Genomic DNA, 45519 nt, shown 5'->3' with positions numbered 1-45519 from the left:
TCCCCTTTGGGGGCCGTACGATCCTTTATCGACGTTCGTGTGCGGGATGGGGATCGCTCGACTCGTCTGTCGGCTAGTATCCGCAGATGCATGCTTGACGGTCCCTCCACCCTGGCTCCTACATACCGCGTAGGAGCCGGGAGGAACATACAAGCCATGCTCGACTGCTTTTCGATCAGGCATCGCGGCGTTGGAGCGAAGTGCAGTCGAGCATGGCTCGACTCTACATGACCGGTAGTCGAGCATGGTTCGACCCTGCAGAAGCGGATCAGGGCGCGGCGTTCGCGCCCGGGCGCACGTAGTAGGACTGGCCGCTGTCATCGACGAACATCAGCTCCGGCTTGCCCTGCCAGGAGGTGAGCATGGCGCCGGTGTTGTTCTGGTGCTTGACCATCAGGCTGGCGCCACGGTCCGGATTGGCGACGACCTTGAACACTTCGGTGGTGCCGGTGGCATCGTCCAGGGTGAGCAGGGCTTCGCCGCCGCGGTCGCTGGTGCCGTAGCCGCCGCGTTCAGAGCCGTCGGGGCCGAGCAGGATCAGGCCGGACAGGGCGGTGGCGCGCGGCCCCTGGGTGCGGCCCTGGCTGAGCGGATCGGGAACCGGTGCGCCGAGGATTACCCGCGGTTGGCCGCTTGCATCGTGGATGATCAGCCCGCGTGCCTCGATGATGCGCTGTGGCGATTGGCTGCGATGCAGGTTCCAGGCGGTCCAGCCGGAAACAAGCAGGGCGAGGGTCGAGACCACCAGGGTGGTCAGCAGCAGCGCACGGGACATCGGGTCGTCCTTCCTTGGATGTGCCGACGATAGCGGATGCGGACCGGCAATGGCCAGTTCGTTGTGTGACGTTGTGTATCGTCAGTGGAAATCGCGACTGTGGCTGCGCAGTCCCTGCAGCAGTTCATCCAGGCAGTGCATGCGCTGCACGATGACGTGCTGCACGCCATCGACGCGTTCCAGGCGGCCATCGATCTGCATCAGCTGGGTATCGACCAGCACCCGGTGTTGGCGATCAGCCAGGTGCCGCCAGACCACGGCGTTGATCATGCCGGTCTCGTCTTCAAGGGTGAGGAAGGTGACGCCACTGGCGGTCTGCGGGCGCTGGCGCATGCGCACCAGGCCGGCGATGCGCACGCGCCGGCCATGGCCGTGGGCAGCCAGTTGTGCGGCATCCAGGCAGCCACGGCTGCGCAGTTGCGCGCGCAGGAACGAGATCGGATGGCGGCCCAGCGTGGTGCCGGTGCTGCGGTAATCGGCCTGCATGTCTTCCCAGGCGCTGGGCAGGGGCAGTGGCACGCGGGCTTCGGTGGTGGCGCGGGCCTGGTCGAACAGCGGCAACCGGTTTTCCACACCGGAGATATCCCAGCGCGCACGATGGCGATGGCCGCTGAGCCCACGCAGCGCCCCGGCATCGGCCAGCAGGCCCTGCTGGCGGCGGTCCAGAGCGGTACGCTGGCACAGGTCACCCACATCGTCGAACGGGCGCCGCGCACGTTCACGCATGATGGCCTGCACGGCGGGCTCGTTGCAGCCATCGACCAGGCGCAGGCCGAGCCGGATCGCGGCCGGCCCCTTGCTGAAATCCAGCGTGCAGTCCCAGTCGCTGTGGCGCACGTCCACCGGCAACACGCGGATGCCATGCCGGCGCGCATCCTGCAGCAGCTGGTCGGGGCTGTAGAAACCCAATGGCTGGCTGTTGATCAGGCTGGCGGTGAACGCGGCCGGGTGATGGCACTTCAGCCAGCAACTGTTATAGGTCAGCAGGGCGAAGCTGGCGGCGTGACTTTCCGGAAAACCGTAGTCACCGAAGCCCTTGATCTGTTCGAACAGGTGCTCGCCGTACTCGCGGCTGAAACCGTTCTTCAGCATGCCGGCCAGCAGCTTCTCGCGATGCGGTTCCAGGCCGCCACGGCGCTTCCACGCCGCCATCGAGCGGCGCAGGGCATCGGCCTGGCCCGGCGTGTAGCCGGCCGCTTCCACTGCCAACTGCATGACCTGTTCCTGGAACAGTGGCACACCGAGGGTGCGCGCGAACACGCGTTCCAGCCGCGCTGGATAGAGTGGATTGTCTGGATCGTTCAACGCGTCAGGACCCTGCTCGCGCAGGATCCTTCGCCGTTCCAGGTAGGGGTGCACCATGTCACCCTGGATCGGGCCAGGGCGCACGATCGCCACTTCGATCACCAGGTCGTAGAAGGTGCGCGGCTGCAGGCGCGGCAGCATCGCCATCTGCGCGCGCGACTCGATCTGGAATACGCCGATGGTGTCGGCGGCGCAGATCATGTCGTAGGTCTTCGTATCCTTGGGAGGAATCGCATCCATGCGTCCTTCGTGCAGGCCATGCTGCTGTAGTATCGCCAGGCACTTGCGGATGGCGGTGAGCATGCCCAGCGCCAGGCAGTCGACCTTCATCAGGCCGGTGGCATCCAGATCGTCCTTGTCCCACTGGATGACGGTGCGGTCGGCCATCGCCGCGTTCTCCACCGGCACCAGGGTTGACAGCGGATGCTCGGAAATCACGAAGCCGCCCGGGTGCTGCGACAGGTGGCGGGGGAAGTCGATCAGTTCGGTGGTCAGCGCCAGCAGTCGCCGCATCAGCGGGGTTTCCGGATCGAAGCCGCGCTCGCGCAGGGTCTCCGGCAGCGGCACATGGCCGCCCCAGTGGTCCATCGCCGCGCCCAGTTCGTTGACCTGGTCCATCGGCAGGCCAAGCGCACGGGCCACGTCGCGGATCGCGCTGCGGCCACGATAGCTGATCGCCACCGCGGTCAACGCCGCGCGCTCGCGGCCATAGCGCTTGAACACGTACTGCAGCACTTCCTCGCGGCGCTCGTGCTCGAAGTCGATGTCGATATCCGGTGGTTCGTCGCGCTCGGCGGAGATGAAGCGCTCGAACAGCAGGTTGCTGCGTGCCGGGTCGATCTCGGTCACGCCCAGTACGAAGCACACCGCGGAGTTGGCCGCCGAGCCACGACCCTGGCAGAGGATGTCCTGGCTGCGCGCGAAGCGCACGATGTCCTGCACGGTGAGGAAGTACGAGGCGTAGTTCTTTTCCCGGATCAATGCCAGTTCGTGCTCGATCTGTTTGCGTTGTGCCGGTTCGATGCCGCCTTTCCAGCGCCACGGGATGCCGCGCTCGACCAGCACGCGCAGCCAGCTGTCCGGGTCGTGGCCCTCGGGTACCAGTTCACGTGGATAGGTGTACTGCAGCTGCTCCAGGGTGAAGTGGCAGCGCTCGGCGATGCGCAGGGTCTCGGCCAGCAGTTCGGGCGGATACAGCTGGGCCAGCGCGGTACGCGGGCGCAGGTGGCGCTCGCCGTTGGGAAACAGGCGCCAGCCGGCCTCGGCCACGCTGCAGCGGTGGCGGATGGCGGTCAGTGTGTCCTGCAGGGCGCGGCGGCGGCGCACGTGCATGTGCACATCACCACTGGCCACCAGCGGCAGGTGGTGGCGTTCGCCGAAGGCCTGCAGCTGCTGCAGGCGACGCGCGTCGTCGTGCTCATGGTGCAGCTCCACCGCCAGCCACAGCCGATCATCGAAGCCGGTGCGCAACAGTTCCAGATCGATGGCGGCCGGTTGCCGGTCCAGCCACAGGCACAGCAGGCCGTCGGGCAGGCCGAGCAGGTCCTCGCGCAGGCAGCGGTATTCGCCCTTGGCCGCGCGCCGCCGGCAGGTGGTGATCAACTGGCAGAGACCAGCATAGGCGGCCTGGTCGGTGCACAACAGGGCCAGCTTCGGGCCGTCCTCGACCTGGAATTCGGCGCCGACGATCAGCGCCACGCCATGCGTCTTGGCGGCCTGCCAGGCGCGCACGATGCCGGCCAGCGAGCATTCGTCGGTGATCGCCAACGCGCGGTAGCCCTGGCCGGCAGCGCGCGCGAACAGTTCTTCGGCAATCGAGGCGCCACGCTGGAAACTGAAGGCCGACAGGCAGTGCAGTTCGGCGTAGCCGGGCAGTTCGTTGTGCATGACGGCTCAGCCGAACCAGCCGTGCAGCATCCACGGCGCATGCGGATCATTGCGTGTGCGGAACGCCCAGCCGCGCTGGCCGTGTGCGGTTTCCACCACGTAGTAGTCGCGGCGCGCATCGGCCTGGTCCCACCAGCCCGATTCGATCCGCTCCGGCCCGGTGACGATGCGCAGGCGGGGATCACGCAGCGGTTGCGGCGTGTCCAGCAGCCAGCCCGGACGCAGCGGCCAGTACGACGGAGGCTTGACCGCGGGCTGGGTGCCACTGGCGCGTTCGGGGCGATGGTCGGCCTGCACCGCCAGCGGCTGCACGGCGTCATCGCCCAGCCGCGCCCGCAGGCGCTCGCGCAGCTGGTTCCAGGGCATCGCCTGTGCCGGCCGGGTATCGAAAAGATCCCGCGCAGCGGGCACGAATGGTGGCAGTTGCTCGGCCTGCAGGCGCAGTGCACGGCTGCCGGCGGGCAGGGCAAAGGCTTCCATGCGGTTGCGCGCGATCTCGAACAGCAGCGCGGGATCGCGCTCGGGTGCCAGCAGGCCGATGGTCAGCACGCTGGCCGGCAGCAGGTCATGCTCGAAGTGCAGGTCGAAGCGCTGTACGCCGCCATCGCGCGAGCACAGGAAGGCCGCCAGGTCCAGCAGCAGGCGGCGCAGCGGGAACAGCAGGGCCTGGCTGGATTCGATCTCGTATTCGAATTCGATGCGCGCATCGAAACGGTCCGGTGGCTGGTAGTAGCGCAGTGGCGCGGTGGGCAGGCCACGCAATGCGTCCAGCTGCTGCAGCACCTCGGGGGCGAAGCGCCGGGCCAGGCTGTCGCGCGGCAGTTCGAGCACCGCACCCAGCGTGCGCAGACCGGAACGACCGAGCACGGTCACCGCTTCGCTGGGCAGGCCGCAGCGCGGCAACGGCAGCTGCGCCAGTGCCGCTGGCAGCTGCTGCGCATCGATGCCGAGGCCGTCGTGGACGTTGGCCAGCACGCGCGCGGCATGCGCGGTGGGTGCGGCCACCAGGCGGTGGCGGAAACCAAGCTCATGCAGTTCGCCGCGCAGGCGCTTTTCGATCGTCAGCCAGTCACCGAACAGGGCGCGACTGGCGCCGATCTCCATGACCAGCGCGTGCGGAAAATCGAGGCTGACCTGCGAGCTGTAGGCGTAGGCCCAACTGGCCAGCAGCTGCCGGGTGTGCTGTTCGGCGTTCGGGTCGTAGTCGTGCAGGTGCATGTCCTGCACCAGCACCTGCGCAGCCGACAGCAGCATGCCCGGGCGCAGCCCCGCTGCGCGTGCCGACGGGCTGACCGCTCGCAGCACGCGACGCTGCGCCGGCCCCTGCAGCAGCACCAGTGGCCGCTGCGGGTCCGGCTGCAGGCGCAGCACGCTGTCCAGTGCCAGCTGCGGCAACAACAGGCAGGCCCAATGCATGACGCGGCCTCAGTGGGCGATGGCCAGTGGCAACGGCTGCGCCGGTGGCAGGCCGCCACGGCACTTCAGCACCCGCACCTGGCCGTGGTCGAGCTGCAGGCGCAGGCTGGCCGGGGAGGGGTTGCGCGCTGCCTGCGCCTCGCGGAACACGAAGCCCAGGCACTGGCCGCTGTCGGCAGCCACCTGCAGCCGGCGCAGTGAGCGGTCGTCGGCCTGGTGTGGCCAGCACAGTACCGCCGCGCAGGCCGCAGAGCGCAGGCACTGTTCGGCGGCCCACAGCGCTTGTTTCGGCGCGGCGTGGATGATCTGCAGCTGGGCCAGGTCCAGCCCGGCTGCAGCCCAGGCCGGGGCATGCGGGCGGTAGGGCGGGGCGACCAGCACGATCGGGCGGTCGCGCTGGCTCAGCTTCGCCAGCGCCGGCCAGACCAGCGCCAGCTCGCCCACGCCGGGCGCGGCCTGCAGCACCTCACACAGCCCGCTGGCCGGCCAGCCACCGCCGGGCAGGCGTGCGTCCAGCGCCGGATGGCCACTGGCCAGGTGGTCGCTGGCCGGCCCCTGGCGGGCTGGGCCGCGCCACAGCTGGCGCCCGTCCAGCAGCCGGTCGAGGGCGACGACAGCACCCATCAGCCGATCCTCCAAGGGAGGCGCCGGGTTGGCTTGAAGCGGCAGGAACGGGCGGAAACGGCAGGCATGGCGCGAGTATCGACGGGCCGGTATCAGGGGCTGAGACCGGACATGCTACTCGCGTTGTGAGTAGAATTACTAATGAAATCGGAGGGTCAGGTTTCAGGTTGCTGAAGGGGGAAAGCATCCACGCATGGCGTGGATCTACTGGACAGAGCCTCGGTAGATCCACGCCATGCGTGGATGGGAAAACGGTGCCGACCAGGGTCGGCACCTACAGGCACGGGCACTCCCGGTTACGGGCGCACCGGCAGCGCCACCGGGCGCAGCGGCGCGGCATCGCCGCCGCGGATCTTCAGCGGGCCGCCGATGAAGGCGAATTCGTAGACCTTGTCGCGGGCCAGTTCGTCCAGCGCCACCAGCTCGATGATCGGCGCGCCCTGCTGGGCCAGCAGGTAGGTGTGCAGCGGCACGTAGTCGTCGGACACCTCCGAGGGGAAGGTCTCGAAGCTGAGGTTGTCGGCGCCGACGATCATCGCGCCGCTGTCCTCCACCAGGAAGCGCGCCGCGTCCAGGCCCATGCCCGGCGGGTTGGCCATGTAGGCCTTGGGCTGTTCGAACAGGCGCATGCGGCCGGTGCGGATCAGCACCACGTCGCCCTGCTGCAGCTTCACCTGCTGGCGTGCCAGCGCATCCTTCAGGTCCTGGCGGGTGACGCGGTAGCTGTCCGGCAGCATGTCCACGCCCTTGGCGGCGGCCACGTCGATCAGCACGCCACGCGCGATCAGCGGCGGGAATTTCTCGATGCCGGTGACGTTCCAGCCACGGTCGCCGAGGTGCTTGTCGGCCTCGAAGCCGTTCCAGATCTTTCCGTGGATGCCGAAGTGGTTCAGCGCATCGATGTGGGTGCCGGTGTGGCTGTACATCGAGAACGCGGTGCCGGTGTAGCTGCGGGTGAGGTTCATGGTTTCACCCACGCCCATCGGATCATCCATCACCGTGCCGCGCGGGGTGTGGGTCATCCAGAACTGGTAGTGCGGGTCGCCGGCATCCTGCCAGCTGGGCATGCCAACGTAGTATTCGGTGGCCAGATCATAGGCCTTGCCGCCGCTCACCCGCGACAGGATCGCCGCACGCGAGGCCTCGGTGATCAGGTTGAGACGGCCGATCTCGTCCTTCGGCCCCCAGGGGCTGGTGCCGACCTGCTGGCCGGAGGGAACGCGTTCGTGCGCGGATACGGTGGTGGAAGCGGCGGTGCCGGCCAGCAGCAGGGCCAGCGCGGTGGCCAGGGTACGTGAGGTCATGGGGAATCTCCTTGCAGGGTGGGGGACGGTGCGGCTCAGGCCGCGACCAGGTGCGCCAGGGCCTGGCGCAGTTGCGGCAGCGGCAGGGTCTGCAGGCGCAGGCCGTTGCCGCCGATCACGGTGGGAATGGAGCGGATGCCGAGGGCCGCGGCTTCGGCACGGTCGGCCTGCACACGCCGGGCTGCTGCGTCGCTGCGCATGTGGTCAGCGAAGGCGCCACGCGGGTGGCCCAGTGCTTCGGCGATATCCAGCAGTACTTCGGCGTCGCCGATGTTGCGGTGCTGGTGCAGGTGCGCCCACTGCACGGCATCGAACATCGCGCCATGGGCGTCGTTGCCACCGAGCATGCCGGCGGCCTGGCAGGCCAGTGCGCCGAGCCAGCCGGACGGATACTCGAAGTCCTGTGCACGCATGCCTTCGATATCGATGCGCGCAGTGTCTTCATGCGCGGCGCAGTCGGTCCAGTGGCGCAGGATGATCGCCTTGGCGCGCTCCATCGAGCCGAACACCTCGACCATCTGCGCGCGCGAGTCCTGCAGCACGAAGCTGCGGTGACGCACCTGGATGCCGAGTTCGGCGGAGACCTGCTGCAGGCGCGGGGCCAGCACGAAGCACCAGCCGCAGACCACGTCGTGGAAGAAATCGACCACCGGCGCGGCGGTGGCGGGGGAAGGAACGGAAGACATCTGCCTGCCATCGGTGAGAGGGGAGGCGGCAGATTAGGCAGCGCGGCGCGTCTGAAACAGCACGCCGCGGGCAGCTCAGTTTTCGCTGGCGGTTACAAATCCAGGCCAGCGCAGCCGGGCAGCTCGGCGTGCAGGAAATCGATGAAGGCACGCACCTTGGGCTGCAGGTGGCGCGAGGTGGGATAGACCGCATGCACGAAGCGCGGCGGATAGCGGTGGTCGGGCAGCACCTGCTGCAGTTCGCCACGGGCCAGCGCCGGTGCCGCCAGGAACGAGGGCAGGGCGCCGATGCCCATGCCGGCCACCAGCAGGTCGCGCAGCAGCAGGCTGTTGTTGACGGTGACGCGCGCCGGCAGGGTGATCGTTACCTGGCCGTCGGGGCCGAGCAGCGGCCAGCTGCCGGGCGAGTCGGACAGGCTGTAGGCCAGCACGCTGTGCGCCTGCAGATCGTCCACCGCCTGCGGTGCCGGATGCTGCTGAAGGTAGGACGGAGCCGCGCACAGCACCTGCTGCAACGAGGCTAGCCGGCGCGCCACCAGTCGCGAGTCGTCCAGCTCGGCACGCAACCGCAGCGACACATCGAAACCTTCGCCCACCGCATCAAGCAGGCGGTCTTCCATCACAAGGTCCAGCGACAGCTGCGGGTGCTGCTGCAGGAAGCGTGGCAGCAGCGGCGACAGCGTGCTCAGCGCGAATGATTGCGGTGCATTGACGCGTAGGCGCCCGGCCACGTCGCCGCGCTGTTCGGCGATGCCACGTTCCAATGCATCCAGCTCGTCGAGCAGGCGGCAGCATTCGCGGTAATAGGCGTGGCCGGTCTCAGTCAGGCTCATGCGCCGCGTGGTCCGCTGCAGCAGCACCACGCCCAGGTGCGCTTCCAGGGTGCGCAGCTGCTTGCTCAGCCCGGCCGGTGACATGCCCAGGTCTTCGGCGGCGCGGGCCAGCCCGCCGCGTTCGACGATGCGGCGGAAGGCGCGCATCAGGTTGAAGGAATCCATGCCGGTCCCGGGCGCGATGAGGGCGCCATTGTAGATCCACGCCATGCGTGGATGTGGGAAGGCGGAGCGAATCGGTAGATCCACGCCATGCGTGGATGCAGGAACACGGTGCCGACCAAGCTCGGCATCCACCCGCAGCACGCGCTTGCGCCGTTTGTTCAAGCCGGCGCCCCATACGCCGCGCCAGCATGAAGGCCCCTCACTTTCCGGATTGCCCATGAAGCACTGGATGCTCCGCCTGTATGCCCCGTTGTTCCTGCTGGGTTTCGTTGCCGCCGCCGTTGCCTGGGTCGGCCACCTCCACGGCGACCCGCTATGGCTGCTGGCCTTGCTGGCAGTTGCCATCGCGGTCTCGTTCGCTGCCGAACGTGCTTGGCCGTATGACCCCGCGTTCAACCACGATCACGGCGACAGCCTGCGTGACACCCTGCATGCGCTGGTCAACGAGAGCCTGAACCTGCTGTCGATCGCGGCGGTGCCACTGCTGGCAGCCATCATTCCGTGGCAGGCCTGGCCGCTGCAGTGGCCATTCGCGCTGCAGGTGCTGCTGGCCGTCATCTGCGCCGATCTCGGCATAACCCTGGTGCACTACGCCAGCCATCGCATCGGCTGGCTGTGGCGGCTGCATGCGGTGCATCACAGCGTGACCCGCATGTATGGTTTCAACGGACTGATGAAGCATCCGCTGCACCAGGCGGCCGAAGCGGTCGGTGGCGTGCTGCCGCTGCTGCTGTTGGGCCTGCCGATGCCGGTGGCTGCGGTGTTGGCGTTCGCCATTGCCATCCAGCTGCTGCTGCAGCATTCCAACGTGGACATGCGCCCCGGCGTGCTGGGCCGGGTGATGGCCTGGGCGCCGCTGCACCGCTTCCACCACATGCGTTACGGCACCGCCGGCGACGTCAACTTCGGCCTGTTCCTGACTGTCTGGGATCACCTGCTGGGGACCGCCTTCGATGCGCCCGGCTATCGGCTGCAGCAACGCGACCTCGGCATCGGCAGCCAGCCGGACTATCCGCGCGATTATCCCGGACAGCTGCTGGCGCCGTTCCGCGAACTGCCGCATGGCGAGGTGCCGGAGCTGCCGGAAGGCCTGCGCAGGCGCGGATGATGGGGCGTGTCAGGCCGCGTGCAGCTGCAGGCCCTGCAGCTGCGCGGCACTGATGCCGAACATGCGGCGCAGGCTGCGCGACAGATGGGCCAGGTCAGCGAATCCGGCCGCGTGCGCGCTGTCGGTCAGGCTGTGCCCGCGCAGATGATGCATCAGTGCGCTGCGCAGCCGTTGCCACAGCACCCAGCCGCGCAAGGTCACCGCCAGATCGGACTGGAAACGCCGATGCAGCTGGCTGGTCGACAGATGTGCCGCCTCGGCGATATCGGCGGCTGGCACCGGCCCGGGCAGGTGCTGGGCGATACGGGACAGCGCGGCCTGCACGCGGCGGTCCAGTGGTTGCGGGCGGCTCAGCTGCGGCAGCCAGTCGTGCAGCGCCAGCGCGTTGCCCGGCAGCGCGTGCAGGTGCTGCTGGATCTGTTCGGGATCGGCATGCGCCGGTTCGAGGAACACCGTACAGCCCGCTTCCGGCGCCGACAGGATTGCGTGCGGCTGGAATGACGGCAGCCACAGCCGTTGGCCCTGCTGCCGCACCCCATCAACCTCGACCTGCCAGAGCGAGCCGTCGCTCAGCAACAGTTGATGGGCGTAGTGCGCGTGCGTATCGCTGCCACCGGCGTGGCCCTGCAGCACGGCCACGTGAGCATCCAGCAGCAGCGTGCCATTCCAGGGCAGGGCGGGAGAGGACATGGAGGGATTGTAGATCCACGCCATGCGTGGATGGACCTCCACCGGAATCGAATATCTCGTGTTGATTTGAAAAGCATCCACGCATGGCGTGGATCTACTGGCCACCAGCCAGCTGTCGAAGGCGGGGCACTGTGGGTTTGCGGGGTGTGAGCCGCATGGATGCGGCGACCAAGGCTACATGGACGTACTTGCGCCGTCCCCGCAGACCCACAGTGCCCCGCCATCCCACGGAATGCGGCATTTGATTCTGCTGTAGCGTTAGCCGTTGCCTCTGCGGGTGCCGGGCGCAGCCCGGCCGCGCGTACCCTCACCGCCCCTGCGGATCCGGCCGATGATGCACGTACTCGACCACGGTGCCATCGGGATGCACCGCATTGAACGCTGCCCCGGTCGGTACCACCTGCAGCGGGAAGATGATTTCAGCGCCAGCCGCCACCAGCTTGTCGTGATAGGGCCGAACGTCATCGACCAGCAGCGTCCCCGTGGTCGAAGTGAACGGCGCCAGCGCCGCCTTGCTGCCCTCGATCAACAGGAACGCACCGACCATCGCCAGACGCAGGCCGGCCTCCGGAAACGGGAACCCGGCATCGGCCACCACGCCCTGCAACTGCTCGTAGAACGCCACGCTGCGCTCCAGCTCACCGGGGGCCACGAACACCCGGATCAGCACGCGCGGCGCGCGCTGGCTGGAGGTATCACAGCGGTCGCGCCAGAGATGATCGAAGTCGCGGTGTACGGTCATGGGCTCGATTCGTGGCCAGGGACCCTCATTATCAGCAGCCTCGCGCGGCGCGCTGATGACCGCCGGTGATGGCCTGATAACCAGTGGCTGGGGTCGGCCTGTGACTTAGGTCCTGTTGACAGGTGTGAACGCCCTCGCACAATCTTCACATGATTGGGTCGCCCTGCGCGGCCCGGACAGGCAGGTTGTCACGCCGGGAGGAGGGTCCCAGGCGCAGACCGGCCCGTCCTTCGGCCTGCGGGACGTTGCCTGGCAACCCCTGCGCGGCATGAACGCTGCACCCTTCGGCGGCACTTTCCCTGGACCGATTGCCTTGGCAACGGAATTACGCCTGCCGATGAAAACGTTTACAAAGCCGCTTGCACTGTCCCTGGCCCTGTCTGCTGCACTGGCTACCCCAGCCTGGGCCGACCCCGCCGCGTTCACTGTGCTGACCCTGGAACAGGCCCCGACCGCCGAGGCCATGCCGGCCCTGGCCGCCCAGCTGAAGACCCTGCAGGTGGACGCGGTGAGCGTGCGCCAGGTGCAGCGCGGCATCGGCCAGGTCGATCCGTTGCAGGTGCTGGCCGACGGCCTGGGCTACGAGTACCGCTTCATTGCGGCGGGCAAGGACGATGGCCAGACCCAGCGCGGTCAGGCCGTGCTGACCCGGCTGCCGATTGCCGCTGAGTCCGGCCCGGACCAGCCGGGATTGAACTACCTGCGCCTGGACGATGGTCGCCACACCGTGGCGGTGTACACCGATGCTGGTGCAGGTGCCGCGCAGCTGCCGGCGCTGGTCACGCGCTCGCGGCTGGGCGCACCGGCGGTGCTGCTTGGCGCAGTGGCCGGTGAATCGGCCAAGGCCGCAGGCTTCGACCCGGCACGTGTGGCGCTGGAAGCCGATGCCAGCTATTTCAGCGACGGCTTCCAGGCCGCCAGCAGTGCACCGTTCAAGGTGGAAGGCAGCGCCCTGCGTGCCACGCTGCTGACCCTGGCCTATGCCGCCGACAAGCACGGCGAAACGCCGTGGATGGACACCACCCTCAACGCCGACGCGCGCGCTGCGCTGCTGCTGAAGGCGATGACCGAGGATGAGAAGTTCCAGATGCTGCACAGCTACTTCGGGCTGGGCAAGGACGGTGGCCCGCTGCCGGAAGGCGCAGTCGGTTCGGCCGGTTTCGTGCCGGGCGTGGCGCGGTTGGGCATTCCGTCGCAGCAATCGGCCGATGCCGGCGTCGGCGTGACCAATCCGGGTGGCATCCGCCCGGGCGATTTCGCCACGGCGATGCCGTCGGGCCCGTCCACCGCATCGAGCTGGAACCGTGAAGTCGCCTTCGCCGGTGGCGCCACGATGGGCCGCGAGGCATGGCAGCAGCGCTTCAATATCCTGCTGTCGGGCAGCGTCAACCTGCAGCGCGATCCGCGCAACGGCCGCAACTTCGAATATGCCGGTGAAGATCCGCTGCTGGCCGGCTCGATGGTTGGCGCGCTGATCCAGGGCGTGCAGAGCCAGCACGTGATCTCCTCGATGAAGCACTTCGCGCTGAACGACATGGAGACCCGCCGCAACTTCCACGACGTGCGCATCGGCGAACAGGCCATGCACGAGTCGGACCTGCTGGCCTTCGAGATCGCGCTGGAAGCCGGTCGCCCGGGCGTGGCGATGTGCTCGTACAACAAGATCAACGGCACCTACGGCTGCGAGAACGGTTACCTGATGAACCAGGTGCTGAAGCAGGAATGGAAGTTCCCCGGTTTCGTAATGTCCGACTGGGGCGGCGTGCACAGCGGTTCCAAGGCGGCGCTGGCCGGCCTGGACCAGCAGTCGGCCGGTGAAGTGTTCGACGCAGCGGTGTTCTTCGATGAGCCGCTGCGCCTGGCCGTGCATGGTGGCGTGGTGCCGCAGGAACGCCTGAACGACATGGTAGCGCGCATCCTGCGCACGATGTTCCTGCACGGCAACTTCGACAACCCGCCGCAGCACCAGAAGGTCGATGCCGAGGCTGGCTTCGCCGTCGCCCAGCGCACGGTGGAAGAAGGCAGCGTGCTGCTGCGCAATGAAGGCAACCTGCTGCCGCTGGCCGACAGCGTGAAGCGCATCGTCATCATCGGTGGCCACGCCGACAAGGGCGTGATCGGCGGCGGTGGTTCGTCGATGGTGGGCGTGACCGCCAAGGGCACCAACGCGGTGCCGGGCGTGCTGCCGACCACCTGGCCGGGCCCGGTGATCTTCCACCCGTCCTCGCCGCTGGAGTCGCTGCGTGCGGCGCGTCCGGATGCAACTTTCGAGTATGTGGATGGCACCAATGCCGCCGCTGCGGCCAAGGCCGCCGCGCAGGCCGATGTGGCCATCGTGTTCGCCACCCAGTGGGCGGCCGAATCGGTGGACCTGCCGGACATGCAGCTGCCGGACAATCAGGACGCGCTGATTTCGGCGGTGGCCAAGGCCAACCCGAAGACCGTGCTGGTGCTGGAAACCAACGGCCCGGTGCGCACGCCGTGGCTGGCGCAGGTGCCGGCGATGCTGCAGGCCTGGTACCCGGGCATCCGCGGTGGCGAAGGCATTGCCGCGCTGCTGACCGGCCAGGTCAATCCGTCCGGCCGCCTGCCGGTGACCTGGGTGGTGGACGAATCGCAGCTGCCGCGCCCGCACATCGACGGCCTCGGCTTCAAGCCGGCCAAGCCGTTCGGTGATGTGTTCGATTTCGATATCGAAGGCGCCAACGTCGGCTACAAGTGGATGGCGGCCAAGGGCCTGACCCCGACCTTCGCCTTCGGCCACGGCCTGTCCTACACCTCGTTCGCTTACGAGAATCTGAAGGTGAGCGTGGAAGGATCGCGCCTGGTCGCCAGCGTCGACATCCGCAACACCGGCAAGCGCGCCGGTGCCGATGTGGCCCAGCTGTACCTGAAGCTTCCGGCTGGCAGCACCACGCCGATCCGCCTGATCGGCTACGACAAGGTGACCCTGCAGCCGGGCGAACAGCGCCGCATCCGCATCGAAGCCGAGCCGAAGACGCTGGCTCACTACGATGCGCAGGCCCGCCAGTGGAAGATCGATGGCGGCACCTACCAGGTGCAGCTGTCGCGCAACGCTGCCGAGCCGCTGCAGACGGTGGATGTGCAGCTGGTGGAGCAGGTGCTGCGCTGATGCCTGAAGGCATGGCCCCGCAAGGGGCCATGCAAAAAAGGGGACGGAGGGGATTAAGTCGTTTATGCATAAACGACTTAATCCCCTCCGTCCCCTTTTTTCAGGTGACAAACCACCCGCGCAGGAAATCGATCAGCTGCCGCACCTTCGGTGAGGGCTGCGTGCTGTGCGGGTAGACCGCGTACACGCTCTGCTGCGGGAACCGGTGCTGGCGCAGCACCGGGCGCAGCCGGTCCTGGGCCAGGTCGTCCTCGATCAGCCAGCGTGGCAGCACGGTGACCCCGGCGCCGGCCACGGCGAAGGCGCGCAGGCTGCTGGCACCATCCACGCGCACCACTGCGTTGCCCGGGTTGGTGGCGAACAGGGCGTCGCTGCCGTCAGGTGCAATCACCGGCACGTCGGCCAGGCGTGGGTAGCCGAGGCGGGGCAGGGTGCCCAGCTGCACGGGGTCATCGGCAGCATCGGCAGAGGGCAGGCGTGCCAGCAGGCACGGAGCCGCCACCGCGCACAGTGGATGGCGTTCCAGCTCGCTGGCGTGCAGGCCCGAATCGGGCAGGCGGCCGAGGCGGATGGCCAGGTCGAAGCGTTCGGGAATCAGGTCGGCCGGCGCGGGTGACGTCGACAGGTGCAGCTGCAGAGCCGGATGCCGCGCACGGAAGGCTTCCAGTGCGGGAATCAGGCGCAGCTGGGCGTACTCCGGGGTGGTGGTCAGGCGCAGCACGCCCTGCAGCTGGTGCTGGTCGCGGCGGGCAGCATCGATCGCCGCCTGCGCGGCGTCCAGCGCCTGCACGCAGTGCTGCAGGAACTGTTCGCCGGCCTCGGTCAGGGCCAGGTGGCGGGTACTGCGCAGCAGCAGGGTCACGCCCAGCTCCTGCTCCAGCCGCTTCAGGTTGAAGCTGACTACCGCACGGCTCAGGCCCAGGCGATCGGCGGCAGCGGTCAGGCTGCCGGCCTCGACCACTGCACGGAAGATATCGAAGCGATCGAGGCTGACCATGGCAATTCATTGTCAAAGAAGATTTGACAGTGTTGCAGTTGCTGTCGTGTTTTTCCAACAAAGCCCGCACGGCATGCTGGCCGCTTCCCTGCTGGAGCGTCGCCGATGCCGTCCCCCCGCCTGCGCCATGAGGCCATCTTCCTGCTGGTGTTCGCTCTGGATCTGGTCAACATGTTCATCGCCACGGTGGCCTATCCGGCGCTGGCGGCGGAACTGCATGCCGACGTCGGTACCCTGGCCTGGGTCGGCACCGCCTACATGCTGGGCCTGAGCGTGGTGATTCCGCTGGCGCCCTGGCTGGCCGCACGCTGCGGTGAACGTCGCCTGCTGCTGGTGGCGTTGCTGCTGTTCGCCGCCTCCGCAGTGTTGGCCGGGGCTGCACCGGGTATTGGCTGGCTGTTGGGCTGGCGCCTGCTGCAGGGCCTGGCTGGTGGCCTGCTGATTCCGGTGGCACAAGCGGCAGCGTACCGACAGTGCACGCCTGACCAGCGTGGTGCGCTGACCCGCCGCATCCTGCTGGTGGCGCTGCTGGTGCCGGCACTGGCGCCTGCGCTCGGTGGGCTGCTGGTGCAGTGGTTGTCCTGGCGCGGCGTGCTCTGGGTCAGCCTGCCGCTGGCCGTGGTGGCGATTGGACTGGTGCTGGCGTGGATGCCGGCCGATGGCGCGCGTAGTGCGCCACGCCTGCAGGCCTATGCGCTGTCCACCGCGATGCTGGCGCTGGGCGCGCTGCTGCTGGCGTTGACCTGGCTGGGCGAACCCGGCCATCGGACCGCCGGTGCCGTACTGCTGTTGATCGCACTGCTGCTGGCGGCGGCCCACCTGCGGCATGCACGGCAGCAGGCGCAGCCACTGCTGCGCTGGTCGCTGCTGTCCCATCGCGGGCTGCGCCTGGCGATGCTGATCTATCTGGCCGTACCCGGTGTGTTCATCGGCAGCCAGCTGGTCAGTACCCTGCAGTTGCACCAGGCCGGCTATAGTGCCGCGCACATCGGCGCGCTGATGCTGCCGTGGGCGCTGGCCTCGGCCATTGCGATCACGGCCAGCAAGCGCCTGCTGGCTCGCTTCGGACCAGCCTCGGTGCTGCGTGCGGGCATGCTCCTGCAGGCCTGCGGCCTGTTGTTGATGGCGCTGCTGCCACACCCGGTCTTTGCCATTGCAGCATGGCTGTTTGCCTTGATGGGCGCCGGCGGCAGCCTGTGCAGCAGCACGGCGCAGACGCTGGCCTTCCATGGGGTCGAGGGCGAAGCATTGGGCGATGCCAGTGCGCTCTGGAACCTCAATCGCCAGCTCAGCTTCTGCCTGGGCACCGCGGCCATCGCGCTGCTGCTGGCCTTGGCCATGCAGTGGCTGCCGGCCCGCGCCACCGGCGTGGCGCTGGGTCTGGCCGCTCTGCTTACCCTGCTGCCGATGGCGTTGCTGCGCCGGCCGCAGTTGCTCACCCTTTCGCAACCGGAGAACACCTGATGGATACCACCGCAGAACATGAAGTCCACCTCCTGCACGACAAGCTGCAGGCCTGGTTCCGCGCCGACGCCGGCACCGACGCGCTGGAGGACCTGATGGCGCATTTCTGCGCGGACTTCAGCATGGTCGGCATCGCGGGTCGCAGGCTGGACCGGAAGGCCGTGCAGGCACTGTTCGCGGGTGGTCATGGCGCGCGTCCAGGGCTGCAGATTTCCATCGACGCCGTGCAGGCGGTGGAAGCACCTTCACCGCTGGCGGTGCTGCGCTATCGCGAAGGGCATGCGATCGATGGCGGCGAGCCCGTATGGCGGGAATCGCTGGCGGTGCTGCGGCGGGAAGAGGGGCGTTGGCGCTGGCTGGCGCTGCATGAGGTAACGGCAGCCTGATCGGTAGTGCCGGCCGCTGGCCGGCAACCGCGTACCGTGCCCGAGGTGGATGAAGTTGCCGGCCAGCGGCCGGCGCTACCGGTTGCCGACGAGCGCAGCAGCTGGTCGCACATGTGCCATCAGTCCTGCCTGCATCCACCGCAGAATGCAAAGCCCGCCCACACTTCACGGCACGAGGCAGGAGTAGGCTTGAGGCTTTCCTGCCGGGAGGGGTTGTCCATGCGTGTGCGTGCCGTCGCTGTAGCCATTGCCCTTTGCCTGTCCAGCACAGTGCTGGCCGCCGAAACCCCGCCGATGACCCCGGACATCAGCGGCAAGCCCTTCGTTGCCCCTGATGTCGGTCGTGACTACGACAAGCGCGTGGTGATGGTGCCGATGCGCGATGGCACCAAGCTGTATACGGTGATCGTGGTGCCCAAGGGCGCGCGCAATGCCCCGATCCTGCTCACCCGCACGCCTTACGATGCTGCCGGCCGCGCCAGCCGCAGTGATTCGCCGCGCATGCGCGACCTGCTGCCGCAGGGCGACGAGGTATTTGTCGATGGCGGTTACATCCGCGTATTCCAGGACATCCGCGGCAAGTACGGCTCCGAGGGCGATTACGTGATGACCCGGCCGCTGCGCGGACCGTTGAACAACACCAAGGTGGACCACTCCACCGACGCCTGGGACACCATCGACTGGCTGGTGAAGAACGTGCCGGAGAGCAACGGCAAGGTCGGTATGCTCGGCTCGTCGTACGAGGGCTTCACCGTGGTGATGGCGCTGACCGACCCGCACCCGGCGCTGAAGGTGGCCGCGCCGCAGAGCCCGATGGTGGATGGCTGGATGGGCGACGACTGGCTCAACTACGGCGCGTTCCGCCAGGTCAATTTCAACTACTTCGCGATGCAGACCGAGAAGCGCGGCAAGGGCACGCCGCTGCCCAGCCTCGGCTACGATGACTACAGCACCTTCCTGCGTATCGGTTCGGCTGGCGACTACGCGCGTTTCACCGGCGTGGATCAGCTGACCTGGTGGAAGAAACTGGTGGAGCACCCGGCCTATGACGGCTTCTGGCAGGGCCAGGCGCTGGACGCGGTGATGGCGAAGACGCCATTGAAGGTGCCGACCATGTGGCTGCAGGGTCTGTGGGATCAGGAGGACATGTGGGGTGCCAACCACGCCTACCAGGCAATGGAAGGGCGCGACAGCGGCAACAATCGCAACTATCTGGTGATGGGGCCGTGGCGGCACAGCCAGGTGAACTACAGTGGCAGCGAGCTGGGCGCGCTGAAGTTCGATGGTGATACCGCGCTGCAGTTCCGCCGTGATGTGCTCAAGCCGTTCTTTGACCAGTACCTGGTGGACGGTGCGCCGAAGGCGGATACGCCGCCGGTGCTGATCTACAACACCGGCGAGAACCACTGGGATCGCCTGAAGGGCTGGCCACGCAGCTGCGACAAGGGTTGTGCTGCCAGCAGCAAGCCGCTGTACCTGCGTGCTGGCGGCAAGCTGGCGTTCCAGGCACCGGCGGCGGGCGAGGGCGACTTCGAGGAATACGTGTCCGACCCGGCCAAGCCGGTGCCGTTCGTGCCGCGCCCGGTCCGTTTCGGTGACCGCGACATGTGGACCACCTGGCTGGTCAAGGATCAGCGTTTCGTTGATGGCCGCCCGGACGTGCTGACCTTCATCACCGAGCCGCTGGCCGCGCCGCTGCGCATCGGCGGCGCACCGGTGGTGCACCTGCAGGCGTCGACCAGTGGCACCGACAGCGACTGGGTGGTGAAGCTGATCGACGTGTATCCGGACCAGGAAGCGTCGACGCCGGAGATGGGCGGTTACGAGCTGCCGGTGTCGCTGGCGATCTTCCGTGGTCGCTATCGCGAGAGCTTCAGCGATCCGAAGCCGCTGACCGCCAACGAGGTGCTGCCGTACCGCTTCGACCTGCCCAACGCCAACCACACCTTCCAGAAGGGGCACCGGGTGATGGTGCAGGTGCAGTCCAGTCTGTTCCCGCTGTATGACCGCAACCCGCAGACCTACGTGCCGAACGTCTACCTGGCCAAGCCCGGCGATTACCAGAAGGCCACGCAGCGGGTCTGGCACAGCGCGGCGCAGGCCAGTTACATCGATCTGCCGGTGTATTGAGGCCCACAGGGTGACGCCGGGCATGGCCCGGCGCTACCTGGGCCCGCGCGATGCACGACGGTTTTGGTAGTGCCGGCCGCTGGCCGGCGTTTCTATGCTCAAGGATAAAGGTTGTCGCTCGTCAGCAGCCCACTGTCGAACTTCCGAAAGAGTTCGGCAATTGATTCGGCGATGGGCTTTCCCCGGCTGATGTCGAGATCGCCCAGATCGAATGAGATGATCTGTCCGCGACTGAGCGGGCAGAGATCGAGCGCGATGAGCGTCGATCCACCGTCCGTTCCAATGCCCATCAGGTAGTCGCCAAGATAACGACGGATCTGGTAGCTGCGGTTGAGCTGAATGATGGTGGCGATGGACTATAGGTCGACATAAGCATGAGGGAACACGCAGCGCCCACCGTTTGACCAACGCAGGAGCAGCATGAATTCCTCTGGAATCGCTGCCTCGCTCCAATGTGCCTGTAAGCTGCGTAGATCGTCCTCATGCCCGCCTGTCTCGGGTAGCCATGGACTTTGGATGCATCGGATGAAGTAAGGCGTGCTTGGTTGATCTCGATTGTCCACGAGAAGTCCCTGTAGTCAGCCTTACTACGATGGCGCGGCCCATCTTTGGCGGCAATGGGCATATGCGACATGCGCAGAGATGTGTCGGGAATATGATCGCTTCCAGCGCGTGTCGACCAAGGTCGACACCTACCAGAGCGGAGCCATGGCAGGTCGATTCAGGCGGTTGCGGTTGTGCCGGCCGCTGGCCGGCATCCGCGATGGCGTGAAGCAGAAGCTGCTATCCGACCTTTGAGGGTCCGGTGCGCCAGCGGCTGGGTACCAGGCCGAAACGCTTACGGAATGCAGCCGCGAAGTTGCTGGGGTGGCGGTAACCACTGGCGGCCGCAGCCTGCTCGACAGTCCAGCCGTCCTCGCGCAGGCCCTGCTCGGCGTGGCGCATGCGTTGTTCGTGCAGGTAGTCGAACACCGAGCAGCCGTACTGCTGGGCGAAATGACGGCGCAGCGAACTTGGGCTCATGCAGGCCAGCTGGGCCAGTTCGATCAGACTATGGGCGTGGCTGGGATCGTCATGCAGGTAGGCACGCACGCGCTCCAGGCGCTCGCGCTGGCCAGCCCGCAGCGTTCGCACATGATCGGTCTGCAGATCCTCGGCCTTCAGCCCAACAGCCAGCAGCTGCAGTGCGACGCCTTCGCGCCACAACGCGTCGATGCCGTCCTCCCATGGGCTTTCGAACAGCTGGCCCAGCACCGGCAGCAGGGTATGCGGAATGGCCCAGTGGCGGCATTCCAGGTGGGTGTTGAGCGCGGTCTCCAACTGTGGCAGCTGGAACAGGTCCGGATCGATCTGGCCGGGCACCATCACGCTGACGCCGCGCATGCGCGTTTCGCCAGGATGCGCACCGGTCATCTCAACCTGTTCGCGGTGGTGCGCGGTCATCGCCGTACCAGCACGCAGGGTGAAACCACCGCGTCGCGGAATGCGCACATCGACCTGGCCCTGCAGCATCACGCGGATGGCCAGGCCGGGACTCTGCTGGGCGGTGGCGACATAAGGGAAGCGATTATGGACGTCGGAGGCGATCAGGCTCATGCCGCCGCGCAGGAACTGCTCGTTGACCTCGCCATGGCCGGCCCACTGGTCGTCACGCAGGTGTTCCGGGTCGGCGCGGTAATCGAAGCCATGGCGGTGGCCGAAGCGGCGGTAATCAGCAAAAGTGAAATATCGGGACATCGCTCGGCACGTGCTTTGGAGGTGGACGCTGGCATTACCTCGCCCACGCGTTCTGCAATGCAGATGCAGATCCCGTCGTTACCCGTGCAGACATGCTGGGAAGCAGGGGCGTGGGCACGCTGGATGGTGGGGGAACACCAAGTTGAATGGAATGTGTCGAAGAAACTGGAAACGTTTCCCATTGTCGCCTTGATTCGCGCGCTTTTGATTTCAATATGGTCAAAACGATTGACGATTACGGCCAAAGTGAAAATGCCGCCGAACATACGCCAGCGTTTTGCATGCATATCCGTACGCAATTCCATACATCAACTTGAGTTGAGGTTTCATGGCTGGAACGATCACCCGTAGACGCGATGTCGGCCGGGCCATCACGAGCGGGCGCGTAGGGTGGGGCGGTTGGCCATTGCAGGTCACATCGATACCCCCACTGATGGAGAACGCAGATGATTGACTACCAGCTCACCGGCAAGACCGCGATCGTGACCGGCGGCGTGTCTGGTATCGGCCTGGCCGTGGCGCAGACGCTGGCCGCATCCGGTGCCCGTATTTCGGTCTGGGACCTGAAGCAGGATGCAGTCGATGCCACCGTGACGCAGCTGCGCAGTGCCGGTGCACAGGCCATCGGCATTGCGCTGGACGTTACAGACGACGCGGCCGTGGAGGCGGCGGTGCAGCGCACGATCAAGGAACTCGACGGCCTGCATGTGGCAGTCAACAACGCCGGTATCGGCGGGCCGGCCGCAAGCAGCGGTGACTATCCGATCGATGGCTGGCAGCGGGTAATCGACGTCAACCTCACCAGTGTGTTCCTGTGCCAGCGTGCGCAGATCCAGGCGATGCGCACGGCCGGAACCGGTGGCAGCATCATCAACATGGCCTCGATCCTGGGCCAGGTGGGCTATGCCGGTTCCACCGCGTACGTGGCGGCCAAGCACGGCGTGGTCGGGCTGACCCAGACCGCCGCCTGGGAGCATGCGGCCGACGGCATCCGTGTCAACGCGGTCGGCCCGGGCTTCATCAGCACACCACTGCTGGAGAAGATGGACCCCAAGGTGCGCGCCACGCTGGAAGGCCGCCACGCGTTGAAGCGGCTGGGCACGGCCGAGGAAGTGGCGGCGCTGGTTGCCTGGCTGGCCAGCGACGACGCCTCGTTCGCGACCGGCACATACTATGCGATCGATGGTGGTTATCTGGCGCAATGATCGAGTGCGTGAAGGTTACGCATGGCGATGGCCAGTAGATCCAGGCCATGCGTGGATGAGCGCATGCGGTGAAGCATGCGGTGAAGAGGGCGTGCCATCGTCTTCACCGCCATCCCACGGCTGCCGAGCAACGCTCCGGGAAACGCCCGGAGCCTGCCCATGGAACTCACCCAGGATGTCTCGATCCTGCTGCGCGTGGCCGCAGCAATGCTGTTCGGCGGCGTGCTCGGTGTCGAGCGCGAGATGGGCAAGCACGCTGCGGGCCTGCGCACCCACATGCTGATTGCCGGCGCTGCTGCGCTGATTGTTGGACTCGGCGATTCAGTGGCAGAGCATTTCCAGCAGGAGCGTTACCGCGACCTGCTGCAGGTCGACCCGGTGCGCCTGATCGAAGCCGTGGTCGCCTGCGTCGGCTTCGTTGCCGCCGGCACCATTCTGCGTGGGTCACGCGAGGATCAGGTCAGCGGCCTGACCACGGCAAGCTCGCTGATCATGGCGGCGGCCATCGGCATCGCCGTGGGCATCGGCAAGTACGTGATTGCCATCGGGGTGAGCGTGCTGTGCGTGCTGGTGCTGGCGGTGATGCGGCGGTTGGAGAAGCGGATTTCGTAGGGAATCTCGAATTGCCGGCCAGCGGTCGGCACTATCACGGGACCTGAATGGTCGGACCAATATGGCATCTAGCCCTATGGTCTAATAGGCGCTTCGTCGGAGCGGCGGTTAAATCCGCTGCAAGTGGTCTGATCGAAATCATTATTGGTAACACCAATAATCGACGACCATGGCGACCCACCGCCTGCGGTGGAGCACATCCCGCCCCAGTCGAGAGCCCCCATGCAGCCCTGGCAACACCTGTACGACCCCGCCGGCAACCTGTGGTTGTCCAGCCTGATCGCGCTGCTGCCGATCGCGTTCTTCTTCGTCGCCCTGGCCGTGCTGCGCATGAAGGGCTGGCTGGCCGGCACGATCACCGTGGCCATCGCGCTCGGCGTCGCCCTGCTGTTCTACCGCATGCCGCTGAGCCAGGCGCTGGGCGCCGCCGGTTTCGGCTTCGTCTACGGCCTGTGGCCGATCGCCTGGATCATCATCGGCGCGGTATTCCTCTACAAAGTCTCGGTCAAGACCGGGCAGTTCGACATCATCCGCGCCTCGATCCTGTCGGTCACCGAGGACCAGCGCCTGCAGATGCTGATGGTTGGCTTCGCCTTCGGTGCCTTCCTGGAAGGCGCGGCCGGTTTCGGTGCGCCGGTGGCGATCACCGCGGCACTGCTGGTCGGGCTGGGCTTCCAACCGCTGTATGCCGCCGGCCTGTGCCTGATCGTCAACACGGCGCCGGTGGCGTTCGGTGCAATGGGCATTCCGATCATCGTGGCCGGGCAGGTCACCGGTCTGGATGCCTTCGAGATCGGCCAGATGGCTGGGCGCCAGCTGCCGTTCCTTACGATCATCGTGCTGTTCTGGATCATGGCGATCATGGATGGCTGGCGCGGCATCAAGGAAACCTGGCCGGCAGTGCTGGTGGCCGGTGGTTCGTTCGCCATCGCGCAGTATCTGACCTCCAACTTCATCGGCCCGGAGCTGCCGGACATCACCGCGTCGCTGGCCTCGCTGGTCTGCCTGACGCTGTTCCTGCGCCGCTGGAAGCCGGTGCGGATCTTCCGCTTCGACACCGAAACCAGCGCCGAGGCGGCCGCACAGGCACTGGAGGCGCCGCGCTACAGCGTCGGCCAGATCGCCAAGGCATGGTCGCCGTTCCTGATCCTCACCGCGATGGTCACGCTGTGGAGCATCAAACCGTTCAAGTCGCTGTTCGCGGCGGACGGCCCGCTGGAAAGCTGGGTGCTGAAGATCCCGGTGCCGGGCCTGGACCAGATGGTGCAGAAGATGCCGCCGATCGTGGATGCACCGCTCAGCTACGAGGCGATCTACAAGTTCGACTGGTTCTCGGCCACCGGCACCTCGATCATCCTCGCCGCGGTGATCGCCATCATCGCGCTGCGCATGCCGGCCCGTTCGGCGCTGCAGACCTTCGGTGAGACCGTGCGTGAGCTGCGCATGCCGATCTACTCGATCGGCATGGTGCTGGCCTTCGCCTTCATCGCCAATTACTCGGGCCTTTCGGCGACGCTGGCGCTGGCACTGGCGCACACCGGTGATGCGTTCCCGTTCTTCTCGCCGTTCCTGGGCTGGCTGGGGGTGTTCCTGACTGGCTCGGATACTTCGTCCAATGCCTTGTTCTCGGCACTGCAGGCGACCACCGCGCAGCAGATCGGCGTGTCCGACGTGCTGCTGGTGGCGGCCAACACCACTGGTGGCGTGACCGGCAAGATGATCTCGCCGCAGTCGATTGCCATTGCCTGCGCGGCGGTCGGCCTGGCCGGCAAGGAATCGGACCTGTTCCGTTTCACGGTCAAGCACAGCCTGATCTTCACCACGATGGTCGGCCTGATCACCCTGGCCCAGGCTTACTGGCTGACCTGGATGATTCCCTGAGCCATGCACCGTCAGCCGACCACCCGCTGCGCGCTTCGGGCCACAATGGCGCCATGAGCACGCAACGTATTTCGGACAAGGTGGCCGCGCAGCTGCGCGGCCTGGTGCAGGAACAGCGGCTGCAACCGGGTGACCGGCTGCCGGCCGAGCGTACCCTGGCGGTGCAGCTGGGGGTCTCGCGCACCGCGCTGCGTGAAGCCATCGCGCAGTTGGCCAGCCAGGGCCTGCTGACCGCGCGGGTCGGTGGCGGCACCTATGTGGCCGAACCGGCGGCGCGGGCGCGGCAGGCGCTGGATGAACCGCTGGCGCCGTACCTGCCGCTGTTCCAGGGCGATCCGGAATACCGCTTCGACGTGCTGGAGATCCGCCACGCACTGGAAGGTGCCACCGCCTGGCATGCAGCGCTGCGTGCCACCGACGAGGACCGCACGCGTATCGCGCAGGCCTTCCAGACCATGATGGACGCGCACGGCAAGGATGACCCCACCGGCGAAGCGGAGGCCGACGCGGCCTTCCACCTGTCCATCGCCGAGGCCTCGCACAACCTGGTGCTGCTGCAGGTGATGCGCGGCCTGTTCGAACTGCTGCAGACCAATATTTCGCAGAGCCGCGAAAAGCTCTACACCTCGGCGAGGACCTTCTCGCCGTTGTCTGACCAGCACCGCGAGATGATGGACGCGGTGCTTGCCGGCGACCCCGAACGCGCGCGCGCCGCCGCGCATGCCCACCTCGAGTTCGTGCACACCACGCTGCGCACCCTCGATGACAACGAAGCCCGGCGTGCGCGGGCCTCGCGTCTACCTTCCCCACACGGTTGACCCCATGATCATCTCCGCCTCCACCGATTACCGTGCCGCAGCGCAACGCCGGCTGCCGCCGTTCCTGTTCCACTACATCGATGGCGGCGCGTATGCCGAGCACACGCTGAAGCGCAACGTTTCCGACCTGTCCGACATCGCGCTGCGCCAGCGCATCCTGCGCAACATGTCCGACCTGAGCCTGGAAACCGAACTGTTCGGCGAAACGCTGGCGATGCCGGTGGCACTGGCGCCGGTCGGCCTGACCGGCATGTATGCCCGGCGCGGCGAGGTGCAGGCGGCGCGCGCGGCCGACAGTCGAGGCATCCCGTTCACCCTGTCCACCGTATCGGTGTGCCCGATCGAGGAAGTGGCACCGGCCATCCAGCGGCCGATGTGGTTCCAGCTGTATGTGCTGCGCGATCGGGGCTTCATGCGCAACGCGCTGGAGCGGGCGCAGGCCGCGGGCGTGACCACCCTGGTGTTCACCGTGGACATGCCGGTGCCGGGTGCGCGCTACCGCGATGCACACTCCGGCATGAGCGGACCGAATGCCTCGCTGCGCCGCATCGGCCAGGCCATCACCCACCCGCACTGGGCGTGGGACGTCGGCCTGTTCGGCCGCCCGCATGATCTGGGCAACATCTCCACCTACCGCGGCAACCCGACCGGGCTGGAGGATTACATCGGTTGGTTGGGCAGCAACTTCGATCCCTCCATTTCGTGGAAGGACCTGGAGTGGATCCGCGAGTTCTGGAAGGGCCCAATGGTGATCAAGGGCATCCTCGACCCGGATGACGCACGTGATGCGGTCAAGTTCGGCGCCGATGGCATCGTGGTCTCCAACCACGGTGGCCGCCAGCTCGACGGCGTGCTGTCCACCGCGCGTGCATTGCCGGCGATTGCCGATGCGGTGCAGGGCGACCTGAAGATCCTCGCCGATTCCGGCATCCGCACCGGCCTGGACGTGGTGCGCATGCTGGCGCTGGGCGCCGACACCGTGCTGCTGGGCCGTGCCTTCGTCTATGCACTTGCAGCGCAGGGCGAGGCGGGCGTGGCCAACCTGCTGGACCTGATCGCCAAGGAAATGCGCGTGGCGATGACACTGACCGGTGCGCGCCGCATCGCTGACATCGGCCGCGATTCGCTGGTCAACCTGCCGTGAGTGGCCACGATGCCGTGCTGGCGCAGTTGCGCGATGCGGTCGGCAACCGCCATGTACTGACCGGCGACAAGGCCACCCGCCGTTTCCGCCGTGGCTACCGTTTCGGCGACGGCCCGGTGCTGGCGGTGGTGCGCCCGGGGACGCTGCTGGAGCTGTGGCGTGTGCTGCAGGCGGCGGTGCAGGGCGGGGCAGCGATCATCCTGCAGGCGGCCAACACCGGCCTGACCGGTGGCTCGACCCCGGATGGCAACGACTATGGGCGTCCGATCGTGCTGGTCAGCACGCTGCGCCTGACCGGCATCCAGCTGTTGAACGAGGGCCGCCAGGTGCTGTGCCTGCCCGGCGCGACGCTGGACCGCCTGGAGCAGACGCTGGCACCGCTCGGCCGCGAACCGCATTCGGTGATCGGCTCGTCCTGCATCGGTGCGTCGGTACTCGGTGGCATCTGCAACAACTCCGGCGGCGCGCTGGTGCGCCGTGGCCCGGCCTACACCGAGCTGGCACTGTATGCGCAGGTCGATGCGCAGGGCCAGCTGCAGCTGGTCAACCATCTGGGCATCGCGCTGGGCGATACGCCCGAGCAGATCCTGCAGCGCCTGCAGGCGGGCGACTACCGTGCTGCCGACGTTGGGGACGGCGATGGCCGCGCCGCCTCCGATCCACGCTACGCCGAGGAAGTGCGCCGGGTCGATGCCGATACGCCGGCACGCTTCAATGCCGACCCCAGCCGCCACTTCGAGGCAGCGGGGTCTGCCGGCAAGCTGGCAGTATTCGCGGTGCGCCTGGATACCTTCGAGAAGGAGGCCGCCGAGGTCTTCTATATCGGCAGCAACCGCACCGACAGCCTCACCGCGATCCGGCGCCAACTGCTGACCGGCTTCGAACGCCTGCCGATTGCTGGCGAGTACATCCACCGCGATGCCTATGACATCGGCGAACGCTACGGCAAGGACAGCTTCCTGTTGATCGACCGCCTTGGCACCGCGCGTGTGCCGGCCGCGTTCGCATTGAAGAGCCGGGTTGATGGCTGGTTCGAGCGGCTGGGCCTGCGCGGCGTGACCGACCGGGTGATGCAGGTGCTGACCGGCCTGCTGCCCTCGCACCTGCCCAAGCGCATGGGCGAGTTCCGCCAGCGCTACGAGCATCATCTGCTGCTGAAGGTCTCCGCGCAGGACGCCGCGGACACCGAGGCCTGGCTGCGCGGCTTCTTCGCCGACCATGAGGGCGGCTACTTCCACTGCACGGCCGATGAGGGGCGCAAGGCGTTCCTGCATCGCTTCGCTGTGGCCGGCGCCGCGGTGCGCTACCGCGAGGTACACCGCGACCAGGTGCAGGACATCGTCGCGCTGGACATCGCCCTGCGCCGCGATGATGCCGACTGGTTCGAGCAGTTGCCGGTCGATATCGATGGCCGCCTGCTGCACAAGCTGTATTACGGGCACTTCCTGTGCCACGTGTTCCACCAGGACTACATCGCGCGCAAAGGCGAAGACCCGATGGCGATCGAGCATGCGATGTGGGCGTTGCTGGACCAGCGTGGCGCCGAGTATCCAGCCGAGCACAACGTCGGCCACCTGTACCCGGCCAAGCCGGCGCTGGCCGGGTTCTACAGGCAGCTGGATCCGAGCAATACGTTCAATCCGGGCATCGGCCAGACATCGAAGGCGAAAGGGTGGGGTGGCTGCGACTGTAGTGGGCATTAGCGGCGCACTCTCTGAAAATTCGGATCTCTTGCATTCATCACTGATCGGGTTCGCACTAGGCTGAGGTCTTGGCTGAAACGGATACAGAACCAATGCAGAGTGCGGATCAGATATGGGCGTCCATCAAAGCGTCGCTTCACGAGAAGAATTGTCTGGATGAAGTGCAGTTGCGGCCGGGAGCTTCCGAAAGCGAGTTGGTTGAACTGGAAGCTCAGCTTGGAGTCGCTTTGCCAGATCTGCTCAGGCAGCTGCTGATGATTCACGACGGGCAGGATGGGGCCGGGCTTCTGTTCGGCACTCAGATGCTCTCGTCCATGGAGATCAGGCGGCAGTGGCAGGGTTGGCGTGAGATCGAGGCCGACGGCATGAACGAGGACTGCGCGGAGTTCATGAAGTCCAGTCCTGCGGGGGTGGTGAAGCCGATGTATACCAATGCACGTTGGATACCGCTGACGCACGATGGTGGCGGCAATCACATGGGATTGGATTTCGATCCCGATATTGACGGTGCTGAAGGACAGATGATTGCCTTTGGTGCGGATGAAGAAACCAAGTACCTTCTTGCTCCCACTTTCGCTGACTTCGCTGAGAAGGCTGTGGAGTGGATCACTCAGGCAAGCTGGGATGGTGAGAATCTCGAGTCGTCAACTGATGACGGCTTCGCTCCCCCGGCCATTCTCCGTACTGCTGGAGGGGCGTAGTTGGGAGCGCCGTTCTGACAGGTAGTGTGCCGCTTGGGTTCCGGTTGACCGGGCTGGTCGCGATCGTTCCGTTATTCCTGCGCTACCATCTTGATTCCACGAGCAGGAATCTCATCCATGCCCCCCGTCCTTGCCTGCACGACCGTGTGCGTTGCACTGCTGGCCACCCCGATGCTGGCGCTGACGCAGGGCTCGATCCTGCCGCAGCAGCGTGACGCTGCGGGCAACGTGATGGAGCCGTTGGGGCAGGTGCTGATGGCCCATGAGACGGGGCCGGCGGGGCTCTACGAGTGCACGCGGGACGGCAACTGGTGCGTGCGCGTGCAGCCGGTTGCCAACGATGGTGACCGGCCGACTGTGCTGGAAGTGCTTGAGAAGGCACCGGGCCAGGGCACGCCACACACCTACCACGTCAGCATCGACGTGCCGCAGGAAAGCGAGCTGTCGCTGTGGCCGTGGATCGTGCGGCTGGCACCTCGCGTGGGTAGCGATGAACCGGTGACCGACCCGCAGCAGCGCGACCGCCAGAATGTGCTGGTGGGTGGCATCGTCACGTTCAGCGCCATGTACTCCGGTGGAGGTGCCGACGCGTCTACGCTGCAACTGGCACGCGTGCGCCACCTGCAGGACGACATCCAGGTGGACGACGACGTGTTGACCGTGCCATGGCTGGGCAATGCGATGATCCGCGCCTGTTTCAGCGAACAGGACATCAAGCAGCGCGCAGGTGCCTGCCATGACGAATACGGCTTCTCGGCGAAGCTGGCGCTGGATACGGTCGCCGAGGGCATGCCGGTGCTGCGCTACCAGACCGTGGCGACCCGGTTCCCGGCCGGTGTTTCGCGCTTCGAGGATTCGCTGGCCAAGGGGCCGTTGAAGAAGCAGGATCTGCGCACCGAGCAGGACCCGGCGTGCACCTACACGCGGCTGTTCCGCTTCAGCGATGGGGTATTCCACCCCGACCAGGCGCTGCCGGATTGTGCGGGATATACCGAACCCTGAAATGTAGAGTCGAGCCATGCTCGACTGGTTTTCTGCGCGACCCATCCGAAAACCAGTCGAGCATGGCTCGACCCTACAAAAGCCCGCTGCCGCGCTTACTCGCAGCGGGTGGACGTGATGATGTTGTCCTTGTCCACGAACACGCGCAGGCGGTCCGGGCGGATGTCCTTGGTGGTGATGGTGCTGGGGCCGATCGGGTTGACCAGGCCGGCACCGCTCTCGCGGGACAGGCGACGGATGTTGGGCTCGTTGGCCGGCTGGCCGATCGCCCAGCCCAGCTGGCTGGCGTCGCAGCGGCCACTGCCTTTGACTTCCGGGCCAGGGGTGCTGACGCAGGCCGACAGCAGCAGGGCGGAGGCCGGCAGCAACAGGGACAGACGGAATGGAGACATGTGAGCGCTCCTGCGCAGGGGACGATGGCGGGAACGATAGCACCGAGCGTGCGAAAGGCGTCAGCGCCCCGGTCATTGCCGGCACAGCGTGGTCATTGCATAGTGGGAGGAATAGCTGGCAGTACGCCAGCGGGCAGGCCGGGCCTTTCCGGCGCAGGTGTTGGATACGGTATGACGGCAGGCAGTTTCCGCGGCAAGGACAAGACAATGACGGCCCTGATGTTGTCGTTGCTGGGCGTGGCGTTTGCCGCCTCCGCTGCCGATCCGGAATCCGAGCAGGTCCAATCCCCGGTATTCGGCGCCTGGCGCAACCTGCAGACCGAATCCGGCTACGCGCCGGCGCAGCGTAACCTGGCCTTCGCCATGCTGCCGCAGGCGGCCACCCGCGGCGACCGTTTCGCCATCCTCGACCGCGAGGGCAAGCGGGCGGTGTGCTGCCTGCAGGTGGCCAGCCCCTCGCTGGGCGTCGCTGCGCTGCGCGGGGAGTACCACCTGCCGCAGGCCTGGGTGACGGACCTGAGCAATGGCCGTAGCCCTGCACGACCCTATGTGCCGCACGTCTATGCGATGCAGCGGGTGGACGAGCTGGCCGACTACAGCTTCGCCGATGTACCTGGCGCCTACAGCGACCTGGGCGGTCTGCTGATTCCGGAAGGTGCCGCGCTGGAGGCCGACGGCAGTGCCGTGCGCCTGGGGGACAGCCGCTACCCGCTGCATTTCCAGCGCCAGCCGCACGCCGATGACGATGGCGCGCTGGACCGCTACAGCCTGCAGGCCGGCGAGGGTGCCGCCCCGATCGTGGTTGAAGTGCCGTTCGGCACCTACTGATTGCAGCGTTGCACTGGCTAGAATGCAGCGCGGCGCTGTCTGCCGTGCCTGCTCCGTGAGTCGTGCCGTGTCCTTGCGCCCCTTCCTGCTATCGTCCCTGCTGCTGTTGTCTGCCTGTGCCAGCGCGCCTCCGCCGCCGGCCCATTCCGATGCATTGTGGCGATTGATTGAACGTGACTGCCAGGGCGCCGAAGGCCCGCGTGGCGATTGCCTGCGGGTGGAGACGGCAGCAGACCGCCGCGATGTGCTGGTCAAGGACGCGCACGGCGACTACCAGTTCCTGCTGATGCCGCTGGACAAGGTCAGCGGCATCGAGAGCCGCAGCCTGTACCAGCGTGGTGCACCCAACTACTTCGGCGCGGCCTGGCTGGCCCGCACCCACACCGAACGGGCGCTGGGCCAACCGCTGCCGCGCAACGTTGCCAGCCTGGCGCTGAATTCACCGCATGGCCGCTCGCAGCACCAGCTGCATATTCACGTGGATTGCCTGCGTGCCGACGTGCTGCAGGCGCTGGACACGCATGCTGCCGCTCTGGGCAGCCAGTGGGCACCCCTGCCGGTGCCGCTGCGCGGCCATCAGTACCAGGCACGCCTGCTGCCGGGCGCAGAACTGACCGCCAATCCGCTCAATCTGCTGGCCTACGACCTCGCAGGCGTGGACGACGTCGGCCAGTGGAGCCTGGTTGTGGCGGGCCGGGACGCCGTGCAGGGCGTCCCGGGCTTCATCCTGCTGGCCACCCGTGTGGACGCGGGCACCGGCAACGAGGCCAGCGCCGAAGAGCTGCAGGACCACGCCTGCTCGGTGCTGACCGGTGCCGGCAACGCGCTGGAGCGGGTGCGCTAGTCCAGCATCCTGTGCTTGCTCCGCCACATGGGTGCGGTCAGCGCCAGCAGCTGGCGATCCTGCCAGCCATCCAGATCCAGATGATGGTCGCGCAGCAGGCCTTCCTGCTCGAAGCCGAAGGCCCGCAGCGCGGAGGCGAACGGATCACTGCAGTCCGGTGGCAGCATCACGAACAGGCGATGCAGGCCGACGTCCTCGAACAGGAAAGGACACAGCGCCTGCAGCGCCGCGTCGGCATGCGGGTGCCAATGCTGCAGCGACAGCAGTTCGGCGCTGCGCGCGTGTAGTGATTGCAGCCGTACGTGCAGCTGGTCCAGTACGTTGCCGTGCTCGTCATCGAACACCCCCAGCAGCAGCTGGTCGTTGTCCTGTTCCAGGCGTGAGCGATGCATGTGGGCGAGGAAGCGCGCTTCCTCATCGATGACGGACGGATCGCGGCGGCCGCGCCGGCGGCGGTCATCGAACAGGCGCCAGCGCGGCAGGTCGGCACGCTGGAAAGGGCGCAGGGTGACCGGTGCGGCCTGCAGCTGCAGCAGGTGACGGCGCAGCACCGGGCGCAATGGGGGAAGGAGGGAAGTGGGGTACGGGGTCATCATCCCCGGCACGATGGCCGTGCCTGCAGCCCTGCACCATTCAAAACATTGCAAAAGTGTGGTGGATGGCACTGCGGGTCTGATTCGGTTCAGGCATAAGGCCATCAGGCCTGGTCATTTCCGTTGAAACCCCCCATTCAGGACACTTTCGTTACGGGATCGTTATGCGCCGTACAGGCCGCTGCCCCCGTACCACCACCCGCCCAACTCCCCAGGAAGCCCATGTCCGCCTCCCACAAGGCGCTGCGCCCGCGTCCGCTGGTGCTCGCACTGTCGTCCCTGATGCTGGTCTCGTTGCCGGCCTTCGCGCAGGAAAGCGCACCCACCACATTGCAGGAAGTGAAGGTCACCGGCTCGCGCATTCCACGCGCCAGTGTCGAGGGCCCGTCGCCGGTGACGGTGATCAGCCGCGAACAGATCGATGCGCAGGGCTACCGCAATGCCTTCGACGCACTGAGCGCGCTGACCGAGAACACCGGCAACGTACAGGGCGAGGACTTCGGCAACACCTTCACCCCGGCCGCCAACACCATCAACCTGCGCGGGCTGGGCCCGAACCGCACGCTGGTGCTGGTCAACGGCCGCCGCCAGGCCGACTACCCGCTGGCCTACGAAGGGTCGGTGAACGTGGTAAACCTGGCCAACATCCCCAGTGCGCTGATCGAGCGCATCGAGGTCCTGGCGGCAGGTGCGTCGGCGGTATACGGCTCCGATGCGATCGCCGGCGTGGTCAACATCATCCTCAAGGACCGCTTTGAGGGCGTGGATGTGAACGTGCGCGCCGGTGGCACCCAGCAGGGCGGCGGCGACAACCAGCGCGCGCAGGTGGTCGGTGGCAGTTCCGGCGAGCGCTGGAATGCGCTGTTCGGCTTCGAGTTCGATGTGCGCAAGGCGATCCACGCGCGCCAGCGCGATTTCATGGATTCGCTGGACGATGATCCGGCCGGCAAGGCACCGCAGGCGACCGCGATCGCCTATCGCCGCAATGCCGCCACCGGCCGCAACATCGATCCGGGCGTCACTGGCTGCGACGGGGCGTCTGACATCTATGGCGGCAGCGTGTTCCGCGCTTTCAACCCTCGCCAGGGCTGGTACTGCGGCAGCAACGAGGCCGCCGCCAGCTACTGGACCGTGCAGACCCAGAAGCGCAACCTCAATGGCTATGGCCTGCTGACCTTCCACGTCAACGAGACCACTGACCTGTTCGCCGATGTCGCCGTGGGCAGCGCGCGGATCTACAACAACACGCGTGCGCCGACCTGGACCTCGGCCCGCAACTACTTCTACAACCAGACCACCGGCAACCTGGAAAGCTGGTACCGCCGCTTCGCGCCGGAGGAAATCGGCGGGCTGCCGCGCAATGCCAACCGCTTCCTGGAAAACTCGTGGTCGTTCAACGTCGGCGCACGTGGCCAGATCGGCGACAGCGGCTGGGACTATGAGGCGGTCTACAGCCGCTCGCGATACGAGAACCGCACCCGCCGCCCGGTGCTGCTGGCCGGCATCAACGAATACCTGCTCGGCCCCAAGCTGGGTGTGCGCAACGGCGTTGAGGTCTATGCGCCGGATCCGGCGCGCCTGTTCCAGCCGTTGACCCCGAACGAATACGAGGGGCTGTCCGACTACCAGGAAAGCCGTAACGCGGCATGGCTGCAGACCTTCAGCGCCAGCGTCAACGGCCGCCTGTTCGCGCTGCCTGGGGGCGATGCGGCGTTGGCAGCGGTGGTCGAGGCCGGCAGCCAGGGCTATCGCAACCGACCGGACCCGCGCCTGGGCAGCGGCGAGTTCTGGAACACCAGTGCAGGCGTCGGCGCCGGTGGCGAGCGTGACCGCTACGCTGCAGGTGTGGAGCTGCAATTGCCGCTGCTGCAGTCGCTGACCACCACCCTGGCCGGTCGTTATGACCAGTACCGTGCCGGTGGCGAGCACATCGGCAAGGCCACCTGGAGTTTCGGCGTCGAGTTCCGTCCGATCGAGAGCCTGCTGATCCGTGGTACGGCGGCGACCAGCTTCCGTGCGCCGGACATGAACTACGTGTTTGCCACCGAAACCCGCGGCTACAACCCGGGCATGACCGATTACTGGCGCTGCCGCACGGCGGGCCAGTCGTACGACAACTGCGACTACAACGGCCTGTCGATTGATTACAGCAACCGCGCCAATGCGCAGCTGCAGCCGGAATCGGCCAAGTCGTATGGTTTCGGCGTGGTCTGGTCGCCGCTGTCCGGCCTGGATTTCAGCGCTGACTACTACGACATCCGCATCGACAACGAAGTGACCAGCCTCGATACCAGCCGCATCCTGCGTGATGAGGCCGATTGCCGCCTGGGCCGGACGCTGGGCGGCGAAGCGCGCGATATCGGTTCGCCGCTGTGCCAGGACGCGCTGTCGCGGGTGATCCGCAATCCATCCAATGCCACCGTGCAGCCGGACCAGGTGACCCGCGTGCTGATCAATCCGATCAACGCGGCCTCCGAATCGGTTCGCGGCCTGGACCTGAAGGGCAACTGGCGTTTCGATGCCGGCCGCTATGGCCGCTTCACCACGCGCCTGGCCTACACCGTGGTGCTGGAGCACAAATACCGACAGTTCTCCGATGATCCGGAGCGTGACATCCGCAATTCGCTGGATGACTACCAGTGGCGCAGCAAGGCCAACGGCAGCATCACCTGGAACCAGGGTGACTGGACCACCACGCTGTACGGCAACCGCTTCGGCTCGCTGCCGAAGACCGATGGCAGTGGCCGCATCGCGCCGTACATGACCTACAACGCCAGCGTGTTCCGCCAGTTCGGCGAGAACCTGTCGGTGGGTGTGATCGTCAACAACCTGCGTGACAGCCGCCCGCCGGCGGACAAGAACGGTGGCGGCTGGCCGTTCTACCCGGTCGGCAACTACGACCCGTATGGCCGCCAGTACTGGGTGCAGCTGGACTACCGGTTCCGCTGATCCGGCAGGCGAACGAAAGGCCCGGCATTGCCGGGCTTTTCTTTGTGCAGTGCATCCGTGTTGCCGCTGCGCGCGTGGCATGCTGTGGCGCTACCCGGAGGAGGATGCGCATGGATGTCAGGGTGTGGAGCGTGATTGCAGTGGTGGCCATTGCAGGTTGCAGTGGCAGGCAGGCGGCCAGCGTGGAGGATGCCGCGGAGGTGGCCAATGCCGCGCCTGCGCAGTCTCACGCGCAGCCAGCGGAGCACGCTGGGCCATCGCGCGCGGCAACGGCATCGAGTGCCACGACGGCTGCCGCTGGGCTCGCGCAACCGGAGGGGCACTTCCTCGAGGGCGAGCGTATGCTGCTGAGCGAGGGTGCGGTGTCCGTGCAGAAGAGCGAGGCGCTGCTGGGTTCCGACAAGGCTTTCGCGCAGGCGATCAGCCAGTTCGAGCGCGATGCGGCCGGCCACCCGGAAGTGCAGGACCTGACCCGGCTCTACAGGACGGCCGCGACCCGGCTCATCGGCAGCGACGGCACGCTGGTGTCTTTCGCCTGTGGCTACAGCCTGTGTGTTGGCGAGATCCGAAGCCGTACCGATGAGGATTTCAGTGCCTGGTCCGAGGCGATCGGCACGGACAAGGCGGCCCCGGTCTACAGTCTGACCACGGCGCCGATGACATGGGGCAGGGACCAGCGTGGTGGGCGCTTCGTGTTCTCGGTGGATCCTGCAGCCAACGCCATCACGGGCCCGTAGCCGGCGGATGCCCGGCACCGCGGCGCGTTACGGAAGCGCCTGCTGCAGGTACGACTCGATGACGTAGCTGAAAGGCTGCTGCTGGCGGTCGCGCAGCAGGGCACGCACTTCCAGGATCACGCCGTGATCGCCTTCGCCCCGCGGCGGCCAGAACGTCTGGTCAGCCAGGGTCTGGCGCTGGAAGCCCAGCGGGCCGACCACGCGACCGAACGGTTCGTCGGTGCTGTCCAGCACCTGGTTCATGGCCGGGCTGAGGTGACCAGGCAGGTACCAGTTGTCGGCCTCGGACAGCACGCGGCTGCCGCAGACCAGCTGCACGCGGCGATAGCGCAGGTCGGTACCCGGCTTCACGCCCAGCGCCTGCAGCACGTCGGCGGGGGCCGGCTTGTCCTGGCCGTGTATGCGCACGGCGCGCACCCGCGCCTGTTCGGCCAGGCCGTGCTCGGCGCACCAGTGTTCCAGCGTGGCGGTGGCGCTCTGCCCGGACAGCACGCGCTGGTGCAGGCGCTCGACCAGCGCAGCCGAGGCGATGCGCTGCTGGCCCGGCGGCGACTGCAGCGGCGCGGCGGCCGCAGCATCAGTGGCGGACAGGCTGGCGATCGGAGCGGCGGCAAGCAGGGACGCGGCCTGCCAGCGGCGGAGACGATCGTGGCGGTCGGACGGGCCCATGCGGCATCACAGCGGAAACAGGCGCCCATGTTACCCGTTCAGGGGTGTGCACGGCGTGGCCGCGACCGGTTGTCGCAGGGGGAATCATCGTTCTGGTGAATGCGTGCCATCCAGATATTTCGTTGGCCGATGGCACTATCGAGGCGCAGGATGGCGCCAGTCTTGGCTTTCCGGGAATTCCCGATGACCCTGCAGTTCATCCACGGTGGTGTCGACCGCGACGGCGCGCCACTGCATTTCCATATCCGTGATGGCCGCATCAGCGGGCTCAATGGCGAGGCGGCGCCGGCTGAAGGGGCGGAATGCGTCGATCTGAAGGGCTTCGCGGTGCTGCCCGGGCTGGTCGACGGCCATATCCACCTGGACAAGAGTTTCGTCGGCGACCGTTGGCACCCGCACCAGCCGGTGAACAGCCTGCGTGAGCGGCTGGCGGTGGAGAAGGCGGCGGTGGCGGGTGCGGCACCGATGGTGGACCGTGCCGAGGCGCTGATCCGCCAATGCAGTGCTTTCGGTACGGTGGCGATGCGCTGCCATGTCGATATCGACGGCAGCACCGGTCTCGGCCATCTCGAAGCGGTGCGCGAGGCGGCACTGCGCTGCGCCGACATCATGCGGATCCAGCTGGTGGCGTTTCCGCAGGCCGGGGTGATGTCCTGTCCCGGCACCGCCGCCGTACTGGAGCAGGCGCTTGCCGCGGGCGTGGAGGTGCTCGGCGGCATCGACCCGACCACGCTCGATGGTGATGCCGAAGGCCAGCTGGCGCTGCTGTTCGGCCTGGCCGAGCGTTACGGCGTGCAGCTGGACATCCATCTGCACGAGCCCGGCGAAACCGGCCTGGTCCAGCTGCTGCGCATCGCGGCGCGGACGCGGGCCGCCGGCCTGCAGGGGCGGGTTGCGGTCAGCCATGCCTATTCGCTGGGCGAAGTGCCGCTGGCGCGCGCGCTGCAGGTGGGCGAAGCACTGGCCACGGCGGGTGTGGCGATCATGAGCAACGCTCCGGGCGATCATCCGTTCCCGCCGCTGCGCGCGCTGCATGATGCCGGTGTGCGCGTGTTCGCAGGCAATGACAACATCCGCGACTGCTGGTGGCCGTATGGCAATGGCGACCTGCTGCAGCGCGCGATGTTGCTGGGCTACCGTTCCGGGTTCTACACCGACGCCGACCTGATGCTGGCGCTGGACATGGTCACCACCCACGCCGCGCAGGTGATCGGCCTGCCGCAGCATGGCATTGCCGAAGGCCGGCCGGCGACGTTCGTGGCCGTGCGTGCCGACCACGGCCCGGCCGCCGTGGCCGGAGTGCCGGTGGAGCGCCGCGTGGTGGTCGACGGCCGCTGGCTGTAGATCCACGTCATGGCGTGGATGGCACCATCGCGTGGTCTCAATCATCCACGCATGGCGTGGATCTACCAATCAGGCGTAATCGTCGGCGCGGGTGGCGATGAATTCCTCAAGCCACGCCAGCAGATGGGCGATGTCGATGATCTCGCCCTGCTCGACGCGCTTGAGCAGCAGCGTGCTGGCGCCGATCTGCAGGCTGCTGTCGGCATAGCGCAGCACCGCGTCGATGCCCCAGGCATCGGTCACCTGCATCCAGGCCAGGCCCGGCACGCGCTGGGCCAGGGTGTCACCGAAGGCCACGCCCAGTGCTTCCCAGCCTTCGCCGTCGTCACGATCGATCAGCTCCGCATCGACCACGCGCTGCAGGGTGGTGGCCGCCAGCGGCCACTGCACCGGCAACGTCGGAAAGCCGGCGGCCACGCGCGCGGCGATCAGCGAGCGCTGGTGCTGCAGATGCGTCTGCAGGGCAGCGGGCAGGGGATCGAAGCGGGTAGGGATTTCGTCGGACATGGCGAGGCGCCGTGGGGCACGGAAACAACGGGCACTCTACGAGGCGATGTTGCCCGCCGTGCGGCCGGATTGGCCAAGTTTCGATGCTTGATGCGCGAAAGGCATCCACGCATGGCGTGGATCTACCGTGCTCAGTCCGGTTCGCGCTGCACCTGCCGCCACAGCTCGCTGGCCAGTGCGCGCACGGCATCATCGGCGTCCGCGCGATGCAGCAGGCCGATCTCGTAGTTGTCGATCACCGGCAGCTCGCGCTCTCCATCGATGATGCGGTGTTCGCGGGTGACCGCGCGGCGCGGCAGCAGGCTGATGCCGATGCCATCGGCCACCGCACCCTGGATGCCACTCAGCGACGAACTGGTGAAGGCGATGCGCCAGCGCAGGCCCAGCGCTTCCACGGCGTGGATCATCTCGTCGCGGTACAGCCCGCGTGGCGGGAAGGTGACCAGCGGCAGCGGGTCCAGCTGCAGGCAGCTGCTGCGCAGGCTGTCGATCCAGTGCATCGGCTCGCGCCGGCAATGCACCGCCTGGCGGCTGTTGCGGCGTTGCTTGACCAGCACCAGGTCCAGCTCGCCGTGGTCGAAGCCCTGCGCGAGGTCACGGCTGAGGCCGCTGCTGATTTCCAGTTTCACCTGTGGGTGGCGGCGGCTGAAAGCGGCCAGCATGCGTGTGGTCTGTGCGTTGACGAAGTCCTCGGGGACACCGATGCGCACCGCGGTTTCCACGGTGGCGCCGGCCAACGCCTGTGCCATTTCCTCGTTCAGGTCGAGCATGCGCCGCGCGTAGCCGAGCAGGGTGTGGCCGGCATCGGTGGGGTGTACGTCGCGGTGGCCGCGTTCGAGCAGGCGATGCCCGGCCAGTTCCTCCAGCCGGCGCACCTTCTGACTGACCGTGGACTGGGTCGAATGCAGGCGCGTGGCCGCAGTGGTGAAGCTGCCGCAGTCGGCCACCATCACCAGCGCCCGCAGCAGGTCCAGTTCGAACAGGGTTCTATTCGATTTGGCACTGTCTTGCATTTGAACATTTCACTTCTGGATACCAATGCCGACTTCTACCATGCAGGGCAGGGGCCGGCAATGCCCGGCTGTTGCTACCGTCGCACGGCGTTCCGTGGCGACGGTCATGAGGAGACACCGTCATGCGCGTCCATCGTTCCCCTGGCTGGCCTGCGCCGTTCGCGCGCGTGCTGCTGTTATTCCTGCTGGCCATGATCTCCCCGGCCTGCACCGCAACGTCCAAAGCCGACGTCGATGGCCGCCTGCGCGATGCTGCCAGCCGCGGCGATGCCGATGCGCTGCGACAGGCGATCGAGGATGGCGCCACGCTGGAGGCGCGTGATGGCCAGGGCCGTACCGCGCTGCTGCTGGCCACGCATGGCAACAATGTAGACGCCGCGCGTGAACTGATCGAAGCCGGCGCCGACGTCAATGCCAAGGACGCCATGCAGGACAGCGCCTACCTGTACGCCGGCGCGCGTGGACTGGACGAGATCCTGGCGATGACCCTGGCGCATGGCGCCGATCTGCGCAGCACCAACCGCTATGGCGGCACCGCATTGATTCCCGCCGCCGAGCGCGGCCACGTCGCCACTGTGCGCACGCTGCTGCGTGCCGGTGTTGAGGTGGACCATGTCAACCGCCTGCACTGGACCGCGCTGCTGGAAGCAATCCTGCTCGGTGACGGCGGCGCGCGCCACGTGCAGATCGTGCAGCTGCTGCTGGAGGCCGGCGCCGACCCCGAGCTGGCCGACGGCGACGGTGTGACGCCGCTGGCGCATGCGCGCCAGCGCGGCTATACCGGAATTGAAACCCTGCTGCGCCAGCACGGCGCGGTGCGCTGAAGACTGTTCCCTTCCACCCCGCACGCTGGTCGTGCCCATCAGGATGCTGTCCATGTTCCGTTCCCGTCCGTTGTCCCTTGCCATCCTCCTTGCAGTGGCCCCGCTGTCGGCGTCTGCTGCCGAGCGCGCCGACCTGCTGATCCGCAATGCCACCGTGGTCGATGTCGAGCACGCCAGCACCCTGGCCGGACAGAGCGTGGTGATCCGTGGCGAGGATATCGTGGCCGTCGGCCCGGACGCGCAGCTGCGCAGCCAATGGAGCGCGGCCCGCCAGATCGATGCCAAGGGCAAGTACCTGATCCCGGGCCTGTGGGACATGCATGTGCACTTCGGCGGCGGCCCGGCGCTGATCGAAGAGAACAAGGCGCTGCTGCCGCTATATATCGCGCACGGCATCACCACCGTGCGCGACTGTTCCGGTGACCTGCCCGAGCAGGTGCTGCAGTGGCGCGGCGAGATCGCCAAGGGCACGCTGTTTGGTCCGCGCCTGCTCAGTTCGGGCGCGAAGATCGAAGGCATCAAGCCGGTCTGGAAGGGTACGATCGAAGTGGGCAGCGAGGCCGACGCCGACAAGGCGATCGCCCGCCTGCAGCACGACAAGGTTGATTTCGTGAAGATCACCGACAGCACGCTGAAGCCGGAGCTGTTCCTGTACTCGGCCAGTGCTGCGCGCAAGGCCGGCTTCAAGGCCTCGGGGCATATTCCGATGGCACTGACCGTGGAGCAGGCGGTCGATGCGGGCCTGGCCTCGATCGAGCATCTGGATTATGCATTCAAGGCCGGCAGCAAGGATGAAGCGCAGATCGCCGCCGACTTCGGTGCCGGCCGCATCGACCGCGCCGAAGCCAACCGCCGCCTCGACGCCAGCTTCGACCGCGACACGGCGATGCACGCCTACCGCGATTTCGCCAAGCGTGGCGTATTCGTGACCCCGACCCTCAACGGGGGCCGCATCCTCGATTTCCTTGACCAGGATGACCACGCCAACGATCCGTACCTGGCCTACATCGGCCCGGACCTGCGCGCGACCTACCAGTGGCGCGTGGACCGCGCGGCGAAGGCCACGCCGGCACAGATCGAAGCGCGCCACGCGCAGTACCACCAGGTGGCCGCGGTGCTGCCGATGCTGCAGGAAGCCGGTGTGACGATCATTGCGGGCACCGATGCGGGCTTCCTCAACTCGTTCAACTTCCCGGGCATCGCCCTGCACCAGGAATTGCAGCTGTTCGTGAAGGAAGGCCTGAGCGCACCGCAGGCGCTGTCGGCCGCAACCCGTTCCGGCCCGGCCTGGTTCGGCCAGATGGACCGCTACGGTGGTGTCGCACAGGGCAAGGCCGCCGATCTGGTACTGCTGACCGCCAACCCACTGCAGGACATTGCTGCCACCGAAAAGATCGACAGCGTGATCCTGCGCGGCAACGTGTATGACCGCGCCGCGCTGGACAAGATGCTGGCCGACACCAAGGCCAGGGTCGCAGCGTGGAATGCCGAGGCGGCCAAGGCCAACTGATTGCGGGGCGGGGCAGAATCCACGCATTGCGTGGATCTACCCGTACCATCAGTAGATCCACGCCATGCGTGGATGATGCGGCCGATGACCTAACGCGGCGCCGGCCGCATTCCATGCAATTGCGGCAGCGCGGCCTTCATCGCATCGATGAAGGCGCGCAGCCGCGGCGGCTGCTGGCGCGCGGCGGGAAACACCACGTGTACCGGCAGTGCCGGCGCCTGCCAGTCCGGCAGCAGCTGCACCAGCCGCCCTTGTGCGAGATCGTCGGCCACCAGCCAGGCCGAGACCACCGCTGCGCCCAGCCCCGCACATGCGGCCTGCTGCACCACGAACAGGTTGTCGCTGAGCAGGCGCGGGCTGATCGACAGCGTATGCGCGCGGCCCTGTGCGTCATGCAGCAGCAGGCGTTCGCGGTAGTAGGTGACCAGCGAGATCCACGGCAGTGATTGCGCCTGTTCCGGCGTACTGACTGCTGTGGCGTCCACCAACGAGGGCGCTGCCACGACGATGCGCGGCACTTCGGCGAGCGGTAGTGCGACCATGCGCGGTTCGTCGACGGGGCCCACCCGCACCGCGCAGTCGATGCCTTCTGCGATGAAGTCCGGGCGCCGATCCTCGAGGATCCACTCCAGGCTCAGCTGCGGGTGCTGGGCGAGGAACGCGAGCATGGTCGGCAGCAGCTGCGCCTGGCCGAAGGCGTGCGGCACCATCACCCGCAAACGTCCACGCAGCGTTTCCGGTTCGCCGTGCAGTTCGGCCTGTAGCGACTCCCATTCGTCGACCACGCGTTGCGCATGACGCTGGCAGCGCAGGCCATCCTCGGTCAGCTGCAGGCCGTGGGTGGAGCGCTGCAGAAGGCGCAGGCCTAACTGCCGCTCCAGGGCCTGAAGGCGGCGGCTGACCGTCGGCTGGGTGGTGCCCAGCTGCACGGCCGCAGCAGACAGGCTGCCGGCATCGACGATGCGCAGGAAGGTGCGCAGCAGATCCAGACGATCGGCCCCGGTGGCGAGGTCATTCATGCGCTTTACGTATGAAGTGTATGTGCGGAAGCCTACTACAGACGCCTCGCGAATACCGGCAGGATACGCCCACTTCCCCCACCGGACTCTCCCATGTCTACCCCCTCGCTGTCCGTCGCTGCGGCACCCACGACCGCACCCTCCACCCCGCTGGTGATGGCGATGGCGGCCGGCGCTGGCTTTTCGGTCGCTTCGCTCTATTACAGCCAGCCGATGCTGGGCCTGATCGCCCAGGATCTCGGCGCCGGCGAGCGCGCTGCCGGCCTGGTACCGACCTTGACCCAGCTGGGATATGCGCTTGGCATTCTGCTGCTGGCGCCGTTGGGCGACCGGTTCGACCGCCGCAACCTGATCCTGTGGAAGTCCGCGTTGCTGGCGTTGGCGTTGGGCGCTGCTGCGATGGCTGGCCACCTGCCGGGCCTGCTGATGGCCAGCCTGCTGGTCGGGCTGATGGCCACGCTGGCGCAGGACATCGTGCCGGCTGCAGCGGTGCTGGCGCCGGATGTGCAGCGCGGCCAGATCGTCGGCCGGGTGATGACCGGCCTGCTGCTCGGAATCCTGTTGTCACGGGTGGTCAGTGGCGTAGTGGCCGAAGCGTGGGGTTGGCGCACGCAGTTCGTGCTGGCCGCGGTATCAGTGGCGGCGATGGGAGCGGTGATGGCGCGTGCGCTGCCGCGCTTCGCACCGACCAGCACACTGCGCTATCCGGCGTTGTTGGGTTCGTTGCTGGCGTTGTGGCGGGAGCAGCCACAGCTGCGCCGTGCGGTGGCCAGCCAGTCGCTGCTGGCGGTGGGCTTCAGCGCGTTCTGGTCAACCCTCGCGCTGATGCTGCATGCACGGTTGGGGCTGGGTAGTGCCGCAGCGGGTGCATTCGGCATTGCCGGTGCGGCCGGCGCATTGGCCGCGCCGTTTGCGGGTCGATTCGCCGATCGCTTGGGTTGCCACGCCGTGGCGCGGCTGGCGATCGCGGTGGCGCTGCTGGGCTTTGGCCTGCTGTTGACCGAGTCGTGGCTGCCGGCCGCTGCGCTGCTACCGCTGCTGGTGGTGAGCGCGCTGCTGTTCGACTTCGGCTTCCAGTCGGCGCTGGTGGCGCACCAGACGTTGGTCTACGGACTGGTGCCGCCGGCACGCAGCCGGCTCAATGCGTTGCTGTTCACGGGCATGTTCATCGGCATGGCCGCCGGTGGTGCGCTGGGCAGCCTGGCGCTGGCGCAGTGGGGTTGGAACGGCGTGGCCTGGCTGGCGGTGGTGTGCGCGGGTGGCAGCCTGCTGCTGCGTTTGAGGTAAGGATGGTGTTCGGCAGGGCTTGCAGCCCTGCACCTGCTGGAAGCTGGAGCAACAGCAACAGCAACAGCAACGGCGGGTTTCCTGTGGGGTGGTGGGGCGGTGTCGGAGTGCGGGGACGCCGCAAGTACGTCCTTGTAGGCTTGGCAGCCGCGTCCATGCGGCTGACACCCCGCACTCCGACACCGCCCCACCTCTGACAGTTTCCCGATGTCTGATGGATCCACGCCTGTGTGGATGACTCCATCGGAATCGAATATTTCAATATCTGTGAGATCTGAGCCGAGCATGGCTCGGCTACAGAATGCAATACACGACAGGCCGCGGGGAACTGTCGAAGGCGGGGTGGGTCCGGTTGCGGGGGCGTGAGCCGCATGGGCCCGAGGCATGCCTTGGGCGGGTTGGGCAGGACGCCCAACCCCGGTCTTGCCGTGTGCGCCGGACTGCGCACACGAGCAAGCGGCGACCGAGCTTACATGGGTGAGGGCGCTTTGCTTGCGAAGCATTGCTTCGCAAGCGCCCGAACGCACAGCCGCCAGCGGCTGGGCCGGGCCCCGA

General features: G+C 67.0%; 39 protein-coding genes. 21 read left to right on the top strand and 18 right to left on the bottom strand.

What is annotated here, in order from left to right; all coding sequences use genetic code 11:
* Positions 1–268 precede the first annotated feature (268 nt).
* From V3B48_RS18755 to V3B48_RS18725, 7 genes are all read right to left on the bottom strand, one after another.
* Positions 269–775 (bottom strand): hypothetical protein, encoded by a 507-nt coding sequence (locus tag V3B48_RS18755; RefSeq protein ID WP_012511394.1) that lies wholly within the window; start codon positions 773–775, stop codon positions 269–271.
* An 81-nt stretch (positions 776–856) separates the two neighbouring features.
* Entirely contained in the window at positions 857–3967 is a 3111-nt protein-coding gene (locus V3B48_RS18750; RefSeq protein WP_329894224.1) for an error-prone DNA polymerase, read from the bottom strand.
* Positions 3968–3973: 6 nt separating this feature from the next.
* Positions 3974–5383 carry a DNA polymerase Y family protein gene (locus V3B48_RS18745; protein ID WP_329894223.1) on the bottom strand — a complete coding sequence of 470 codons (1410 nt, stop codon included), beginning with the start codon at positions 5381–5383 and terminating at the stop codon, positions 3974–3976.
* Positions 5384–5392: 9 nt separating this feature from the next.
* On the bottom strand, positions 5393–6007 hold the full coding sequence (gene imuA / locus V3B48_RS18740; protein WP_012511391.1) for a translesion DNA synthesis-associated protein ImuA: 615 nt from the start codon (positions 6005–6007) through the stop codon (positions 5393–5395).
* 296 nt (positions 6008–6303) lie between these two features.
* Positions 6304–7311: a cyclase family protein gene (locus V3B48_RS18735; protein WP_329894222.1), complete on the bottom strand. Its 1008-nt coding sequence runs from the start codon at positions 7309–7311 to the stop codon at positions 6304–6306.
* Between the two features lie 35 nt (positions 7312–7346).
* Entirely contained in the window at positions 7347–7997 is a 651-nt protein-coding gene (locus tag V3B48_RS18730) for a DsbA family protein (protein ID WP_049461586.1), read from the bottom strand.
* Positions 7998–8089: 92 nt separating this feature from the next.
* On the bottom strand, positions 8090–9040 hold the full coding sequence (locus V3B48_RS18725) for a LysR family transcriptional regulator (RefSeq protein WP_329894221.1): 951 nt from the start codon (positions 9038–9040) through the stop codon (positions 8090–8092).
* Positions 9041–9212: 172 nt separating this feature from the next.
* On the opposite strand from V3B48_RS18725, the gene V3B48_RS18720 reads away from it, so the two are divergent.
* Complete coding sequence (locus tag V3B48_RS18720; RefSeq protein ID WP_071228852.1) at positions 9213–10103, top strand: sterol desaturase family protein; 891 nt, start codon at positions 9213–9215, stop codon at positions 10101–10103.
* Between the two features lie 9 nt (positions 10104–10112).
* Here the strand turns inward: V3B48_RS18720 and V3B48_RS18715 are convergent, their stop codons facing one another.
* On the bottom strand, positions 10113–10817 hold the full coding sequence (locus V3B48_RS18715) for an AraC family transcriptional regulator (protein WP_329894220.1): 705 nt from the start codon (positions 10815–10817) through the stop codon (positions 10113–10115).
* A gap of 283 nt (positions 10818–11100) precedes the next feature.
* Complete coding sequence (locus tag V3B48_RS18710; RefSeq protein WP_049422820.1) at positions 11101–11535, bottom strand: glyoxalase/bleomycin resistance/dioxygenase family protein; 435 nt, start codon at positions 11533–11535, stop codon at positions 11101–11103.
* A gap of 337 nt (positions 11536–11872) precedes the next feature.
* On the opposite strand from V3B48_RS18710, the gene V3B48_RS18705 reads away from it, so the two are divergent.
* Complete coding sequence (locus V3B48_RS18705) at positions 11873–14668, top strand: glycoside hydrolase family 3 C-terminal domain-containing protein (RefSeq protein WP_285302995.1); 2796 nt, start codon at positions 11873–11875, stop codon at positions 14666–14668.
* Positions 14669–14768: 100 nt separating this feature from the next.
* On the opposite strand, the gene V3B48_RS18700 is transcribed toward V3B48_RS18705, so the two are convergent.
* Positions 14769–15665, bottom strand: coding sequence for a LysR family transcriptional regulator (locus V3B48_RS18700; protein WP_329894219.1), 897 nt, complete (start codon positions 15663–15665; stop codon positions 14769–14771).
* Between the two features lie 105 nt (positions 15666–15770).
* Between V3B48_RS18700 and V3B48_RS18695 the strand changes: the two genes are divergently transcribed.
* The 3 genes from V3B48_RS18695 to V3B48_RS18685 all read left to right on the top strand — a co-directional run bounded on the left by V3B48_RS18695 (position 15771) and on the right by V3B48_RS18685 (position 19645).
* Positions 15771–17129: an MFS transporter gene (locus tag V3B48_RS18695; protein WP_285302997.1), complete on the top strand. Its 1359-nt coding sequence runs from the start codon at positions 15771–15773 to the stop codon at positions 17127–17129.
* A complete protein-coding gene (locus V3B48_RS18690) occupies positions 17129–17515 on the top strand; it encodes a DUF4440 domain-containing protein (protein WP_329894218.1) in 387 nt (128 codons plus the stop codon). Before V3B48_RS18695 ends, V3B48_RS18690 begins: the two co-directional genes overlap by 1 nt.
* A 219-nt stretch (positions 17516–17734) precedes the next feature.
* A complete protein-coding gene (locus V3B48_RS18685; RefSeq protein WP_329894217.1) occupies positions 17735–19645 on the top strand; it encodes a CocE/NonD family hydrolase in 1911 nt (636 codons plus the stop codon).
* Positions 19646–19743: 98 nt separating this feature from the next.
* Here V3B48_RS18685 and V3B48_RS18680 read toward each other — a convergent pair whose 3' ends face one another.
* Positions 19744–19935, bottom strand: a complete 192-nt coding sequence (locus V3B48_RS18680; protein WP_329894216.1) for a hypothetical protein — start codon at positions 19933–19935, stop codon at positions 19744–19746.
* Positions 19936–20428: 493 nt separating this feature from the next.
* On the bottom strand, positions 20429–21382 hold the full coding sequence (locus V3B48_RS18675; RefSeq protein ID WP_049398445.1) for an AraC family transcriptional regulator: 954 nt from the start codon (positions 21380–21382) through the stop codon (positions 20429–20431).
* 446 nt (positions 21383–21828) lie between these two features.
* Between V3B48_RS18675 and V3B48_RS18670 the strand changes: the two genes are divergently transcribed.
* The 8 genes from V3B48_RS18670 to V3B48_RS18635 all read left to right on the top strand — a co-directional run bounded on the left by V3B48_RS18670 (position 21829) and on the right by V3B48_RS18635 (position 30448).
* A complete protein-coding gene (locus tag V3B48_RS18670; protein ID WP_049398446.1) occupies positions 21829–22587 on the top strand; it encodes an SDR family NAD(P)-dependent oxidoreductase in 759 nt (252 codons plus the stop codon).
* Between the two features lie 159 nt (positions 22588–22746).
* Positions 22747–23199, top strand: a complete 453-nt coding sequence (locus V3B48_RS18665) for an MgtC/SapB family protein (protein WP_005410036.1) — start codon at positions 22747–22749, stop codon at positions 23197–23199.
* 222 nt (positions 23200–23421) lie between these two features.
* On the top strand, positions 23422–25080 hold the full coding sequence (gene lldP / locus V3B48_RS18660; protein ID WP_329894215.1) for an L-lactate permease: 1659 nt from the start codon (positions 23422–23424) through the stop codon (positions 25078–25080).
* A gap of 53 nt (positions 25081–25133) precedes the next feature.
* Entirely contained in the window at positions 25134–25898 is a 765-nt protein-coding gene (lldR, locus tag V3B48_RS18655; protein ID WP_012480578.1) for a transcriptional regulator LldR, read from the top strand.
* A 4-nt stretch (positions 25899–25902) separates the two neighbouring features.
* Positions 25903–27042, top strand: coding sequence for an FMN-dependent L-lactate dehydrogenase LldD (lldD, locus tag V3B48_RS18650; RefSeq protein ID WP_110712678.1), 1140 nt, complete (start codon positions 25903–25905; stop codon positions 27040–27042).
* Positions 27039–28745: a D-lactate dehydrogenase gene (gene dld / locus V3B48_RS18645; RefSeq protein WP_329894214.1), complete on the top strand. Its 1707-nt coding sequence runs from the start codon at positions 27039–27041 to the stop codon at positions 28743–28745. Before lldD ends, dld begins: the two co-directional genes overlap by 4 nt.
* 92 nt (positions 28746–28837) lie before the next feature.
* Positions 28838–29446 carry an SMI1/KNR4 family protein gene (locus V3B48_RS18640; protein WP_329894213.1) on the top strand — a complete coding sequence of 203 codons (609 nt, stop codon included), beginning with the start codon at positions 28838–28840 and terminating at the stop codon, positions 29444–29446.
* 117 nt (positions 29447–29563) lie between these two features.
* Positions 29564–30448, top strand: a complete 885-nt coding sequence (locus V3B48_RS18635) for a hypothetical protein (protein WP_329894212.1) — start codon at positions 29564–29566, stop codon at positions 30446–30448.
* 95 nt (positions 30449–30543) lie between these two features.
* On the opposite strand, the gene V3B48_RS18630 is transcribed toward V3B48_RS18635, so the two are convergent.
* On the bottom strand, positions 30544–30840 hold the full coding sequence (locus tag V3B48_RS18630) for an I78 family peptidase inhibitor (protein WP_032128105.1): 297 nt from the start codon (positions 30838–30840) through the stop codon (positions 30544–30546).
* A gap of 171 nt (positions 30841–31011) precedes the next feature.
* Between V3B48_RS18630 and V3B48_RS18625 the strand changes: the two genes are divergently transcribed.
* Both V3B48_RS18625 and V3B48_RS18620 read left to right on the top strand, forming a co-directional pair.
* The gene (locus V3B48_RS18625; protein WP_032128104.1) at positions 31012–31668 is read left to right on the top strand and encodes a hypothetical protein; all 657 of its coding nucleotides are present in this window, start codon (positions 31012–31014) and stop codon (positions 31666–31668) included.
* 67 nt (positions 31669–31735) lie between these two features.
* Positions 31736–32512, top strand: a complete 777-nt coding sequence (locus tag V3B48_RS18620) for a CDP-diacylglycerol diphosphatase (protein ID WP_329894211.1) — start codon at positions 31736–31738, stop codon at positions 32510–32512.
* Here the strand turns inward: V3B48_RS18620 and V3B48_RS18615 are convergent.
* Positions 32509–33108, bottom strand: a complete 600-nt coding sequence (locus tag V3B48_RS18615) for a GNAT family protein (RefSeq protein ID WP_032128103.1) — start codon at positions 33106–33108, stop codon at positions 32509–32511. The two genes, V3B48_RS18620 and V3B48_RS18615, sit on opposite strands and share 4 nt — an antisense overlap.
* Before the next feature lie 219 nt (positions 33109–33327).
* Here V3B48_RS18615 and V3B48_RS18610 point away from each other — a divergent pair, with 219 nt between their 5' ends.
* Together V3B48_RS18610 and V3B48_RS18605 are read left to right on the top strand one after the other, a co-directional pair.
* A complete protein-coding gene (locus V3B48_RS18610) occupies positions 33328–36054 on the top strand; it encodes a TonB-dependent receptor (RefSeq protein ID WP_329894210.1) in 2727 nt (908 codons plus the stop codon).
* Between the two features lie 110 nt (positions 36055–36164).
* Positions 36165–36791 carry a hypothetical protein gene (locus V3B48_RS18605; protein WP_049398455.1) on the top strand — a complete coding sequence of 209 codons (627 nt, stop codon included), beginning with the start codon at positions 36165–36167 and terminating at the stop codon, positions 36789–36791.
* Positions 36792–36818: 27 nt separating this feature from the next.
* Here V3B48_RS18605 and V3B48_RS18600 read toward each other — a convergent pair whose 3' ends face one another.
* Positions 36819–37460 (bottom strand): hypothetical protein, encoded by a 642-nt coding sequence (locus tag V3B48_RS18600; protein ID WP_329894209.1) that lies wholly within the window; start codon positions 37458–37460, stop codon positions 36819–36821.
* Positions 37461–37643: 183 nt separating this feature from the next.
* Between V3B48_RS18600 and V3B48_RS18595 the strand changes: the two genes are divergently transcribed.
* The gene (locus tag V3B48_RS18595) at positions 37644–38804 is read left to right on the top strand and encodes an amidohydrolase family protein (RefSeq protein ID WP_329894208.1); all 1161 of its coding nucleotides are present in this window, start codon (positions 37644–37646) and stop codon (positions 38802–38804) included.
* A gap of 69 nt (positions 38805–38873) precedes the next feature.
* On the opposite strand, the gene V3B48_RS18590 is transcribed toward V3B48_RS18595, so the two are convergent.
* On the bottom strand, positions 38874–39311 hold the full coding sequence (locus V3B48_RS18590; protein ID WP_197618436.1) for a DUF3806 domain-containing protein: 438 nt from the start codon (positions 39309–39311) through the stop codon (positions 38874–38876).
* Between the two features lie 131 nt (positions 39312–39442).
* The gene (locus V3B48_RS18585) at positions 39443–40324 is read right to left on the bottom strand and encodes a LysR substrate-binding domain-containing protein (protein WP_329894207.1); all 882 of its coding nucleotides are present in this window, start codon (positions 40322–40324) and stop codon (positions 39443–39445) included.
* Positions 40325–40446: 122 nt separating this feature from the next.
* Between V3B48_RS18585 and V3B48_RS18580 the strand changes: the two genes are divergently transcribed.
* Together V3B48_RS18580 and V3B48_RS18575 are read left to right on the top strand one after the other, a co-directional pair.
* Complete coding sequence (locus V3B48_RS18580; protein WP_329894206.1) at positions 40447–41148, top strand: ankyrin repeat domain-containing protein; 702 nt, start codon at positions 40447–40449, stop codon at positions 41146–41148.
* A 52-nt stretch (positions 41149–41200) separates the two neighbouring features.
* A complete protein-coding gene (locus V3B48_RS18575; protein ID WP_329894205.1) occupies positions 41201–42658 on the top strand; it encodes an amidohydrolase family protein in 1458 nt (485 codons plus the stop codon).
* Between the two features lie 89 nt (positions 42659–42747).
* Here V3B48_RS18575 and V3B48_RS18570 read toward each other — a convergent pair whose 3' ends face one another.
* On the bottom strand, positions 42748–43677 hold the full coding sequence (locus V3B48_RS18570) for a LysR family transcriptional regulator (protein ID WP_032128095.1): 930 nt from the start codon (positions 43675–43677) through the stop codon (positions 42748–42750).
* A gap of 93 nt (positions 43678–43770) precedes the next feature.
* On the opposite strand from V3B48_RS18570, the gene V3B48_RS18565 reads away from it, so the two are divergent.
* Positions 43771–44964, top strand: a complete 1194-nt coding sequence (locus V3B48_RS18565) for an MFS transporter (protein ID WP_121503526.1) — start codon at positions 43771–43773, stop codon at positions 44962–44964.
* Positions 44965–45519: the final 555 nt, after the last annotated feature.

The organism is Stenotrophomonas sp. SMYL20, assembly GCF_036320045.1.
GTDB lineage: Bacteria > Pseudomonadota > Gammaproteobacteria > Xanthomonadales > Xanthomonadaceae > Stenotrophomonas > Stenotrophomonas maltophilia_A.
Note: the sequence above shows the minus strand (reverse complement) of the source record. Positions and strands in the feature narration are given on the sequence as shown.

Bases quoted from the DNA above. Each gene is read 5' to 3' on its own strand.
- V3B48_RS18585 (WP_329894207.1), bottom strand. From the start codon at position 40,324: ATGCAAGACAGTGCCAAATCGAATAGAACCCTGTTCGAACTGGACCTG.
- V3B48_RS18730 (WP_049461586.1), bottom strand. From the start codon at position 7,997: ATGTCTTCCGTTCCTTCCCCCGCCACCGCCGCGCCGGTGGTCGATTTC.
- V3B48_RS18570 (WP_032128095.1), bottom strand. From the start codon at position 43,677: ATGAATGACCTCGCCACCGGGGCCGATCGTCTGGATCTGCTGCGCACC.
- V3B48_RS18735 (WP_329894222.1), bottom strand. From the start codon at position 7,311: ATGACCTCACGTACCCTGGCCACCGCGCTGGCCCTGCTGCTGGCCGGC.
- V3B48_RS18580 (WP_329894206.1), top strand. From the start codon at position 40,447: ATGCGCGTCCATCGTTCCCCTGGCTGGCCTGCGCCGTTCGCGCGCGTG.
- V3B48_RS18755 (WP_012511394.1), bottom strand. From the start codon at position 775: ATGTCCCGTGCGCTGCTGCTGACCACCCTGGTGGTCTCGACCCTCGCC.
- V3B48_RS18685 (WP_329894217.1), top strand. From the start codon at position 17,735: ATGCGTGTGCGTGCCGTCGCTGTAGCCATTGCCCTTTGCCTGTCCAGC.
- V3B48_RS18715 (WP_329894220.1), bottom strand. From the start codon at position 10,817: ATGGCGTGGATCTACAATCCCTCCATGTCCTCTCCCGCCCTGCCCTGG.
- V3B48_RS18680 (WP_329894216.1), bottom strand. From the start codon at position 19,935: ATGGGCATTGGAACGGACGGTGGATCGACGCTCATCGCGCTCGATCTC.
- V3B48_RS18705 (WP_285302995.1), top strand. From the start codon at position 11,873: ATGAAAACGTTTACAAAGCCGCTTGCACTGTCCCTGGCCCTGTCTGCT.
- V3B48_RS18695 (WP_285302997.1), top strand. From the start codon at position 15,771: ATGCCGTCCCCCCGCCTGCGCCATGAGGCCATCTTCCTGCTGGTGTTC.
- V3B48_RS18640 (WP_329894213.1), top strand. From the start codon at position 28,838: ATGCAGAGTGCGGATCAGATATGGGCGTCCATCAAAGCGTCGCTTCAC.
- V3B48_RS18720 (WP_071228852.1), top strand. From the start codon at position 9,213: ATGAAGCACTGGATGCTCCGCCTGTATGCCCCGTTGTTCCTGCTGGGT.
- V3B48_RS18630 (WP_032128105.1), bottom strand. From the start codon at position 30,840: ATGTCTCCATTCCGTCTGTCCCTGTTGCTGCCGGCCTCCGCCCTGCTG.
- V3B48_RS18750 (WP_329894224.1), bottom strand. From the start codon at position 3,967: ATGCACAACGAACTGCCCGGCTACGCCGAACTGCACTGCCTGTCGGCC.
- V3B48_RS18625 (WP_032128104.1), top strand. From the start codon at position 31,012: ATGACGGCAGGCAGTTTCCGCGGCAAGGACAAGACAATGACGGCCCTG.
- V3B48_RS18635 (WP_329894212.1), top strand. From the start codon at position 29,564: ATGCCCCCCGTCCTTGCCTGCACGACCGTGTGCGTTGCACTGCTGGCC.
- V3B48_RS18690 (WP_329894218.1), top strand. From the start codon at position 17,129: ATGGATACCACCGCAGAACATGAAGTCCACCTCCTGCACGACAAGCTG.
- V3B48_RS18565 (WP_121503526.1), top strand. From the start codon at position 43,771: ATGTCTACCCCCTCGCTGTCCGTCGCTGCGGCACCCACGACCGCACCC.
- V3B48_RS18610 (WP_329894210.1), top strand. From the start codon at position 33,328: ATGTCCGCCTCCCACAAGGCGCTGCGCCCGCGTCCGCTGGTGCTCGCA.
- V3B48_RS18615 (WP_032128103.1), bottom strand. From the start codon at position 33,108: ATGATGACCCCGTACCCCACTTCCCTCCTTCCCCCATTGCGCCCGGTG.
- V3B48_RS18710 (WP_049422820.1), bottom strand. From the start codon at position 11,535: ATGACCGTACACCGCGACTTCGATCATCTCTGGCGCGACCGCTGTGAT.
- lldP (WP_329894215.1), top strand. From the start codon at position 23,422: ATGCAGCCCTGGCAACACCTGTACGACCCCGCCGGCAACCTGTGGTTG.
- V3B48_RS18700 (WP_329894219.1), bottom strand. From the start codon at position 15,665: ATGGTCAGCCTCGATCGCTTCGATATCTTCCGTGCAGTGGTCGAGGCC.
- V3B48_RS18670 (WP_049398446.1), top strand. From the start codon at position 21,829: ATGATTGACTACCAGCTCACCGGCAAGACCGCGATCGTGACCGGCGGC.
- V3B48_RS18600 (WP_329894209.1), bottom strand. From the start codon at position 37,460: ATGGGCCCGTCCGACCGCCACGATCGTCTCCGCCGCTGGCAGGCCGCG.
- V3B48_RS18745 (WP_329894223.1), bottom strand. From the start codon at position 5,383: ATGCATTGGGCCTGCCTGTTGTTGCCGCAGCTGGCACTGGACAGCGTG.
- lldR (WP_012480578.1), top strand. From the start codon at position 25,134: ATGAGCACGCAACGTATTTCGGACAAGGTGGCCGCGCAGCTGCGCGGC.
- imuA (WP_012511391.1), bottom strand. From the start codon at position 6,007: ATGGGTGCTGTCGTCGCCCTCGACCGGCTGCTGGACGGGCGCCAGCTG.
- V3B48_RS18575 (WP_329894205.1), top strand. From the start codon at position 41,201: ATGTTCCGTTCCCGTCCGTTGTCCCTTGCCATCCTCCTTGCAGTGGCC.
- V3B48_RS18590 (WP_197618436.1), bottom strand. From the start codon at position 39,311: ATGTCCGACGAAATCCCTACCCGCTTCGATCCCCTGCCCGCTGCCCTG.
- V3B48_RS18665 (WP_005410036.1), top strand. From the start codon at position 22,747: ATGGAACTCACCCAGGATGTCTCGATCCTGCTGCGCGTGGCCGCAGCA.
- V3B48_RS18675 (WP_049398445.1), bottom strand. From the start codon at position 21,382: ATGTCCCGATATTTCACTTTTGCTGATTACCGCCGCTTCGGCCACCGC.
- lldD (WP_110712678.1), top strand. From the start codon at position 25,903: ATGATCATCTCCGCCTCCACCGATTACCGTGCCGCAGCGCAACGCCGG.
- V3B48_RS18725 (WP_329894221.1), bottom strand. From the start codon at position 9,040: ATGGCGTGGATCTACAATGGCGCCCTCATCGCGCCCGGGACCGGCATG.
- V3B48_RS18605 (WP_049398455.1), top strand. From the start codon at position 36,165: ATGGATGTCAGGGTGTGGAGCGTGATTGCAGTGGTGGCCATTGCAGGT.
- V3B48_RS18595 (WP_329894208.1), top strand. From the start codon at position 37,644: ATGACCCTGCAGTTCATCCACGGTGGTGTCGACCGCGACGGCGCGCCA.